48 protein-coding genes, 3 tRNA genes, 3 pseudogenes and 1 riboswitch are annotated in these 57,671 nt (G+C 49.6%); of the genes and pseudogenes, 13 read left to right on the top strand and 41 right to left on the bottom strand.

Translation table 11 applies throughout. The annotated features are described in order from the left end of the window. Positions 1–137 precede the first annotated feature (137 nt). Positions 138–344 (bottom strand): hypothetical protein, encoded by a 207-nt coding sequence (locus EFBL_RS20340; protein WP_131927770.1) that lies wholly within the window; start codon positions 342–344, stop codon positions 138–140. 32 nt (positions 345–376) lie between these two features. Here EFBL_RS20340 and EFBL_RS12620 point away from each other — a divergent pair. Further along, positions 377–1,159, top strand: a pseudogene (locus tag EFBL_RS12620) (DUF169 domain-containing protein). Positions 1,160–1,519: 360 nt separating this feature from the next. On the opposite strand, the gene EFBL_RS20600 reads toward EFBL_RS12620, so the two are convergent. From EFBL_RS20600 to EFBL_RS12570, 11 genes are all read right to left on the bottom strand, one after another. Continuing rightward, entirely contained in the window at positions 1,520–1,675 is a 156-nt protein-coding gene (locus tag EFBL_RS20600; RefSeq protein ID WP_165912691.1) for a hypothetical protein, read from the bottom strand. Between the two features lie 420 nt (positions 1,676–2,095). Beyond that, positions 2,096–2,584, bottom strand: a complete 489-nt coding sequence (locus tag EFBL_RS12615) for a GyrI-like domain-containing protein (RefSeq protein WP_096182474.1) — start codon at positions 2,582–2,584, stop codon at positions 2,096–2,098. Between the two features lie 404 nt (positions 2,585–2,988). After that, positions 2,989–3,927, bottom strand: a complete 939-nt coding sequence (gene rbsB, locus EFBL_RS12610) for a ribose ABC transporter substrate-binding protein RbsB (protein WP_096182473.1) — start codon at positions 3,925–3,927, stop codon at positions 2,989–2,991. Between the two features lie 35 nt (positions 3,928–3,962). Continuing rightward, positions 3,963–4,919, bottom strand: coding sequence for an ABC transporter permease subunit (locus EFBL_RS12605; protein ID WP_096182472.1), 957 nt, complete (start codon positions 4,917–4,919; stop codon positions 3,963–3,965). Further along, on the bottom strand, positions 4,909–6,417 hold the full coding sequence (locus EFBL_RS12600) for a sugar ABC transporter ATP-binding protein (protein WP_096182471.1): 1,509 nt from the start codon (positions 6,415–6,417) through the stop codon (positions 4,909–4,911). The genes EFBL_RS12605 and EFBL_RS12600 overlap by 11 nt, the downstream gene beginning before the upstream one ends. A gap of 15 nt (positions 6,418–6,432) precedes the next feature. Continuing rightward, positions 6,433–6,828 (bottom strand): D-ribose pyranase, encoded by a 396-nt coding sequence (rbsD, locus tag EFBL_RS12595; protein WP_096182470.1) that lies wholly within the window; start codon positions 6,826–6,828, stop codon positions 6,433–6,435. A 5-nt stretch (positions 6,829–6,833) separates the two neighbouring features. Continuing rightward, positions 6,834–7,757, bottom strand: a complete 924-nt coding sequence (rbsK, locus tag EFBL_RS12590; RefSeq protein WP_096182469.1) for a ribokinase — start codon at positions 7,755–7,757, stop codon at positions 6,834–6,836. Next, entirely contained in the window at positions 7,754–8,758 is a 1,005-nt protein-coding gene (locus EFBL_RS12585; RefSeq protein WP_096182468.1) for a LacI family DNA-binding transcriptional regulator, read from the bottom strand. The genes rbsK and EFBL_RS12585 overlap by 4 nt, the downstream gene beginning before the upstream one ends. A gap of 205 nt (positions 8,759–8,963) precedes the next feature. After that, positions 8,964–9,335 (bottom strand): ArsR/SmtB family transcription factor, encoded by a 372-nt coding sequence (locus EFBL_RS12580; RefSeq protein WP_096182467.1) that lies wholly within the window; start codon positions 9,333–9,335, stop codon positions 8,964–8,966. Beyond that, positions 9,335–9,763 (bottom strand): SRPBCC family protein, encoded by a 429-nt coding sequence (locus tag EFBL_RS12575; RefSeq protein ID WP_424955056.1) that lies wholly within the window; start codon positions 9,761–9,763, stop codon positions 9,335–9,337. The genes EFBL_RS12580 and EFBL_RS12575 overlap by 1 nt, the downstream gene beginning before the upstream one ends. Positions 9,764–9,876: 113 nt before the next feature. After that, complete coding sequence (locus EFBL_RS12570) at positions 9,877–10,254, bottom strand: PH domain-containing protein (protein ID WP_096182465.1); 378 nt, start codon at positions 10,252–10,254, stop codon at positions 9,877–9,879. A 553-nt stretch (positions 10,255–10,807) separates the two neighbouring features. Here EFBL_RS12570 and EFBL_RS12565 point away from each other — a divergent pair. From EFBL_RS12565 to EFBL_RS12555, 3 genes are all read left to right on the top strand, one after another. Then, the gene (locus EFBL_RS12565; RefSeq protein WP_096182464.1) at positions 10,808–11,725 is read left to right on the top strand and encodes a restriction endonuclease; all 918 of its coding nucleotides are present in this window, start codon (positions 10,808–10,810) and stop codon (positions 11,723–11,725) included. A gap of 172 nt (positions 11,726–11,897) precedes the next feature. Continuing rightward, a complete protein-coding gene (locus tag EFBL_RS12560) occupies positions 11,898–12,857 on the top strand; it encodes a DNA cytosine methyltransferase (RefSeq protein ID WP_096182463.1) in 960 nt (319 codons plus the stop codon). Beyond that, positions 12,854–13,717: an NgoMIV family type II restriction endonuclease gene (locus EFBL_RS12555; RefSeq protein ID WP_207907610.1), complete on the top strand. Its 864-nt coding sequence runs from the start codon at positions 12,854–12,856 to the stop codon at positions 13,715–13,717. The genes EFBL_RS12560 and EFBL_RS12555 overlap by 4 nt, the downstream gene beginning before the upstream one ends. A 689-nt stretch (positions 13,718–14,406) precedes the next feature. Here EFBL_RS12555 and EFBL_RS12545 read toward each other — a convergent pair. The 10 genes and pseudogenes from EFBL_RS12545 to acnA form a co-directional block, all read right to left on the bottom strand. Next, on the bottom strand, positions 14,407–15,462 hold the full coding sequence (locus EFBL_RS12545) for an N-acetylglucosamine kinase (RefSeq protein WP_096182461.1): 1,056 nt from the start codon (positions 15,460–15,462) through the stop codon (positions 14,407–14,409). Further along, positions 15,459–16,970, bottom strand: a complete 1,512-nt coding sequence (gene argH, locus EFBL_RS12540) for an argininosuccinate lyase (protein WP_096182460.1) — start codon at positions 16,968–16,970, stop codon at positions 15,459–15,461. Before argH ends, EFBL_RS12545 begins: the two co-directional genes overlap by 4 nt. A gap of 28 nt (positions 16,971–16,998) precedes the next feature. Continuing rightward, positions 16,999–17,754, bottom strand: a complete 756-nt coding sequence (locus tag EFBL_RS12535; protein WP_096182459.1) for a creatininase family protein — start codon at positions 17,752–17,754, stop codon at positions 16,999–17,001. Between the two features lie 50 nt (positions 17,755–17,804). After that, positions 17,805–20,333, bottom strand: a pseudogene (locus EFBL_RS12530) (NEW3 domain-containing protein). Between the two features lie 115 nt (positions 20,334–20,448). Next, entirely contained in the window at positions 20,449–22,182 is a 1,734-nt protein-coding gene (locus EFBL_RS12525) for an ABC transporter permease (RefSeq protein WP_096182458.1), read from the bottom strand. A 12-nt stretch (positions 22,183–22,194) separates the two neighbouring features. Next, on the bottom strand, positions 22,195–23,268 hold the full coding sequence (locus EFBL_RS12520) for an ABC transporter ATP-binding protein (protein ID WP_096182457.1): 1,074 nt from the start codon (positions 23,266–23,268) through the stop codon (positions 22,195–22,197). A gap of 56 nt (positions 23,269–23,324) precedes the next feature. Next, positions 23,325–24,413, bottom strand: coding sequence for an extracellular solute-binding protein (locus EFBL_RS12515; protein WP_096182489.1), 1,089 nt, complete (start codon positions 24,411–24,413; stop codon positions 23,325–23,327). 14 nt (positions 24,414–24,427) lie between these two features. Next, a complete protein-coding gene (locus tag EFBL_RS12510) occupies positions 24,428–25,636 on the bottom strand; it encodes an ROK family transcriptional regulator (RefSeq protein ID WP_231705790.1) in 1,209 nt (402 codons plus the stop codon). 255 nt (positions 25,637–25,891) lie between these two features. Beyond that, entirely contained in the window at positions 25,892–26,887 is a 996-nt protein-coding gene (locus tag EFBL_RS12505; RefSeq protein ID WP_172899708.1) for an NADPH:quinone oxidoreductase family protein, read from the bottom strand. Between the two features lie 499 nt (positions 26,888–27,386). Next, positions 27,387–30,092 carry an aconitate hydratase AcnA gene (acnA, locus tag EFBL_RS12500; protein ID WP_096182456.1) on the bottom strand — a complete coding sequence of 902 codons (2,706 nt, stop codon included), beginning with the start codon at positions 30,090–30,092 and terminating at the stop codon, positions 27,387–27,389. Positions 30,093–30,392: 300 nt separating this feature from the next. Here acnA and EFBL_RS12495 point away from each other — a divergent pair, with 300 nt between their 5' ends. Beyond that, the gene (locus tag EFBL_RS12495; RefSeq protein WP_096182455.1) at positions 30,393–31,502 is read left to right on the top strand and encodes a YheC/YheD family endospore coat-associated protein; all 1,110 of its coding nucleotides are present in this window, start codon (positions 30,393–30,395) and stop codon (positions 31,500–31,502) included. A 42-nt stretch (positions 31,503–31,544) separates the two neighbouring features. On the opposite strand, the gene EFBL_RS12490 is transcribed toward EFBL_RS12495, so the two are convergent. The 5 genes from EFBL_RS12490 to EFBL_RS12475 all read right to left on the bottom strand — a co-directional run bounded on the left by EFBL_RS12490 (position 31,545) and on the right by EFBL_RS12475 (position 35,773). Beyond that, positions 31,545–33,005 (bottom strand): alkaline phosphatase family protein, encoded by a 1,461-nt coding sequence (locus EFBL_RS12490; RefSeq protein WP_096182454.1) that lies wholly within the window; start codon positions 33,003–33,005, stop codon positions 31,545–31,547. Continuing rightward, positions 33,002–33,733, bottom strand: a complete 732-nt coding sequence (locus EFBL_RS12485) for an endonuclease/exonuclease/phosphatase family protein (RefSeq protein WP_096182453.1) — start codon at positions 33,731–33,733, stop codon at positions 33,002–33,004. Before EFBL_RS12485 ends, EFBL_RS12490 begins: the two co-directional genes overlap by 4 nt. 79 nt (positions 33,734–33,812) lie before the next feature. Next, on the bottom strand, positions 33,813–33,989 hold the full coding sequence (locus EFBL_RS20595) for a hypothetical protein (RefSeq protein ID WP_165912690.1): 177 nt from the start codon (positions 33,987–33,989) through the stop codon (positions 33,813–33,815). A gap of 4 nt (positions 33,990–33,993) precedes the next feature. Further along, complete coding sequence (locus tag EFBL_RS12480) at positions 33,994–34,872, bottom strand: diacylglycerol/lipid kinase family protein (protein ID WP_165912689.1); 879 nt, start codon at positions 34,870–34,872, stop codon at positions 33,994–33,996. Positions 34,873–34,915: 43 nt separating this feature from the next. Beyond that, a complete protein-coding gene (locus EFBL_RS12475; RefSeq protein ID WP_165912688.1) occupies positions 34,916–35,773 on the bottom strand; it encodes an SDR family NAD(P)-dependent oxidoreductase in 858 nt (285 codons plus the stop codon). Between the two features lie 157 nt (positions 35,774–35,930). Here EFBL_RS12475 and EFBL_RS12470 point away from each other — a divergent pair, with 157 nt between their 5' ends. After that, positions 35,931–37,019: a class II aldolase/adducin family protein gene (locus EFBL_RS12470; protein ID WP_096182450.1), complete on the top strand. Its 1,089-nt coding sequence runs from the start codon at positions 35,931–35,933 to the stop codon at positions 37,017–37,019. A 59-nt stretch (positions 37,020–37,078) separates the two neighbouring features. Here EFBL_RS12470 and EFBL_RS12465 read toward each other — a convergent pair whose 3' ends face one another. Further along, positions 37,079–37,660 carry a DsbA family oxidoreductase gene (locus EFBL_RS12465; protein ID WP_165912687.1) on the bottom strand — a complete coding sequence of 194 codons (582 nt, stop codon included), beginning with the start codon at positions 37,658–37,660 and terminating at the stop codon, positions 37,079–37,081. A 302-nt stretch (positions 37,661–37,962) separates the two neighbouring features. Here EFBL_RS12465 and EFBL_RS12460 point away from each other — a divergent pair, with 302 nt between their 5' ends. The 6 genes from EFBL_RS12460 (at position 37,963) to EFBL_RS12435 (ending at position 44,556) form a co-directional block, all read left to right on the top strand. After that, positions 37,963–39,396 carry a TIGR00366 family protein gene (locus EFBL_RS12460; protein ID WP_165912686.1) on the top strand — a complete coding sequence of 478 codons (1,434 nt, stop codon included), beginning with the start codon at positions 37,963–37,965 and terminating at the stop codon, positions 39,394–39,396. A 154-nt stretch (positions 39,397–39,550) separates the two neighbouring features. After that, positions 39,551–40,966: a sigma-54 interaction domain-containing protein gene (locus tag EFBL_RS12455; RefSeq protein WP_096182447.1), complete on the top strand. Its 1,416-nt coding sequence runs from the start codon at positions 39,551–39,553 to the stop codon at positions 40,964–40,966. A 58-nt stretch (positions 40,967–41,024) separates the two neighbouring features. After that, on the top strand, positions 41,025–42,596 hold the full coding sequence (locus EFBL_RS12450) for an AMP-binding protein (RefSeq protein ID WP_096182446.1): 1,572 nt from the start codon (positions 41,025–41,027) through the stop codon (positions 42,594–42,596). Continuing rightward, complete coding sequence (locus tag EFBL_RS12445; protein WP_096182445.1) at positions 42,589–42,993, top strand: VOC family protein; 405 nt, start codon at positions 42,589–42,591, stop codon at positions 42,991–42,993. The genes EFBL_RS12450 and EFBL_RS12445 overlap by 8 nt, the downstream gene beginning before the upstream one ends. A 40-nt stretch (positions 42,994–43,033) precedes the next feature. After that, positions 43,034–44,194 (top strand): thiolase domain-containing protein, encoded by a 1,161-nt coding sequence (locus EFBL_RS12440; RefSeq protein ID WP_096182444.1) that lies wholly within the window; start codon positions 43,034–43,036, stop codon positions 44,192–44,194. Positions 44,195–44,199: 5 nt separating this feature from the next. Next, complete coding sequence (locus EFBL_RS12435; RefSeq protein ID WP_096182443.1) at positions 44,200–44,556, top strand: Zn-ribbon domain-containing OB-fold protein; 357 nt, start codon at positions 44,200–44,202, stop codon at positions 44,554–44,556. Positions 44,557–44,661: 105 nt separating this feature from the next. Here the strand turns inward: EFBL_RS12435 and EFBL_RS12430 are convergent, their stop codons facing one another. Next, complete coding sequence (locus tag EFBL_RS12430) at positions 44,662–45,612, bottom strand: LLM class oxidoreductase (protein WP_096182442.1); 951 nt, start codon at positions 45,610–45,612, stop codon at positions 44,662–44,664. A 126-nt stretch (positions 45,613–45,738) separates the two neighbouring features. Further along, positions 45,739–46,041, bottom strand: coding sequence for an ArsR/SmtB family transcription factor (locus EFBL_RS12425; RefSeq protein ID WP_096182441.1), 303 nt, complete (start codon positions 46,039–46,041; stop codon positions 45,739–45,741). 177 nt (positions 46,042–46,218) lie between these two features. Here EFBL_RS12425 and EFBL_RS12420 point away from each other — a divergent pair, with 177 nt between their 5' ends. Beyond that, positions 46,219–48,147, top strand: a complete 1,929-nt coding sequence (locus tag EFBL_RS12420) for a sigma-54-dependent Fis family transcriptional regulator (protein ID WP_096182440.1) — start codon at positions 46,219–46,221, stop codon at positions 48,145–48,147. A gap of 60 nt (positions 48,148–48,207) precedes the next feature. Here EFBL_RS12420 and EFBL_RS12415 read toward each other — a convergent pair whose 3' ends face one another. From EFBL_RS12415 to EFBL_RS20940, 11 genes and pseudogenes are all read right to left on the bottom strand, one after another. Further along, on the bottom strand, positions 48,208–48,705 hold the full coding sequence (locus tag EFBL_RS12415; protein ID WP_096182439.1) for an acetone carboxylase subunit gamma: 498 nt from the start codon (positions 48,703–48,705) through the stop codon (positions 48,208–48,210). A gap of 26 nt (positions 48,706–48,731) precedes the next feature. Continuing rightward, on the bottom strand, positions 48,732–51,005 hold the full coding sequence (locus EFBL_RS12410; RefSeq protein WP_424955055.1) for a hydantoinase B/oxoprolinase family protein: 2,274 nt from the start codon (positions 51,003–51,005) through the stop codon (positions 48,732–48,734). A gap of 59 nt (positions 51,006–51,064) precedes the next feature. Next, entirely contained in the window at positions 51,065–53,209 is a 2,145-nt protein-coding gene (locus tag EFBL_RS12405; RefSeq protein WP_096182438.1) for a hydantoinase/oxoprolinase family protein, read from the bottom strand. 458 nt (positions 53,210–53,667) lie between these two features. Next, positions 53,668–54,036: pseudogene (locus EFBL_RS12400) on the bottom strand (FAD-dependent oxidoreductase); the annotation flags it as partial. After that, the gene (locus tag EFBL_RS21910) at positions 53,981–54,328 is read right to left on the bottom strand and encodes an NAD(P)/FAD-dependent oxidoreductase (protein ID WP_165912685.1); all 348 of its coding nucleotides are present in this window, start codon (positions 54,326–54,328) and stop codon (positions 53,981–53,983) included. The pseudogene EFBL_RS12400 and the gene EFBL_RS21910, both read right to left, overlap by 56 nt. Next, a complete protein-coding gene (locus EFBL_RS12390) occupies positions 54,300–54,566 on the bottom strand; it encodes an FAD-dependent oxidoreductase (RefSeq protein ID WP_165912684.1) in 267 nt (88 codons plus the stop codon). The genes EFBL_RS21910 and EFBL_RS12390 overlap by 29 nt, the downstream gene beginning before the upstream one ends. Before the next feature lie 42 nt (positions 54,567–54,608). Beyond that, a complete protein-coding gene (gene cobT, locus EFBL_RS21905; protein WP_341769650.1) occupies positions 54,609–56,387 on the bottom strand; it encodes a nicotinate-nucleotide--dimethylbenzimidazole phosphoribosyltransferase in 1,779 nt (592 codons plus the stop codon). 81 nt (positions 56,388–56,468) lie between these two features. After that, positions 56,469–56,635: riboswitch (cobalamin riboswitch) on the bottom strand. A gap of 104 nt (positions 56,636–56,739) precedes the next feature. After that, positions 56,740–56,816, bottom strand: a tRNA-Leu gene (locus tag EFBL_RS12380). Positions 56,817–57,084: 268 nt separating this feature from the next. Beyond that, positions 57,085–57,160 (bottom strand) — tRNA-Val (locus EFBL_RS12375). Between the two features lie 137 nt (positions 57,161–57,297). Next, a tRNA-Arg gene (locus EFBL_RS12370) sits at positions 57,298–57,374 on the bottom strand. A gap of 70 nt (positions 57,375–57,444) precedes the next feature. Next, on the bottom strand, positions 57,445–57,671 hold a 227-nt coding region (locus EFBL_RS20940; protein ID WP_216640725.1), incomplete at its 5' end, for a hypothetical protein.

Here is a 57,671-nt window from a genome sequence, read left to right as displayed (position 1 = left end):
TATATTTTCCATGTCATGAAAAGGTTTTCCAGCCTCTGACCAGTGGACAAACCCCGATTTGTCAGAATTTGTCGAAAAATATATCGTGTCAGTTGTCCCTTGCCAGGAAGGAATTATTCAACCACAAGCAAATATAGTTAACTGTCTCCCTGTCCTATGTAGAGCCGCCTGGAAATTGCCCGAACCATGGCGACCGGTGCATGGAAACCGGGAACATCATCATGAGCGGCACCTGACAGGAACTCCTGCACAGCCCGGATGTAATTGCCGCTTATCTTGGAGGCCACAAGGCGGGGTAACCTTCCCCGAACCGGTGTCAACGCTTGTTGGCTTGCGGGGATCAATCAGAAACATTCTGGATGGGAGAGGGTTAATAATGAACGCCCAACAGTTGAACGAAGCAATCCTGAAACACATTCGGCCGGACACGTTTCCGGTCGGCATCAAGATCGTCAAGAGCGAAACGGATCTGCCGCCAGCGTCCGAAACGGGACATGGAGATTGAAATCACCATTTGTCAGGCTGTCGGGTTTGCACGCCGCTATGGTTGGACTGTTGCCATGAACGGGGAGGATCTGTCCTGCCCCATTGCACAGGTGGCCTTTGGATATGAACCGGAACTGCCCTACTATACGGAAGGGAACCTGGTATGCGGAATGTATACGGAAACTTTGGAGGCAGGGGCCGTTACGGAACAGAACATCCCCAAGTTTACGAAAGAGGAGAGCGGCTACTATGTGGCGTTCCCACTTGACCGCGCTCCCTTGGATCCGGACGTGGTGGTGGTCTACGGCAACTCCGCACAAGTGATGCGGCTAACGGCGGGCATGCTATACAAACGGGGCGGATCCATTCCTTCCACCTTCTCAAGCCGAGCGGACTGCGCAGACATCGCCATCAAGCCCCTGAAGACGGGCGAGCCGCAAGTGATCCTGCCCTGTTACGGGGATCGCCTGTTTGCCCAGACCCAGGCCACGAGATGGCGTTCAGTTTCCTGTTTTCCGATGCGGAAGAATTGGTGTACGGTCTGGAAGGTACGCATAAAGGCGGCGTCAGATACCCGATTCCCGCATTCCTGAGATACCAGGCGGAGTTTCCGAAGACCTACCAGAAGCTGACCGCACTGTTTGAAGAGACAAAAGCAGCAGACAAGGCTTAAAACCATCACCAGTGCCGCTATTTCGTTCCTAGCGGCCCGAAGGGAAGTAGTAACGGCACCCAGTGCCGCTATTGCGAATCACCTGCTGACGTAACGGCACACAGTACCGCTATTGCGAACCACCTGTTGGCTTAACGGCACCCAGTGCCGCTATTGCGAATCACCTGTTGGCTTAACGGCACCCAGTGCCGCTATTGCGAATCACCTGTTGGCTTAACGGCACACGGTGCCGCTATTGCGAATCACCTGTTGGCTTAACGGCACTCAGTGCCGCTGTTGCGAACCGGCCAGGATGAACCAACAAAAAACAAGCCCTTGACCCTTCCGAATGAAGGTGTCAAGGGCTTTGTGTTTCAGCGTTTATTCCTGCTGGTCGTTCATGCACCGCTCGCATTCATACATGACCGATTCCCGCTGCGAGTGCATTTCTTCGCCGCAGGAGTTGCATTGGGATTGCACCTTCCCGGCAACAGGGTGATTGTGATACGTCCATCCGTAGAACTCTGCAATTGACATGCTGCCCGCCCCCTTTTTGGTAATTCCGTGCTTTGTTGAACTCATTGTACTATAACAGTATGCGATTGTAAATAGCTGTGTTACTACATTTCGGTATTTTTTCAAGCTGTAATCTGATAAGCAAAAAAGCATCTTTAAGACCCTTTAAAGGCTCGAAAGATGCTTTTTCCGTTCCTGAACCAGATAATAGCCATAGATGGCAAAATACAGCACAACAAACAGAGCCGATCAACGGTACATGTCCGCGTAAGTGGTCCACTTGGCGACCAGACTCAGAAGCATCGCGCCCCCTCCGATTCCCAGGTCGAATGCGGAAAACAAAGTACCGTTTGCCGCTCCCCGGCGATGGGGCGGGACCCCCCTCCCTTACTACTCCATATTCTATGATATTACCAGATTGACTTGCACTCTGGTGCCTTCTTAAAGTACCGGGATCCAGATCTCCATCTGCATTTCTTGCTTGTTAAGGAGCCGTTCATCGTTGATTTCGATTTCCGGTGTTCCTGCATGCCGGTATCCGGAGGTCGGGAACCATTCGTCAAAAATGTAGTTCCATGTCCGGTGGATGGAAGGGACGAAATCGGATTCGAGCACCTTCGAAGTGGTGAATACGGCATATTGGGATTTGGGGATCGTCACGCAAACCATATCCGGTTCCGCATTGTCGAAACAGTCTACTTCCATTCCTATTACATAGGCAAATGTCCCCGTTTCCGAATTAAATTCCATACATATGCCAAGTTCAGTTCCCCGGTTCACTGCATTAGGAATTCTTGAACCCAGATTCTGTTCCAGGTATCGATCCCAGAATGCGGGTACTTCCGTTTGGTTTCGATTGTCCTTTATCGTAGTGCGGATCTGATACCCAATCACTTTCATTTCGGGCTTGGTTACAATTTGGGGGTCCATGGTTACCTCCTTGTAAAAACAAACTCCATTAGAATGGGAATCCTATCCAGTATACCAAACTGTTACTCAGAATTAAATTATTTCAAACAGGTTCCAAAGCAAGGATTCACTTAATTTGTGACAACTTCACCCTTTGATATCCGCAAGTTTACCCTTTTGTAAAAGCTGACAGCAATGTCAGAGTCAAGGAAAAAAACCGGATCCCGATACCCAGGGATTCCGGCTTCCTCCTGCCTCACTTGAGAGTCGCCTCTTCAAGGAATATACTTGCTGTTATTGGCAAGGAAATCAACAAAAGCTTTGATCATCTGAAAAGTCTGGTAGCCCAAACCGGATTCGCCGGAATTGTTTAAAGAGACCTTCCCTCCGCGCTGGGAGAAGAAGGTCCCTTTCATTCTTTATGCTTACTTCTTGGTTACCAATTCCAGATCAACCGGAATGGAGCTTTCCACTTTTTCTCCTTTTTGTACTTTGACGGCAATCTTGACGGCAGTTTCCCCGATAAGGGCAGGCTTTTGTGCCACGGTTGCAGCCATCTTGCCTTCGTTGACAGCTTTTACCGCATCGTCGGTAGCGTCAAAACCAACCACTGCAATTTTCTTGCCGGATGCTTCGATGGCTTGCAAAGCCCCGAGAGCCATTTCGTCATTGTGCGCGAATACGGCCTGGATGTCTTTGTTGCCCTGAAGAATGTTCTCCATGACTTTCAAACCTTTTGCCCGGTCAAAATCAGCCGGCTGGGATGCCGCTACTTTTACGCCATCTTTGCCATCCACCGCATCGTGGAATCCTTTTCCGCGATCCCGCGCAGCGGAGGTGCCTGCAATTCCCTGCAGTTCCACAATGTTGCCCTTGCCGCCAATCAGCTTAAGAATCTGTTCTCCCGCCATTTTACCGCCTTTTACGTTGTCGGATGCGATGTGGGAAACCACTTTCCCGCCATTGGCAGCACGGTCTACCGTAATAACCGGAATGTTGGCTTTGTTGGCAGCTTCCACTGCTGTCACAACTGCAGCACTATCCGTCGGGTTGATCAGGATGACGCTTACTTTCTTTTGAATCAGATCTTCAATGTCACTTACCTGCTTCGCAGTATTGTCCTTGGCATCCACAACGATCAGGTCAACGCCCGCTTCTTTCGCAGCTTTCTCAGCCCCTTCCTTGAGCGTTACAAAGAACGGGTTGTTCAGGGTCGAAACCGACAAGCCGATTGTTACTTTGCCACCACCGGAAGCAGCCGGTTGTGCGGGTTCTTTGGTCTCCAGTTTGGAGGAAGTGGAGCAGCCTGCCAGGACTGCCAAAGCCATGATGGATACGAGAAGCAAAGACAGAAGTTTTTTCATGAGGATCCCCTTTCTTACATGTGTTTTGAATTTCTTTATTTTCGGGACTTGGATCGGTCCAGCAGAACCGCTGCGAGGATCACTCCCCCTTTCACCACCTGCTGATAGAAGGAAGATACGTTTAGCAGATTCAGACCATTATCCAGAATCCCTATGATCATGGCACCTATCAAAGTGCCTGCGATCCAGCCTCTGCCGCCAGCCAGACTGGTGCCTCCAAGAACAACGGCCGCGATGGCATCCAGTTCATAAGCGGTACCCGCTGTAGGCTGTGCGGAATTCAATCGGGATGTCAAAATGATGCCGCTGAAAGCAGCCAACAATCCGCTGATGGAATACACCATGACTTTGACACGATCCGTATGGATGCCGGAAAGACGGGTCGCTTCCTCATTTCCGCCGAGGGCATACACATGACGTCCAAAGGTGGTGTGCTTGAGGACCACATACAGGATGGCAAAGGAAAGCAGCATCCAGATAATCGGCATGGGGATTTCCAGGAAATACCCTTTGCCAAACATCGCAAACTCCGGACTTAAACCGGTGATCGGTTTGCCCTCCGTATAGACCAGGGTCAACCCGCGAAACACCGTCATGGTGGCAAGCGTGGCGATGAAGGGAGCGATTTTTCCTTTTGCGATCATGATGCCGTTGACGGCCCCCATGACGGCTCCCAGCAACAGTCCCACAAGAGCCGCCAGCCAAGCATCCATTCCCCCGGCAATCAGGCCGGCTGTTACGGCACCTGACAGAGCCAGAATGGAACCTACGGAAAGGTCAATCCCGCCGGTCAGGATTACGAATGTCATGCCAAAAGCAATCAATGCGTTAATGGAAATCTGTCTCAACACGTTAAAAATATTGCCTACCGTCAAGAAGTCATTGCTGATCATGGACAGGGCAACCACGATTACGCCCAATCCCAGCAAGGGCCCCATCCGCTGCAGCATGTTTCTGGTTTTGTTCCCGGATGTGTGCAGGTTAGCCTGCATGTCGACTTCCCCCTCCCGTTGCGGCATGCATGATGATTTCCTGAGTCGCTTCTTCACGCGTGAACTCACCTGTGATCCGGCCTTCATGCATAACCAGAATCCGATCGCTCATGCCCAACACTTCCGGCAATTCAGATGAAATCATGATGATGGCCACACCCTGTTCGGCCAATTGATTCATCAGATCATAGATTTCTTTCTTGGCGCCGATATCGACACCCCTGGTGGGTTCATCCAGAATCAGGATCTTGGGTTGGGTGGCCAGCCACTTGCCGATTACCACCTTCTGTTGATTTCCGCCACTTAGAGATTCCACGGCCTGTTCCGCATTGGGAGTCTTTATCAGCAATTGCTTGATGGTTGATGAAGAAAGTTCCTGTTCTTTCCTCTTCTTGACGAAACCGAAGGAAGAAAGGGACGGCAGATTCGGCAGCGACAGGTTTTCCTTTACCGACAGCGGCAGCACCAATCCCTCGTCTTTGCGGTCGTCCGTCACTAATGCAATGCCTGCCCGGATCGCGTCAACCGGTTTCCGAATGACCACCTGCTCCCCGTCAATCACAATCCGGCCGCTGTCCATCCGTTCCGCTCCGAACAGAGCCTTGGCCAATTCGGTCCGGCCGGCGCCCATTAATCCTGCAATTCCCAGGATCTCGCCACCACGAACTGTCAGGCTGATATCGTGAAGTTTTCCTTTTTGGCTTACGCCTTCCACTCTTAGCCGCTCCTTGCCCAGCGGTACTTGCACTTTCGGGAAGCGATCTGTAATCTCCCGGCCCACCATCATCCGCACCAGTTCATTCATGTCGGTTTCGGACGTTTTTTTCGTGCCTATGTGATGTCCGTCCCGCAATACGGTGACACGATCACAGATCTGGAAAATTTCCTCCATCCGGTGGGAGATGTAGATCATCCCCACCCCTTTTTGTTTTAACGAGGCAATGACTCCGAACAATGACTCAATCTCGCGGTGGGTCAGGGCTGCCGTAGGTTCATCCAACACCAGAATGTCCGCTTGCATGGAGAGCGCTTTGGCAATTTCCACCATTTGCTGCTGCCCGACAGACAGGCTGCCAACCAGAGTTTCCGGATCCAGATCCATTCCGAGTTGGGACAGATACCGCCTGGCTTGTTCTCTCATGACACGCCAACGGATCAATCCTGTTTTGCCAAAGGTGAATTCCCGTCCCAGATAGATGTTTTCCGCTACCGTCAGATCCGGGATCAGGTTCAATTCCTGGTGAATGATGGCAATCCCCAGGTCTTGAGCCACCCGCGGAGAGGCAATTTCTTTCCGCTGACCCTTGATCAGGATGGTTCCCTGGTCTTTGGCATAAATTCCGCCAAGAATCTTCATCAATGTGGACTTTCCGGCACCGTTCTCCCCCATCAGGGCATGAACTTCACCGGATTGAAGAGAGAATTGCACATTTTCCAAGACCTTGACGCCCGGAAACGATTTGCTGATGCCTTTCATTTCGAGCAATGGATTTGTCATGGCAACCCCTTCCTTTTAGAAGACCACTCCGGCTTCCAGGATGATGTTGGCGTAGGGGGTGAACTCCCCGGTTCGAATCACCGCCTTGGCGTCTTTCGTCATTTGCTTGAATTCTTCGTGGCTTACGCTCTTGAGTTCAATCCCTTGCAGGGCTGCATCCACTTTGGCTTTCATGTCGGGACTTACAGTCAGCATTTCCGTCGCAATGCAGGCTTTCTCCACCTGCATCTCGACAAGAACCGTTTCCAGCGTCTCCATGAAGGATGGCACACCTTGTTTTAATGCCAGATCAATTCGTTTCACATGGGAAGGGATGGGCAAACCGCTGTCGCAGATCACAATTTTGTCGGTATGTCCCAACTCGCTGATGACTTTCGAAATCTCGCTGTTGATAATGCCAATTTTCTTCATGTTCTTCACACCTTCTGAAAACTGAACTTCTCTACTTCTTCCAGGGTCGGCATTCCTGCCTGCGCCCCCAGTTTGGTAACGGCAAGCGCCGAAACTTTTGAGGCAAAGGAAATGGCTTCCGGGAGAGCCCGGTTTGAAGCAATGGCAAAAGCCAATCCAGCATTAAAAGCGTCTCCGGCCCCCGTAGTATCCACTACAGGAACCTTGTATGCAGATACTCGTTGCAACCGCTCACCCGAACGCATGAAAGCGGATCCCTCTGCCCCTAGTGTGGTAATCACATTCTCAATCCCCAACTCAAGCAGGTTTTCCATCGCTTGTTCCAGTTGTTCCCCTTCAGCGCCCATGCCTGTCAGAATGCTTAGTTCTGTGCGGTTAGGGGTGATATAGTCGACGTTGCAAAGCAGCTCCATTGGAAGTGCCTGAGCCGGTGCCGGGTTCAAGATCACCTTTTTCCCGTGGTGTTTGGCCAATTTGGCGGCGTGGATCACAGTCTCCAAAGGAGACTCCAGCTGGAGCAGCACCAGATCCGCCTGGATGATGAAAGGTTCGTTACGGTCTACGTCTTCCGGAAGACAACAAGAATTAGCCCCCGGTACCACTACGATACTGTTATCCCCTTCCGCCAGAAGGATGGAAGCCACGCCGGTAGGCACCCCATCCACCGCCTTGACTGCCGAGGTAACGACCCCATCCTTTTGCAAGGCCGCTACCAGTTGCTCACCAAAAGCATCTTGTCCCACAGCGCCAATCATTACGGTTTGGGCTCCCAGACGAGCCGCCGCTACCGCCTGATTGGCCCCTTTCCCTCCAGGTATGAAATGAATCCTGTCCCCCAGGACGGTTTCCCCCATACGCGGAGCCCTTCCGGCTTCCACAACCAGATCCATGTTCAAACTGCCGACTACGACAATTCTCGGACGATTCATTTCATCCGCTCCCTTCTTGTCGAGTTTCTGGCAATCAATGAAACTTCCAGTTCACAAACTTGATTCTCTTGCAGAGTTCCGTTAATCTTTTGGATCAGGATTTCAGCGGCAAGCGACCCCATTTCATAGATGGGCTGCGCCACTGTGGTCAGCTCCGGTTCCATAATCTCCGTCAAGTAGATTCCGTCAAACCCGCAAACGGCTATCTGGTCAGGCACCCGAATCCCCAACCGGTGCAGAGCTTTCAGGGCACCTACCGCCATCAAATCATTCCCGGCGAAGATTCCATCCACATCCGGATGCTGCTCCAACAGCAGCTCTACCGCTTTCATCCCCCCGTCCAACCGGAAATTCCCGGGGACCATCAGGGTGGGGGTGAACCAGTCAAACCCTTTCACCGCATGTTCATATCCAAGCAAACGTTCTTTCGCGGTGGTGATCTCCTGCGGCCCATAGATATGGGCAATCTTTCGGCATCCCGTTTCCAGCAGGTGCCGTACCGCCACCTGAGCCCCCATGGAGTTTTGCGAGCGGACAATACTGCAATCCTCTTCGGAAGGCGCTCTGTCCAATACCACCAGTGGGATGTTGTGCTTCTTCATCTGCGCCACATCTTCTTTCCCAAGGGTCTGGGAAGCGAAGATAATGCCGTCGATATATTTCTTTTTCAGCACCTCGATATACGTTTTTTCCTTCGCGCCCTGATCATCGGAGTTACAGAGAATGACGGTAAATCCGTGCTTCCGGGCCTCATCTTCCACTGCTCTCGCCATTTCCGCGAAGAAAGGGTTGGTAATGTCCGGCAGAATGACCGCAATGGTGCCGGTTCGCTTGCTGGCAAGTCCCCGGGCCACCGCATTGGGTTCAAAGTGCAGCTGCTGGATGGCTTTGCGTACCTTTTGCTCAGTTCCTTGATTCACGTATCCGTTTTTGTTAATAACCCGGGAAACGGTAGCCACCGAAACCCCCGCCAACTTCGCCACATCTCGGATGGTTGCCATGATTCGTTCACCACATTTTATGTGTAACCGGTTACATATCGCTCAAAAAAATAAAACTATTTAATACGATTCAGATGTGTAAGCGGTTACATATTTGACTCCAATTTACTATGTGTTCGGTGGAGAGTCAAGTATTTTTTTGCAAAGCGAAACAGGCTGCCAGACGGCAACCTGTCTTGGTGCGCTTTATACGGATCCCCATTAGTTAGCCCTTAGATTCCTCATCGCGTTTGGATACCATGAGGCTTAAATCGCCTGTTTCCTCATTTTCCATTAAATGTTTAAGCATTGAAAGCTTGTTGTCCCAAAATTGTTCATAGAAGGAAAGCCATTCCTTTATTTCGAGAAGCGCCTCCGGTTGGAGCTTGTACCGCTTCTCCCTGCCCATTTTCTCCACAGTAACAAGTTTTGACTCCGAAAGGATGCGTAAATGTTTGGAAACGGCTGTACGGCTCATAGGAAAGTGCTCACTTATTACAGTTACAGGCAATTCCTTATCAGCCAGAAGTTTTATGATTTTACGTCGAGTGGGATCGGCGATAGCCTGAAAAACATCATGATTTTTCGCAGTTGACATTAACCCTCAACTACTTTGCGCAGATTCACGTTAACAAGCGGCTCCCAACCATTGTCCATGCGGTTTCTTATCACTGAATGTTTTTCTGAAGCTTTTGGAATCATCTCGTCAGGTTCTCCCCAACCGGAATGAATGAGCGTAAACTCTGTTTTTCCGTCCAGCTCCTTTAACTCAAAAGTAACACGCCAGCCAAATTCATCCCAAGAAAAGGATAGCCGGTTAGGCGGATCCAGCTCCAAAACTTTGCAAGGTGAAGGTCCAAAAGGTGACTGTAAAGTGAATTCATGTCCGACTTTTTGATCAAAATCATTAGGCATAAACCATGCGGCTATTCCTTCTGAAGTTGAGACTGCTTCCCACACCTTCTGAATTGGAGCATTAAATATGACGGTTTTGCGGATATCGGGCAACTTGCCTTGCATTATTATAACCTCCACATCAAGTTTAAACGAAACCAAAAGGTTTCATATACGAATTATACGAAACCTTTTGGTTTCATGTCAAATTTCAGTACTGAGAAGTTTGTCCACTGCACCACCTGTTACTTGCACACATATTCCGCAAGTACACTTTGGACTTCGTAGATATTCAGACTCTTGTTAAATTGTTTTTGCAACGGGATTGCATTTCCCGAAATCCAGATCTTAAGTTCCGCATCCAGGTCGAAATGCCCTGCTGTCTCAATGCTGAAGTGAGAAATGCTCTTGTAGGGAATGGAGTGGTACTCCACCTTCTTCCCGGTGACCCCTTGCTTGTCAATCAAAATGAGCCTTTTGTTCGTAAAGATAAACATGTCTCGAATCAGTTTGTATGCTTTTTCGATCTTTTCAGTGGGACTCAGTATATTCGCGTATTCTCTTTGAACCTCTTCCACCTTCACCTCTGAGGCATTGCCCATCAACCCGTCAAACAAGCCCATACCCTTGTCCTCCTCACGGAAAATTTGGAAAGTCATACCCTTTATATTCGTTCAGGAGGAGGATGATACCTTTGGATTGCCTATTTGTACGTTTAACCGTAGGCGCCTATACACCGTTTGTACAAGGGGTCTTCATCATTTGCACACGAAAACGTGGGGTATTGGCGATGGCCTCTCCATGATCCACAATCGGCAATCTCCGAATCTGGGCTTGCCATCAAGTCTGCCGCTTCATGAGCTTTCATTTCGAGGAATCCTGTAACTTAAACTTGTCATACATTTTTCAATCAGGACTTCGTTGAGGTTTTGGACTTCGGCTACCACACTTAGAACAATGTTCCGGTCGATAATGACGCCGACTAATTTCTTTAACCCTCCCTCTTGAAAAATTAATCACAATCACTTGTCTTCCCTGTTATCTATGGGCAATTTTTCCATTTCAATGCTTGTCTTCAACGCTTGTCGACAGTAAGAAAAGGTTGATTAAAGAATGGTCTTTTGTAATTTGGTATACTGGATGTTAAGAAATGAATGATAAATTGAGGTGACAAAAGTGGCAGTGCCAGATTTTCAGTCATTAATGCTTCCATTTCTTAAAAAATTAGCTGATCGGAAAGAGCACAGCTTGAGCGAAATATTTGATATATTAGCCGAAGAATTCCATCTAACTCCCGATGACCGAAACGAATTACTTCCAAGTGGAAGACAATCAAAATTTGAAAATAGAGTAGGATGGGCCAGAACCTACATGAAAAAGGCTGGCCTGCTGGAGAGTACTGCAAGGGCAAAATTTAGAATTACTTCCCGTGGCCTTGAGGTATTAGCCGAAAATCCTCCTTACATTAACGTTAAATATCTAGAAAGATTCCCCGAATTTCTTGAATTTCGAAATACTGCTTCACAATCTACTGTTGAAAATATTGAAAAAAATGAGAAGAACACAGAATATGGACAAACCCCTGAAGAAGTTCTTGAGTCAAGTTACTTGGACCTAAGACGTGAATTAGCCCAAGAACTTCTGGAAAGAGTTAAGAAGTGCTCCCCAACATTCTTTGAAAGACTTGTTGTTGATTTACTTGTTGCTATGGGATATGGGGGGTCAAAGGTCGATGCCGGTCAAGCGATCGGGCGTAGTGGAGATGAAGGGATCGACGGAATCATAAAGGAAGATAAACTTGGTTTAGATGTTGTCTATATACAAGCTAAACGATGGGAGGCCACTGTTGGACGACCAATTGTTCAAGCATTTGCTGGAAGTTTAGAAGGGCAAAGAGCGAGAAAGGGAGTTCTTATTACAACATCAAATTTTTCTCAAGACGCCAAGGAATACGTAAGTAGAATCGAAAAAAAGATTGTCCTTATCAACGGTGAACAGTTAGCACAATTAATGATTGACCACGATATTGGTGTTTCAGAAATTTCTAGATATATAGTGAAGAAAATTGATTTAGATTACTTTGGAGATGAATAAGTAGAGCAAGCTCTTGATAGATGTTCTACAACCTAATGCTGTTTTCAATTCCTCATCTTAACTCCATGTTTTTGTTCGTTGAGTGTTAAGAGTTTACGAAAGTATGTTCTGTTTGATATTCTTCTCTCAAAAGGATCGTGCAAAAAAATAGAGTTGTAGGAGTGTCAAAAAAATGTACTCTCTCGAAATCTGTGCAGGTGCCGGTGGACAGGCTCTCGGACTTGAACTGGCAGGGTTTCAGCATGTTGCGCTAGTAGAAATTGACTCTGCTGCCTGTTCAACACTTAGATTAAACCGTCCAAACTGGAATATCATTGAAGACGACCTGAGAAACTTTAACGGCAAAGACTATAAAGGAATTGATTTGTTGGCTGGAGGAGTACCTTGCCCACCATTCTCAAAAGCTGGAAAGCAACTCGGAAATCAGGATGAGCGTGACCTATTCCCTGAAGCATTACGCTTAATTGGGGAAATACGCCCAAAGGCAGTAATGTTGGAAAATGTCCGTGGTCTACTAGATTCGGTTTTTGATGACTATCGAAAAAAAATTATCGATGATTTGAGAAAGCTTGGTTACAGTGCTGAATGGAGACTAGTAACCGCTTCCGATTTCGGGGTTCCTCAACTTCGTCCTCGTGTGGTTTTTGTTGCAATTCGAAATGATTTATCGATGGAATTCAATTGGCCTCGTCCGTATGGTCACCCTCCATTAACCGTGGGAGAGACTCTTTATGATCTTATGACCGTTCGCGGGTGGCGTCTCGCAGATCGTTGGCGTGATCAAGCTAATGATATTGCACCAACTATTGTGGGAGGATCAAAAAAACATGGTGGTCCGGACCTAGGTCCAACCCGCGCAAAAAGGGCCTGGGCTGCACTGGGAGTAGATGGGCACGGTATTGCAAACGATGCACCAGATCCTGACTTTGTTGGATTGCCTCGATTGACCAATCGCATGGTTGCCCGTTTGCAAGGTTTCCCTGATACTTGGGAGTTCTTCGGGAAAAAGACCCCTGCATATCGACAGATAGGAAATGCATTCCCGCCCCCAGTAGCGCAAGCTGTCGGAGAACAAATTAGACTCTGTTTACAAGCAGTAACAAGAACAAGACTAAGAAGGGTATATGGATGATGATGATGGATGCTCATATTGCCGCCACCAGAAAAAAATTTCACAAAAATCTGTTGAAATCTGTACTAACTATCAATAGTAATGGGATTCCCAGTAATGCTGACAAGGATAGTAAACTCTCAGTTCGCATTGCAACGGGTATTGCTGAAATCCTGCAATTTGTTACGGGTGAAAGACTTGCCGGTCAAACGAGTGGCAGTGAATTCGAAACAATTACTTCAGAGTTTATTCGTGAAGCCTTTTTGCCACTCCAACATATACGCCCAGGAAATTGGGAAATTAAGAAAATCGGGAATCGTAACAGGTTAGCAATTGCTCAATTCGAACAATATTCACATTTGGTCGAATTGGATAAAGCCGCCAAAATCAACCCGGAGTTAGCAGCGGCTCTAGGCAATGACTACACTATCACCCCGGATATTATCATTATTCGTCACCTTTTAAGCGATGATGAGATCAACACTCCAAAACAGATTGTTGACAACTCGGTCTCTTTGCGCACAGCACTACGAGCGTCAAACAATGGGAAGCCATTATTGCATGCCAGCATATCTTCAAAATGGACAATTCGTTCGGATCGCAGTCAAAACAGTCGTGCAGAGGCGTTGAACCTCATTAGAAACAGAAAGGGGCACCTGCCACACATTGTTGTTGTAACCGCAGAACCGTTACCGAGTCGCCTTGCTTCGATCGCACTTGGAACCGGTGATATAGATTGCGTCTATCATTTTGCCCTTGATGAATTACTTGCGGCTGTACAAGCAACTAACGCCGAAGATTCTTTGGAACTTCTAAATATTATGATCGATGGGAAACGTCTTAAAGACATTTCTGATTTGCCGTTAGATCTAGCTATTTAAAAAAATGCCCAATATGCACTGAATCCATTTTGTAGTCACTTCTAAAAAACTACGCCGATCTCAAGAAATGGTATCTGTATTCTAATGAAGCCATTTCTTTTAATTTGCGCTAGTAGCGCTCAATATTGTAGAAGTGGATTTACTTTTCTAATTCACTGATAAAATGGTTAGTGTTAAAAAACTAAGGTTGAAAAAATCCGGACAGAAGCTCACATCACGGTGAAATTCCATAATACCTAGCGTATTGAACGAGTTGTCAAACAGGGACACATCCACATCAAGTTGGGAGGTAGCGTCGATCCTTGCCGGGATTCCCTAGATGACAGGGGTGAGTGTAACCTCCAGGTTTCGTAATAAAGAGGCGGACTTATCTAGGAGAATTGTTTCCATCGGAAGAAAACTTGGAATACTTATACCAGAAATGGAAGAATACAGACCTGGGAAGCATAACGCCTCAAACATTAGGAAGCAAAGTAATCTTTCCCCCTTAACCCAATCCGTATCGATCTTATTCCCAAACATAATTGAACAATTAAAAAAGGGTTGGGAGCCACATCCCAACCCTTACGATTATTTAGAGGTTTTTCTCTAAATCCTTACCACCACTATAATCCCATCCGTACCGTTTATCTTGCCTAACACGTTATGTCTAGTTTATGTTTCCCTACATATTTTCTGTTTGTTCGATTTCAATCTGGATACCAATAGCTTGTGATAAAGCTTCGGTGTTGGACTACTGCACCGTCTTCTTTCATTTTAACAGTACTAACCGAAATCTCCTTCGCCAACCTCTCCAAAACCTTTGTATCACTTATCCCCAGTTCCATAAGCCCCCGCAGCACACCGCCGCAGACCGGTTCGTACTTGGGAGAAATAATCTGTACGTTCGGGCACTCCTTCTTTATAATTCTGATCACCTGTTCCCGAATCGTAGAATTTTGACTGAGCACCCCTCCCATAAGCACCAGGTCAAAAGGTTCCTGCTGCAACGACAGTCTGTTGATAACCGCCATGGCGGCTTTAGCCAGTTCCTCACTGGCTTTCTGTAGAATACTTATTGCTTTCCAATCACCGTTCTCGGCAAGTTCACACAAGAGGGGAGTCAATGCCGCCACCCGATCCACGGAGAATTCGGGACCGTAGATCCAAGCTATGAGATCTTCCTCATTCTTCAAGGACAGTTCCGCGAGAATCGGTTTCGTAATTTGGGAAGACTTCTCTCGACCATCATAAGCATGGAGAACATGAATCACCGCGGCTTTGCCAATTGAATACCCGCTGCCTTCGTCACCCACCCGGTGTCCCCAACCGCCGGCACGCGCTAATTTGTCATCACGTACTCCACATGCAATGGAACCGGTTCCGGAGACCACAAGCACTCCAGGTCCGTGCCCCACAGCCCCAAGCAAAGTCATCATTCCGTCATTGTCCAGCAGAACTCGATCAGCCTGGATTTTTGAGCTTTCAAGAGCCTGCTGAACCACCTGTTCCAGTACCACCCTGTCATTCTCCGTATCAAGACCCGCCAAACCGAACACAGCGCATTGAACGCACAGCGAGGAATCCTTGGACACCAACGAAGACAGCACACTCGTCAGCGTCTCCCTTACAGAATCAATCCCCACACTCTGGTAATTACAGGCCCCTCCGTGTGCGTATCCCAGAACTTCCCCTTGTTCATTGCAAAGCACGGCCCTGCAGTTGGTTGCACCCGCATCGACAGCCAGCACGGGAATGGGATTCATGCTTGCTCGCCCCACATTTTTGCTGTTTCATCCAGTTGCTTCATGCACTGTTCCACTTTCTGTTGCTGCTGCTGCAGCCAGTTCCGGTTCTGCCGCCACAAACTTTGGCGGTCACCAATCATCCGCTTCATCTCTACGGGTGCGGGTCCGCCCGGCAAGGAGCGAATCTCCACAAAATGTACGGGATCCAGAGCTTTGGAAATCACATCCTGCGAGACCTGAAGCGGGCGCCCAAGCACCTCCTGAGCAGCCTCATCAACAATATCCGTTGTAATTTGATTGGCCGCAAGTCCCTTTGCCATGGCCAGTTTCACGGTGCGGCTCACCACCGAATGCGAAGTCCGGAAGGACAATCCACATTCCCGAACCAACGTATCCGCCAGCTCCGTGATGGTGGCAAAACTGGACTTGGCCCGTTCCAGCAGCAGGTCCTTGTTGACTTCCGCCGTTCCCATGACAACGGCAAGCAGGCGATACAATTGATCCGCCAGCCGCAGCGCTTTCCAGAGATATGGCTGCATATCGTCTTCCGTGTCTACAATATCGCCGAAAGGAGTATTGTGAAGCATCGTAAGAACGGTCGATGTATTGCCCACTCCGCTTGAACACAGGGAGCGGATATGCTCGAAAGAGACCGGGTTTCGCTTCTGGGGCATAATGGAGCTGATCTGTACGTACGGATCGGCTACTTTAACCGCTCCGAATTCTTGGGTGGACCAGAGAAGCAGGTCCTGCAGGAAACGTCCCATCCCCAGGAAGGACAACTGCAGACTGGATGCAATCTCCCCGAGGTAGTCCCCTCCGCCAATCGCATCGTAGGAGTTCTCCACCAATCCTTCGAAAGCCAGAAGTTCCGCCACCCGCTTCCGATCAATGGCAAAGCCCGAGGTGGTCAAGGCTGCCGCCCCCAGAGAACTCCTGTTACATGTGGAGTAAGCGGCCTGCAAACGTTTGACATCCCGGCCCAAAGAGTCTACAACCGCCATGAGATAGTGAGCCAGGGTTGTGGGCTGAGCCTGTTGGGTATGAGTGTATCCGAGCATTACCGTATCCACGTTCTCTTCCGCTACGGTCAGCAATGACTCTTGCAAGTAGAGAAGAGCGCTTAGAGCACTCAGCAATTTTTTCCGCAGGGCCATCCGGTACATGGCCACTCCCATGTCATTCCGGCTTCTTGCCAGGTGCAGGTTCCCCGCAATCTCCCCTGCCGATTGCAGCAGCAGATGCTCCACCTGAAAGAACAGATCCTCATACTGACCTGTATATTTGGAATTTCGGATTTCCTCTTCATCCAGTCCGTTGATCGCCTTCATGATGATATTGGCATCCTGCTGCGAGACAAGCTTCTGTTCAACCAACATGATCAGATGCGCCTTGTTGATGGCCATCATCGATTCATAAAGGTTGTGCTTGGCTTCCTCGTAGGCAGGTTCTAATACCACTTCCGTATAGGTCTTGCCGGGAAAAAATTGGCCTTCCACTTTAAAGATTGCCTTGCGGTTTAGCATGTGTCTCTCTCCTGTCTGGTGGTCTGATCTATGAGTTACTGTTAGCTAACCAGTCTTGCACGACTTTTGATAGATTTGTTGCCGCTTCTTTCACGATCTTTTTTCCTGTTTCCAATGAGGTTTCACTGATGCGCCCCGTATAGCCGTCCCAGCCTTTTGGGGATCGTTCAACAAGTACATAAGGGTAGTTGGAAAGCGGCGGCGGTGTTTCGAAATTCGGGTCATCCGGCATTACTTGAACCGCTTCCGGGCATAATGCCTGGACAGCGGAAATTTCATAAGGTCCTCCATGTCCACGTCCACTCCCCGAAAAAACACCCCAACCGGCAACAGTTTCGAGGGCAACCATCTGCCACCAGTTGAGAATCAGAATGCTGCAGGGGGCAAACTTTCCTGTGACCCACTCCGCAGCTGTCCGGGCAATCCCCATGTTCGCGTCATGCGCATTCAAGATTAGAATTTTGGTAAATCCGGTTCTGCAGATCCCCTCCAATACTTCACAAACGTATTGAGTCATGATTGAGGGGGATATAGAGATCGTTCCCGGATAATGCTGGGTCTTCCCCGGACAGGCGGAATAAGGTATGGCGGGATAAAGTACGCCTTTGTAATTTCCTTTGAGCAGCCTGCTGAAACCTTCGGCCAGAATCAGGTCGGTGCCATAAGGGGCATGGGGTCCGTGGTATTCGATGCTGCCAAGGGGCAATGCGGCAAACTGTGCTTCTTCTACGGTTTTCTTTAAATCACGGCCTTGGATGATGCGAATTTCTGTCAGGGATTCCATGGGTGTTCCCTCCTTGATTGGAGGGGAGGGGAAACCCCCTCCCTCGTTGTCTACTCCAAGCTCAACATGTTTGCAAACAGACGGAAGGATCCGGGTACCAGACTTGGAATTTGACGGTACCAGGCAATACTGCTGTAGGTGTAGGTTCCTTCCCCGTATTTAGCTGTCAGGAAAGTTCCGGTAAATTCCTTCTCTCCCGGATCGCCGTTAGAGATCAGCTGAACATATTCAGGACTCCATTCAGACGGATTGTAGGCGGAACGATCCTGTACCCAGTTCGCCCAATCCGCATCGGTGATCTTGTTGGGCGTATTAAACAATGGATGATCAGGCGCCAAAACAGTTACCTTTGAGTTCTCATCTGTTACACGCCATTGGATCAGCGGGGTTCCGATCTTGATCGGATAAGGCGCCAGTTCCGGCTTCCAATTGTCTTCCGGCTTGTGATACTGTACAACCAGGTTGCCGCCGTTCTTCACGTAGTCCAACATTCTTCCACTACTTGCCAATAGGTCCGTACGGAATCCGTAAGCGCGAATGCCGAGAACGATGGTGTCGTACTTGGACAGGTCACCAAACTGGACTTCGTTGGCATCGAGATTTGTTACATTCACGCCCACTTGACGCAGGTACTGGTCGATGTTGTCGAACCCGCTGGATACGTACCCCACCTTCAGTCCTTCCCGAACCTTCAGGTCGAAGGCTTGAATGGTAAGCACTGAAGGAGTTACCAGATAGGTGCGCCCAATGTGCGGATATTCAATTACTTGCACGTCCTGTTCGCTGACTGCAGAACCTCTTACTGCTTTAGCCTTCACTTCGTACTTACCTTTTACAGTTCCCGCAGAAGCCTTGACAGTAAAGGAAGCTGATTGGGTCTCACCCTTCTTTGAAAAGTTTACAGCAGCTTGTTGCGGTTCCACTACCCAGCCTTCCGGAACTGACAACGATACAGTTGCCGTGGCAGCGCCTGGAGTATAGTTGCGAACCCCTACCTTCACAGAAATCGGTTCGTCAGTCTTCAATGTGTTTAGGACTGTCGCATTCGGGCTCAAGGAAACCGAGAACTCCGGCAATACGGCGAACGCATTCTTCGGAGTGACTGTAGACTTGGCTATCGTGCCGAAAGCTTCGTACTGAACGGTTGCTGACAGAATGGACTCCCGGTAAGGATGAAAACCGGCAGCATCTGCAGGAACAGTTACGTCATACTCGACGATTCCCGTTTGGTTATAGGCCAATCGGTCAAAGGTTGTGGTTCCTTTAGGAGTTGCTTGCCAACCCTCGGGCAGACTGAGGTTCACCTTAAAGTTCTTCATATCGACATTGCCGCCGTTGAATACCCGAACGGTTACTTTGGTTGTCTGTCCGCGGACTACCTCACCCGTGTCGGGGATCACTTTCACAACAAGTGAAGCAGCTTCCGCGCTAGCCTTGTAAAGCTGGTCAAGCTATGTGTTCAGTCGGTGCAGCAGATCGTCTTTGTCTGCTTCCGACAAAGAGGAAGCAGTAACGTTATCGACAGCGGAGCGAACATCCGCAATCATGTGATGAACCTTCTCGGCCACCTTGCCAAAGCTCGGGTAAGCGGCCATTACCTCATCCACATCTTTCTGCAGGTTTCTTAGGTCTTTGGTAACTTTATTGTCCTTGCCCTTGGTTTCCACTTCTTTGGCAAGGTCCTCAAATGTGAATGCAATTCCGTTGAACAGAGAATTCTCCTTCTCGGCCAGCGGAATTACCGCTTTCTCCAGTTTATAAAAGCCATCTTGCGGACCTTCATGATAGTCGCGTCCCATCCCCTGGCTCTTATGCATGTAACGGGATTCTTCCCCCAGTTGTACATAGGAGGCCCCATACATCTCATCATAAGTGCCGATAGGTACTGCTACTGTAAATGCTTTTGCATCTGCCGGAAGATAAAGTTTCTTCGGCTGCCATGGCTTCAAGCCCTGTTGGAGATGTTCCGGGAACACTTCCGGCTTTGCGGCATCATCGAAAGCACGAAGGGTTAGGATGTTGATCGCACGGTGATGACCATGAGTGGCGGGAGTGTTCAGGAAAGCAGGAATCAGAACATCAGGACGGTTCTTTCTGATTTCCCGAATCAGTCTTTCGTAGGCCACCTGATCATTCCACTTCTCCAAAGTTTCATCAGGGCTCTTGGAGAAGCCAAAGTCGTAGATGGGGTCGTTGATTTCCTGACTCAGCATTCCCAGCTTCACATTGGTGATCTTGGAAGCTTCCTGCAGTTCACGGGAACGAATCACCCCGAGTGCATTGTTGAGTTCACTCCCAATCTCATTCTGCCCGCCTTCCCCCCGGTTGGCGATGATACTGGAAGTAGAAACCCCGAGTCCGAGCGATGAGTACGCCAGCAGTGCACTGTGTTCGTCGTCCGGATGTGCCCCCGTATTCATGAGGCTTGCCACTGTGGTCAGCGGTTTGATGGCCTTCCACAGATCTACGATTCCACGTTCCGCGTGAACCGGACTCGCAGTTAAGGGCAGAAAAAGACTTCCTGCCATGCCCAGTACCGCAGCCGTCTGGGCCGTTCGTTGGAACCACTTCTTCATCATATTCCCCCTTTTCCCTTTATCGCGGCAGGCTATTTCCCTGATCCGCATTTGCTAAACCGTGTGACTGCCTAGGATGACACACGGTTCCCGCAACCCACATCATTGAAAAGAGCGATTAGGAGACCGCACTGCCTGCATTGTCCCCGCTAAATCTTCGAGTCAAGAACAGCACAATGATAATCAGGATTATTTGCAATACTCCGTATGCACAGGCTGTGCCGAATTCAAAGGAATACATTCTTTGGAAGATCTCCACGGAAATCGGTCGACTGTTGACTGTAAAGAGAAGAATCGACGCCACGAATTCTCCAATACCCTGCACAAAAGCAAGCAGTGTACCCGCAAGAATCCCACCGAGGGCCATTGGGAATACAACCCTCCGGAAACTGTACCACCAACTGGCCCCCAGGTTCCGTGCCGCTTCTTCCACAGAAGGATCCATTTGTGCAAAGGTAGCGGAAGTGGAACGGAAGACAAGAGGCAGATGGCGAACAAAATACGCTAACGGAATAATCCAGAAGGTTCCTACCAGAACTTGATTGAAACTGAATAGGCTTGGTTCGTTGAAAGCGGCTATCAGGTTAATCCCGACAACTGTTCCCGGGAGTGCCCAGGGTATCATAATCAACGCATCTAACAGGGATTTCCCTTTGAATTTCAATCGAGCGGCTGCATAAGCGGCAGCCACGCCGAAGATGACATTTCCAATCGTTGCGACAAAGCTCATCTCAAAACTGTTCCGAATCGGTTCCCACGTATTCTTGTCTGTAAATAGTTGAATGTAGTGGTCTACCGTATATTTTGGAGGCAGCACCTGAGTCGTCCAGGTCGCATCCACAGAGAAGGAAATCAGAGCAATCACCAGAATTGGCAGCAGCAGAATGATCACGCCAATGATGGAAGCAATCATGGTCAGGTATCTTCCGACCTGGCTTTTCACTTCCGTTCGGTGGACACTGACACCCTTGCTCTGGTTTTGGTAATTCCTGCGTCCCTGATACCAGCGCATGATAAACAGAAAGGCGATGGAAACAACTGAAAGGATTGTTGATTGCGTGGCTGCCATATCCAGATTCCCATTGGTACGGGAAAGATAGATTTGCATCGTCATGGTTCGTTCAATCCCAAAGATCAAGGGAGCCGTATAGGACGCCATGGAAATCATGAACACCAAAAGTGAGGATGCAATAATGGCCGGAGTCAGCATGGGAATGATCACCTTGCGCCATACCTGCCAACGATTGGCCCCCAGGTTATAGGCAGCTTCCTCCAACGAAGGATCCAACCCTGCAATGGCGGCGGATGCCGTCATGTAGAAGTAGGTGTACATCGTAAACGTATGAACGGCAAGAACACCGGGAATCCCTTTCAGATAAAAAGGGACCTGCTGCAAATCCAGCAACTCTTTGACTGCGCGGGGAATTATGCCGCTTTCCCCGTACAGGAACATAAAGGATAACACGCCAATCAAGGGAGGGAAGGCCATCGGAACCATGGCCAGCACGGACAGGATCTTGCGACCCGGGAATTCATAGCGGGCCAGAAGAAATGCCATGGTTACCCCAACAATTCCGCAAGTGATGACGCTTAATATCGAAATGTAAATGCTCGTGAACAAAGCTTCCAGATTGGAGGTATGGGTAAGGCTGAAGAACCTTGAGTAACTCTTCAGACTTACTTGGCCGTCTACCAACACACTGTTCATAAAGGTCTGGTACAAGGGATATACCACATATCCCAGCAAGACGAGAAACAACGGTGAAATCAGGACATATACAAACCAGGGCTTAGATGTCAGGTTTGTCCAGCGGCTCACGGCGGGTTGAGAAGTATTCAGTGAAGGCTGCATGCACTCCCCCCCCTATTCCACAAAGTAGATGCGATCCTTTGGAACATGAAGCGCAATCGACTCCCCGCGTTCCCGGACATCCATTCCAGTATTCACGAACATGGCCCGCAGGGTATGCTCCTGTACCTGAGCCAGATAATTCACACTGACACCCGTAAATTCGGAAAGTACAACATCCCCGTTGAGCACGTTCTCAGTCCATCCTGTTGCTGCCTGAAGCACTTCCGGCCGGATCGATAAGACCACTTTGCTTCCCGGGTTCAGATTGACGTTGGAGTTGGCATTTCGACTCAACCCTGTCAGTCGGATCGAGGGGGCAATCTGAACAGTAACTTCCTCTCCCGTTACCTGTTCCACAGTTCCTTCCAATAGATTTGTTTCTCCGATAAAGGAGGCTACAAATCGGTTTGCGGGACGATTGTAAATCTCTTTCGGAGTCCCAATTTGCTGAACCTGGCCTTTCTCCATGACCATGATCCGATCTGACATGGCCATGGCTTCCGCCTGATCATGTGTTACATAGATCGTTGTAATTCCCAGATCCAATTGCAGTCTTTTAATCTCCGAGCGCGTCTCTTCCCGAAGCTTGGCATCAAGATTCGAAAGCGGTTCGTCCAGAAGGAGAATTCCCGGTTCAATCACGAGAGCCCGGGCTAAAGCCACACGCTGCTGCTGTCCACCCGATAATTGGTCAATTCTGCGTGAACCCATTCCCGGCAGATGCACCTGTTCCAGCGCCCGCTCCACCCGTGTCTGGATCTCTCCCTTGGAAAGCTTGCGTACCTTAAGTCCAAAGGCCACATTCTCAAACACAGTCAAATGAGGAAAAAGGGCATAGTTCTGGAACACCATTCCTGTATTGCGCTTGTTGGGCGGGAGGTAGGTGACATCCTGTTCCCCAAATCGAATCCGTCCCGAACTCGGATAGTAAAAGCCTGCAATCATACGCAATGTCGTGGTCTTTCCACAACCGCTGGGGCCAAGGAACGTGAAAAATTCCCCCGGCTGAATTTGAATATCGACATTTTCCACTCCGACAACCTGGTCAAACTTCTTTGCTACTTTGTCTAGTGTAACTGAGATCATGGCATCCCCCTCCGATGTTTGCAAGCAGGCGGGGCATTGCCCCGCCCTTGTTCTCCTTATTTCGCACCTTTGCCCTTGATGTTCTCATCCCAGTACTGCATCCATTCCTTTTCCTTCTCAGCCATTACAGCCCAGTCAATATTCATCGGCTTCAGGTCCAGGTTCTTGTACCAGTTAGGCATCTTGTCTTTACTGATGTCATTCCGTGTCGGAATCTGGAACAGGTTCTCAGCCAGTTCCACGCGGAGGCTTTCCTCAAACAGGAACTCATAGAACTTCATGGCAGATTCCTTATGCTTGGCACCTTTTACTACCCCTACACCGTCAACTAGGATCGGAACTCCGCTGGAGGGAACTGCGAAATCGAAGGGCTGCTTTTGTTTTTCTTTTTGAATCAGGATGTCCTGCAGGTTCCAAAGAGAGAGTACGCCTTCCTGACGCGCCATCTTCAGATAGAGGTTGGTCGGGTCTTGTGTGTACTCCTTGGTGTTGGCATCCAGTTTCTTCAACCACTCATAGCCTTTTGCCGGGTCCTTTGGATCCTGGCGATAGATCATGGAAGAATAGATGGTCCGCATGGTACCGGAGGCCAGCACGCCGCGAATCAGAATTTTCCCTTTGTACTTGGGATCCAGCAGGTCATCCCAGTCCTTCGGCACATCCTCTTTCTTCAGGGCATCGGAATTGTACATGATGACTTCGGGAAGAAGCATTTCACCATACCAGCGACCCTCCGCATCCTTGTACTGAGCCGGTACTTTATCGGCAAAAGAAGGTTTGACAGCCTCCAACAGTCCTTCATTTGCGGCGGTCATCAGAGCGGACTGGGTACCGCCCCACCAGAAATCGGCCTGCGGATTCGCTTTCTCTCCGCGTACACGCTCCAGAATCTGTTGGGCACCCATAGTCAGAACCTGAACGTCATAACCGGGATTCTTCTCCTTGAACTTTGGAATTACTGCATCCACGACGTTCTTGTCACGAGCTGTGTAGATTACGAGTTTCTTTTCTTCGGCGGCCCCGCCATTGCCATTTCCGCCGTTGCTGCTGGTTCCCGTGGACCCGCCGCCGCTGCAGGCAGTCAGCGAGAATGCCAAGGCACCGGTCAATACACCAACCATCCACTTTTTCATACCGTTTGTCATTAACCAAGCTCCTTTCATTTCCAACTTACACCCCCAAGTTTACCTGACAATGAGCGATCCGCTTCGAGCACATGAAAGACCGCACCAATCACGCCTGCACGTTCTCCCAATTCCGCAAATTTCAGTCTGGGCATCACTGGAACGATTTGTTCCACAATCTCGCGGATCCGTTGCAGCCCAGCTTCACCTATATGGAAAATATCACCCCCCAGTATGACTACTTCCGGATTTAACACGCACACTACATTGGCGATTCCATAGGCCCAATGTGTATAGGCATCCTCAAGAATTTCCCTCAACTCCGGAAACTCTCCCGCCAAGTCCACAAGCTTTCTGACAGCGTTTTCATCACTGGCAAAAAGTTCACCCAATCCCCGCAAACCGGGTATGGAGTTGATTCGCTGCAATATGGCTGCTGACGCATAATTCCCTTCAAAAATTCCATATTCGCTTTTGTCGCGTTTGATGGGGTTGCCAATCACCTGGTACCCGATTTCGCCGGAAGCTTCGGAAAATCCCCGATATAACTGTCCATTCAGGATGATTCCGGCGCCGATTCCCGTTCCTATATGGATGTACACCAGATGCTGGGTTCCCTGCCCGGCCCCTTTATAAAACTCACCCAGCGCCATAAGATTTACATCATTTTCCAAAAATACGGGAGTTGATAAGCGTCTTTCCAGTTCCTGACGGATGGGCCAGTTGTTCCACCCCGTACTTGGAGAGAAGTGGATGGTTCCATTCCCTCTCTGGGTAACACCCGGCAACCCGATGCCTATTCCCAGAACCTGATCAAGATTGACTTGTTCACGGATCAAGAATGTGAGAATCTCTTTCTCCAATGCGTCGAGGACAACTTGCCCCGATGCATCCGTTTTGATCGTCACGTGTTGCACTCCGAGTACTTCTCCGTTCAGGTTGGATACTGCCATCTCCAGACCGGTCCCTTCGAACACCGCACCCACAATGGCAAAGCCTTCGGAATTCAGTTCAAGCAAGATAGGCCTTCTTCCCCCGCTGGATTCCCCGATTCCGACTTCCCTGATCCAGCCCTCCTGCAGCAGTTCATCTACCAGGGCCGAAATACTCGGCTTGCTCAGAGCCGTCAGTTCCGCCAAGCCGGCACGGGAGATCTGTCCCTGTTCCCGGATATGCTGCAAAATCGCTTCTCGATTCAATTGCTTCATCAATTGCACATTTCCACGCGGACGCCGGTCCTGCACATGAATCCCTCTCTTAGTTAACTTTACTAACTAAGATATTCGGGGTGGATCAAGGAATTCCTTTCGAACTTGCGAAATTTTATAATTTTTTTCTTAAACGGTACAAATTCTTGTTGATTTGTTGAATTCAGGGATGGTTTTCCCCTTTCCCAATCCTTATCTATATAAGATCCAAAGACAATCGAACGAGAAAAAAGGGTTGGGAGCCGATCCCAACCCTTACTGTTATTCAAGTCACTTGCCCGCTTTACCGGGTTAAGCCTCCAACCTAACAACAGTCCGCCCACGAACCTCACCTTTCAAGATCTTCCCGACTGTATCAGGAAGTTCCTCAAGCGAGATCTCATATCCGATCTGATCCAGCAGGTTGGCCGGTTTCAGGTCGCTGGCCAGGCGTTCCCACAACTTGAGACGAACGTCCATCGGACAGTAGACCGAATCGATCCCCAGCAGGTTGACACCCCGGAGGATGAACGGGAACACCGTTGTTGCCAGATCGGTTCCGCCTGTCAGGCCGCTGACCGCTACCGAACCGCCGTATTTTGTGGTGCTCAGCAGGTAGGCCAGTGTCTTTCCGCCGACCGGGTCCACCGCTCCTGCCCAGCGTTCTTTTTGCAGAGGACGGCTGGTGTCGGTTACTTCTTCCCGGCCCAGGATCTCTTTGGCACCCAGCGTATGTAAGTATTCATGCTCTGACGCCTTGCCGGTGCTGGCTGCGACGTGATAGCCAAGGCCTGCCAACATGGCAACCGCCGTGCTTCCGACACCGCCTGTGGCACCTGTCACGATCACAGGCCCGCGCTCAGGGTTGAGTCCGTTGTCTTCCAGCCGCTGCACGGAGAGTGCGGCTGTGAATCCCGCCGTTCCGATGGCCATTGCTTCTTTCAGGCTCAGCCCTTTCGGCAGCGGCACCACCCAATCGGCCGGGACCCGGGCATATTCGCTGAATCCGCCAAAGTGGGCAACACCCAATTCATACCCGGTAATAACCACCTGATCCCCTTCTTTGAACCGGCTGTCCTTCGAGTCCACCACAGTGCCAGCCAGGTCGATGCCGGGAATAAAGGGATAGGATCTTACAATCTTGCCATTTGGGATGCAGGCAAGCCCATCTTTGTAGTTCACGCTCGAATAAGCAACCCGGATGGTAACGTCTCCTTCCGGCAGATCCGAAAGCCCCAACTCTTTTACGCTTACCGAGAAAGAATCTTCTGTCTTCTCAACCCACAACGCACGAAACTTTTTAATCATATGCGATCCCCCTGCCAGTTTTTTTGCTCTGTCCTTATTCTATCAGAAAAGAAGCTTTTAGCGTTAACCACCGTGAAGAGTGAGTAAGGATCATAAGGGATTTTCAGTCACCTATCACCTTTTCCTTTGCAGCCATTTTTACAAATAAACATTTTAAGCACCTTAATCATCATTCCGAATCTAGAAGGAGACAGGAATCCCCAAATAAGTACCTCAAGAATCCTTATGCAATAAACGGACCCCTTGAATTCGAAAATAAGCACCTCAAAAACCCTTATTCCCACTTGGGGAACCTACGGCAGACGGACAAACCCCGAATATATTCCCCCTGGACATAATCCCGTCCGCCCCCGATTGTCAGAATGATATTCGACAAGCCAAAGGGGCTGTGCCCTGAAAGCAGACGCATCTGCTTTTGGGCCAGCCCCTTTGAATCCGCTCGATTCGGCTTGAGTTTCCGGAGTCTCTCTTCTCCGATTGTTTCTCTTTTATCTTTTTATTACTTCGCCAGTTGGCGCAGTACTTTTTGCAGGATGCCTCCGTTGCGGTAGTAGTCGATGTCCACCACGCTGTCCAGGCGCACAATCACATCGAATTCGAAGGAGCTGCCGTCCGGACGGGTTGCGACGACTTTCGCTTTCTGACCCGGTTGGATCGCATCGCTGAGGCCCACAATGTCAAAGGTTTCCTGGCCGGTGATGCCAAGGGTCTTCCAGCTTACGCCCTCGGTGAACTGCAACGGCAGTACGCCCATGCCCACCAGGTTGCTGCGGTGAATCCGCTCGAAGCTTTCGGCGATGACCGCTTTCACGCCCAGCAGGAAGGTCCCTTTCGCCGCCCAGTCACGGGAGCTTCCGGTTCCGTATTCCTTGCCGGCAATGACAACCAGCGGAACATTATTTTCTTGATACTTCATGGAAGCATCGTACACAGACATCACTTCGCCGGTTGGCAGGTAGGTGGTTACGCCACCTTCCGTACCCGGAGCCACCTGGTTGCGGATCCGGATGTTGGCGAAGGTTCCTCGCATCATCACTTCGTGGTTACCGCGGCGGGAACCGTAGGAGTTGAAGTCAACGGGTGCCACACCATGCTCCTGCAGGTATTTGCCAGCCGGGCTGTCCGCCTTGATGCTTCCCGCCGGCGAAATATGGTCGGTGGTTACCGAATCGCCAAGCAGCAGCAGGGTCTTCGCACCCTTGATTTCCTGAATCGCGTTCAGATCTTCGCCAAGGTCGGTGAAGAACGGCGGGTTCGCGATATAGGTTGAGTTTTCATCCCAGTTGTACAGGGTTCCGGTCGGTGCGTCAATCCGGTTCCAAACTTCATTGCCGGTGAAGACGTTGGCATAGCGCTGACGGAACAGTTCCGGACGAACCGCTTTGTTGATGGCTTCCTTGATCTCTTCGGAAGACGGCCAGATATCCTTTAGATACACCGGCTCATTGTTTTTGCCATAACCAATCGGCTCGGTTGTCAGATCGATGTCCACGTTCCCCGCCAGCGCGTATGCGACAACCAGTGGCGGCGAAGCCAGATAGTTAGCCTTCACTTGCGGGTGAACGCGGCCTTCGAAGTTCCGGTTGCCGGACAGAACAGCCGCAACGGTCAGATCGCTGTCCGCAATTCCCTTGCTGATTTCTTCCGGCAGCGGACCGGAGTTCCCGATACAGGTTGCGCATCCGTATCCGACAATGTGGAAACCAAGAGCTTCCAGGTATTCCATGAGGCCCGCTTCTGCCAGGTAATCCGCCACAACGCGGGAACCGGGCGCCAGAGAACTCTTCACGAAAGCAGGCTTCTTGAGGCCTTTCTCAACGGCTTTCTTCGCCAGCAGACCGGCACCGATCAGCACGCTCGGGTTGGAGGTGTTGGTACAGCTGGTGATGGCAGCGATCACGACAGATCCGGTGCGCAGAGTGGAGACTTCGCCGTTCGGGTGCTCCACTTTCGCTTCTTTGTTGATTTGTTCCTCAGTCAGACCAAAGCCGCCTTTTTCAATCGGTGTGCGAATGGCCGTGTTGAAGCCCTCTTTCATGGCAGACAGTTCGATACGGTCTTGCGGACGCTTCGGACCTGCAAGGGACGGAACCACAGCCGACAGGTCGAGTTCCACAACATCGGAGAACACGGGATCCGCCATATCGTCGGTGCGGAACATTCCTTGTGCCTTGTAGTAAGCTTCCACCAGCGCGATCTGTTCTTCGCTGCGACCGGTCAAGCGCATATAGTTCAGTGTTTCTTCGTCAACCGGGAAGAAGCCCATCGTAGCGCCGTACTCAGGAGCCATGTTGGCAACGGTGGCGCGGTCTGCCAGGCTCATCTTGCTGACGCCGGGTCCGAAGAACTCGACGAACTTACCGACAACGCCTTTCTTCCGCAAAATATTGGTCACGGTGAGCGCCAGGTCGGTTGCGGTTGCTCCTTCTGCCAGTTCGCCAGTCAGTTTGAAGCCCACAACTTCAGGTGTGACAAAGTAGAGCGGTTGTCCGAGCATTCCGGCTTCCGCCTCGATACCGCCTACCCCCCAGCCGACAACCCCGAGGCCGTTGATCATGGTGGTGTGGGAGTCCGTACCTACAAGGGAATCCGGGAATACTTGGGTTTCCCCATCCACTTCCGCCGTCATGGCAACAGACGCGAGATACTCCAGGTTCACCTGGTGGATGATCCCGGTGGCCGGAGGAACGGCACGGAAGTTGTTGAATGCGGTCTGCGCCCAGCGGAGAAAGCGGTAACGCTCGCCATTGCGCTCAAACTCGAGTTTCATGTTTTGCTCAAGGGCATCTTCGCTGCCGAAATAGTCCACCATCACAGAATGGTCAATGACCAGGTCAACAGGCACCAGCGGGTTGATCTTCTGCGGGTCTTTGCCCATCTTCTTCATCGCGTCGCGCATGGCCGCAAGATCCACTACGGCCGGAACGCCGGTGAAGTCCTGCAGTACAATCCGCGCCATCTTGAAAGGAATCTCCTGGTTGAGATCGCGCTCTTCCGTCCAGTTGGCGATTTTCTTCACATGGTCTTCCGTAATGGCAACCCCGTCAAATTGACGGACGGCCGCTTCCAGGAGCACCTTGATCGAGAACGGAAGCTTGGAGACAGGGCCCAGCTTCGCTTCTTCAAGGGCCGGCAGTGAATAGTAGACATACTGTTTGCCGCCCACTTGCAGTTGGCGGCGGGCTGAGAATTTGTCTTGTGCCATAGTACAACCTCCCTCACAATTACCCCCATAGTGGCAACTTAGCGCTCGACACTTAGTTTCCCCAGGGTTTCATCTGTTAAAACGACGTTTCATTTAATGAATCTATATGTATTATAGATGATTTTGGAATAGATTTCGATAGGCTTTTTACAAAAATGTGAATCGGCATTCCCTGCCCCCCCTCCACCATCAGGTAGTATGCGCCATTCCGCCAACGCTTACGATCTTTTCCACTATTCCATAACCAATCTCCGTTTGACGAATATCATGAAGTATTGAGTTAAGCAATGGGGGACTTGTATGGACAAAAATGTGCTTTTTGGCGTGATGACGGTTTCCCTGCCAAACCGGCACAGCCCTTTGTCTTCGAAGGAAGGGTATGTGCCTTCGACCACCTGGCGCCACTTTCACCAGGCCGGACTCCGCCATGAAGTGAAGGTGATTTTTTTCCATCCGGAAGATGTCAATTTCTTTCAGAACCGGGTGCACGCCTGGTCCTGTTCTTCCAGTGACGGCAAAAGCGGATGGGTCCGGAAGTGGCACCGGATGCCCGATGTGGTGTATGAAAATGTGTTGCTGCGAGCATTGAGACAAACCGGCGCGTTAACCGTCAAAAGGGAGTTTCAGAAAAAGGGAATCCCGGTATTCAACCCTGCCCTGTTTCAGAAAAACCGCATCGCCGACATCCTGAAGCGAAACAAGCAGGTGTCCCGCCATATTCCCAAAACCATACAGGTACGGACCGTGAAAGATGTACTCTCCTTCCTGGAACAGGTGAAATGTGTCTACCTCAAGCCGGTCAGGGGCACCGGCGGCAAAGGCATTCTGGAACTGCAGCTGCAGCAGGATTCGGTACGGGTGAGGGCACAGCGGTTTATTAAGGACAAAGGGTTTGACCGAACCTTCTCCAGGCAAAAATTGGCCGCGTTTCTTAGGTATCTGCTGCAGAAAGGGCGGTACATCGCGCAGGAAAAAGTTGAACTTCTGACACGGGATGGCCGCAAGATTGATTTCCGCTTCCAATTGAACCGTAACGAAACAGGTAAATGGCAATTGGTCGGAATTCGTCCGAAGCTAGGCCCTGTGGGGTCCATCGTATCCAATTTGCACTCGGGAGGAATCGAAGGAGACTGGGAGGAGATTAGCGAGTGGGCTTTCAAGGAAGGCTATCCTTTCCCCGGCAAGCAGGAATTGACGAAAGCGGCGATTGCCACCGCTGAGGAGTTTACCCGTTACAGACGGAATCTGGGTCTAGTTGGACTGGACATAGGAGTGGATGTGAATGGCCGGTATTATGTGCTGGATGTCAATCCCCGTCCCGGACGAAACGTGCTGACATCCGGGATGATCCGGGATTCCGTGTACGCCATTACGGGCTTTGCCAAGTATCTTGCCTTAAAATACAAATAACAGGCCGACTTTGCGAAGTCGGCTTGTTCCACGATGCGTTTATCAAGTTTCAAAAAGCCCAAGGACAAATTGTTTCAAGTTAACCAGGCGCGGCGGTTCTTTGACCGGGGTTTCCGTTCCGGCCACTAGCAAAGGAATCAGGGAATCGTATTGATGCAAAGAACCGTGACAGCCGCCATTCATATGCCTTGGGTAGTACCGGCTTATCAATTCATATCTGGGGCGGGCAGTCACAACAATCATGGGGATGTCTTGAGAGTAGAGCGCACCATATAACCTGGAAAGTGCGTCAGGATAACAGCCATAATTCAGAATCCCCTGTTTCACGGACAAATCCAGCACAGCCCATTCCCCGGTGATCGCCCATGTGGCTCCATAAATGTCGGCCAGCGATCCTTCCGGTTCGAAATACACTTCCCTGCCGGATCCCCCTTCTTTGACCGCTACTCCTTTTCCTTTCTTCCAGGCAATCAGATCAAATCTTGACTCCATTGACAAACGCTGCAAAATTAGCTCTTGTTGATCCGGTTTCAAAGGATAGAGATAGGCGCTTCGCTCATTGTTGCAAACCACCAGGTCATGATCCCCTGCTTGTTCTCCCGGCTGAAGCACCCGAAAAGGCTCCAACACCTTGTCAAGATCGACATTGAATTCCTGTCCCTTGCCGATTCGAGTCTGTCCGTGATCGCCGGTGACAATAAAGACGCATTGGTCCAGAGCCTGTTCCCAGGAACCGAAAGCGTTCAAAATTTCCTGCAGATGATGATCCACCTGGATTAAAGAACCTTCCGCGTGTGCGGGGTTCTTTTTATGCACCTTTTTATCGTTGTCGGGAAGGTAGACCAGCATAAAATCAGGTTGCTTGCCGGACCGGATCAGATTTATCGCAACGGTTACGGCATATTTGTCATTTATTCCGAATAAGTGTCTGAGACCTTTAAGGTAATAGGGAATTGTCCCTTCCATATCCGTTTGCACCATTGACCCCAGTGTCAGCACATCGGGTCCGGAAATCTGCTGGTTAAACCGAAAGCCGGTAATAAGATTGAGTAGAAAGGGAAGCCTTACCTGATGTTTTTGGGTCCCTCGATGAATGATGGCATTGAGGGAGGCAGATGTTTTTCCTCTGGATGCCAGTTCCTCAAACAAAGTGGTGACCTGTTTGCTCAGATGTTTTTCATTCAGGTCATAAAGAACATTCTGCACGCAATGATTGAGCCCCAGCTTCCAAACACACCTCCATCCGTTAAGGTAATTGATGATGGATTTTGTTTCCGGATCATACCAAATAAGACCGGGAATTCGATGGCGGTCAGGGTAAACCCCTGTTACCAATGAACTGTCCACCGTAGCCGTCATGGTGGGGAACACGGTTACGCAATCAGGCCAGTACCTTCCCCGATCCTTCAGAAACTGAAGAGCAGGAACGGTTTTATGCCTCAGGCAATCTTCCAAGACAGCAGGCATTAAGGAATCCACAAGCAGGAGAATCACTTTTTTCATGATGAGAACACCAACTCAGCCGTTAAGGGTAGATGGTCTGAGGCCTCGGGGATTGTTTTGATTACTTCAGCCGATTCAATGTGAAACCCTCTGCTGACAAATATGTAATCCAACTGTGTTCTTGGCCGGGATGAAGGAAACGTATGCAAGGATCCGGTACCGGCAGCATCGCAAACATCCGTCAGATGCCGGGTTACTTTTCTCCAGGCTTTGGCTCCCGGCCTCATATTCCAATCTCCAAGGAGAAGAACGGGCAGCTTGGTATCCGCTGCCTTTTTCAGGATAAAATCCGTTTGTTTCTTATGAAGGAAGGGATTCAGACTCAGATGGGTGATATATACATCCAGTGCTTGTCCCTCAATTTGCAAACGGGTTTCCAACAGGGATCGACCTTCGATAAGACCCGAATAGAAATCGAAGAGATGATTTTTTTCGGATACAATCGGATAGCGGGACAGGAGAGCATTCCCATACTGCCTCAATCTGCCGGTTCCCCTTTCGTTTTGGGTGAGCGCCGCTCCATAAGCATGGTTCATATTCAACTGTTCCCCCAACCAGGCTGCCTGATCCATAAACTCGCTTCTGCTTGAGAAATTCCTGTCCACTTCATTCAGACCGATCAGATCCGCATCACTTTCCTTCATTACTTTAACGATACGATTCATGTTCAGTTTTGTGTCCGTTCCCTTTCCGTGATGGATGTTAAACGTCATGACCTTGATCTTCATGAAAGCTTCTCCCATTGCAGTATCCATATTGGTCAGATAATGTCCCTGTTCTTTGTCCGTTTCAAATTGGGCGAATGCCCTATTCTATTAATAAAGCAGCCAATATGGGAAGCCCCAGAGAAATGAAGGCAGCCAACACCTGCAGCCAGATTCCCCGTCTTATCCCTTGCAGTTGAAAAACAATCCCTTTTCGTAAAATCCCTTCTCCTGCCAGGACACATCCTACCGCCCACAAAAACACAAAAATGTACCTCATGGTTTCAACTCCCGAACAAAACATTTAATATATGGGGGCGAACGACAATTACGCTTGGCGTGTTGCCCAGGATTTCCCCGTCCCCGTGAATGGGAACCGGCCGCTCTGTCGTCACCCGGACCTTTTTTCCTTGAAAACATAAAACATTCGGATGCAGAACATGCATGCCATGGAATACAGAGGGAAAGATCTTCAGCAGCTCGATCCGGGACAAGTTATGCACTACGCATAGATCGAGAACACCATCGTTATTTACAGCTTGTGGACAAATTTTCATGCCTCCGCCGTAGTATTTTGAGTTCCCGATTGCCACCAGCCAGCAGTTGGGAAAGAAGAAAGCCTGATCGTCTATCTGCAAAGATACGGCAAAAGGCGGAAACGTCAAAAGCAGTTTTAACATACTCAGAATGTATCCTACAGTTCCTGTTTTTTTCTTCCATGATGCCAGGTTTATGTCCGTTGCCACGGCACCGTCAAGTCCAATTCCAATGGCGCCCGCCACATAGAAACCGTTAATATCCAACAGATCCATGGGATGGTGGGTGCCATTCGCCAGGCATCTTACTGCCAGGTAGGGATCGTCGGGAATATGTAAGGTCCGTGCCAAGTCATTTCCTGTTCCTGTAGGCATTAAACCAAACAATGTGCCCTGGCCCGCAATTCCATTCACCACCTCATTGACCGTTCCATCACCTCCGACCGCTATCAGTTGGGAATAATGATGAACTGCCTTTTTCGCTATTTCAATCGCTTCCTTTGGTTTTGAAGTAAACCGTGCGTCGTACCGGATCCCGAATGTGTCCAAATGGCGCTGAATCATTGGCCAGCGCTTTTTTGTCTTTCCTTTTCCCGCATGCTCATTGACAATGAATAATCTTTCCATTTTCTGCTTATCCTCTTCCGTCATCCACATAGAGCTTTGAGAATCATGACCTTGCTTCCGCATCTTGCTGCCAATTCTCCCGAGCCCCTTTGGTACGGGAGAGGATATGGGCGTTCCAGCCAGGAATGGAAAGGCGGTAATACATCTCCACCATTGAGGGAAACGCAGCAGACAGCTTGGCTGCAAGAGATAATCCCCACGGTATCACCAGATCCTTTTTTTGCTTCAAAACCGCCTTCACCACTCCCCTTGCAGCATCTTCAGGCCTTAGTACCGGAATTCCCTTCGGCAAACGATACATGTCCTGATGAATGTCATTTTCAATCAACGGAGTATTGATCGGGCCGGGTGAAACCATTCCGACATGAATTCCTTCCGGTTGTAGTTCCTGCCGCAAAGACAATACAAAACCGCGCAGCGCATGCTTGGTTGCGGCATAAGCGGTAAAAAAGGGCGGAGTGCACTGAGCGGACAGCGATGAGAGATACACCAGGCTCTTCCTGTTTCCTTTTCGAATTAAAGGCAAAAATGATTGGGTTACGTGCACGGCCCCCCAATAGTTGATATCCATCGACTGCTTGGCCAACGACAGCTCCATCGTCTCCACCGGCGACAAGTAAAAAACGGCTGCACTGAAAATCATTGCATCCAGACGACCATGATTCTTCTCAATCCACCCCGCCGCTTCTTTCACTTTCCAGGGGGAGGAAACATCAGCCGCAATAACTTCCACAGTACCGCCCAATCCTTTGATTTCTTCGGCTGTCGATTGAAGACGGTTTTCCCCTCTGGCAATCAAGATGACCCGCGCCCCAAGTTTTGCGAACAACTTGGCCGATTCCTTGCCGATTCCGGAAGACCCTCCAATCACAGCCACTACTTCGTTGCTCATTTTTTGCATATATCCTTTCCCCCGATTCTGGATGCACGATATTTGCCATTGTGTTAACATTTTTCGTTTTTATATTCAAAGTTGTTTGTCGTTAAGTGAAATATTCTGGGCGATCGGGAAATACTGCTATTTGGTGTAAAAAAGTTGATGCAACCAGGAGGTTAATATGTCAAGCTTTATTTTTTCCGGAGAAATGCTTACGAGTTTTCAAAAGTGGTTTGCCGATGGTCTCCGACAAAAACTTGAGTCAAAAGGATATCGGATGATCGAGTCGCCGCAGGAAACCGCCCGGTTGGTGCTGAACTTCGCGGATCCGCAATCGCCGCGGCCTTACCGGCGAAAAGCTCAGGCTACCTATGTGGTGACCTTGATTGAAAGCAATACTGTTCCAGAAAGTATTCTGAGGGCCGGTTACCCGATTCTGATTCGCGCACTGTCTAACTTGCTGATCTATATAGTTCGCACATCCGATGTTTTCGAAACCTACTTTGTCACGCTGGAACAGGGATATTACAGGGTTCCCTACGAAGCTGGACAGGAAGACGTTTATTTTGACAAAATCCTGGAACGCCTGGAACCTCTTGCCACTTCGAACTTGATTATTAACAACGATTTTCACCAGGATTTGCCCGAGGAATTGTGGGAGGGGGATGAGGTTACGGAGAAAGTCCGCCAAGCCGGCAATAAAATTGAAGCGATGAATCTGTGGCCGGCTCCTTTCCCGATTCAGGAAATTCTTCCTCCGGAGGATTTCCGCCACGTCAAACGATTATACGGAATTGGCGGACTCAGCTATGGAAATCTCAGCGCCCGCAAAGACAGCACCCGCTTCTGGATGAGCGGGAGCGGGGTAAACAAGGGAAATTTGCGGCAGATCGGTCAAGATATGCTCTTGATTAAAGGCTTTGACTCTGATCGGAATACGATGCTGTTGAGCGTTCCTCCAAATGTTCAGCCGCGGCGAGTGTCCGTTGACGCTATTGAGCACTGGATGATCTATACGGAACACCCGGAAGTGGGTGCGATTGTCCACATCCACGCTTGGATGGAGGGAATCCCTTCGACCCAGATCAATTACCCCTGCGGAACCGTTGAACTTGCCAAGGCGGTAGCGGAACTCGTTCGTCAGGCTGATGATCCGACACGTGCGGTCATTGGATTGAAAAACCACGGCTTGACCATAACCGGCAGGGATTTGGACGACATTTTTGAGAGAATCGAAGGGCGCATCATTCCCCAGGTTCCCATGGCTTGATATAAGGCAAAGCCACAGTTTCAGTACGAACTGAACTGTGGCTTATAATCTGGGTTCCATCATTCGGTTTTCCTAGCCAGTTCCCGAAGAGTATCCAATGTGGGCATGTCGTTAAAATGGTGGATCAGCAGTTGTTTTCCCCCGTTGCGATAAGAAGGAATTGTGGAGATCTCCAGTTGGGCCGCTTGTTCCAGATCCTTATTGTATGCCTGAACCGCTTCGGCTTTTGCCAGTTCCGACCGAAAGGTGGCCTCATCAAGCCCGATCTGCTTTGCCAGCTGTACGAGAGTTTCCTGATTGGAAATATCCTTCTGCTCCCCCCAGTGTGCATGGAATACCGCTTCCACATAGGAGGCGGCGGCCCCCAGCTTGTCAGCGACTTTGGTGGCAATCAGGGCCGGAACCGTTTCTTTTTGGATCGGAGTAACCAGCGGCATGCCCATTTCCTCTTTCAGTTCCTTCAAGCGGGCCTTCCCCGCTTCGTAATAGCCTTCCGGTTTTGGCGGCGGGGTCACGTTCGAGGGCATCTTCCAGACATGGTAAGTCACTTCGACCCCTTCCGCTGCCAGTTCGCGAACCGTCTTCGTCCCCAGATAACACCAGGGACATGCATAATCGAAATAATAGTCCAACTTGGCCACTGCAATTTCCCCCACTTCATTACATGTTTACAGTCAAGTACCGGCCTCAACGAGATAACACCTGAGGTAAATAAGGTGTCATTTTTACTTACTTTTAGTAAGTATAACAAAGTTACAATAACGGGTCAAAGAAAAAATAAACCGCTCATCTACCGCAAAAGAAAGTTGCTGCTACAAACATGGATTGGCATGGAACTTGCTTGCTGAATTGTAACAAGGAGGATGAAAGAGGGTGTTACATCGTATTTCAAAAATTGCCATATTTAAATTCTCAAAATCATATCAACCAGGGAGGACCAAAAATGTCACAAAACAATTTATTTGAAAATTCAAACCAATACCCCTCATCTGAATACGACAAACCGAATGGGATTCTTGACCGGTTTCGGAATTTTGCGTTATCGACCAGTGAATGGACTCAAAAATGGGTTCCTGACGCTTGGATCATTGCTGTCATTCTTTCCATTATCGTATTTCTTATGACTATCGCATTTGGGAACGCTTCCCCCGTTAAAGCGGCTCAAGTTTGGGGAAAAGGACTTTGGGTTTTGCTGCCGCTTATGGCCCAATTCAGTTTTGCAATCCTGGTGGCGTATGTCTGTGCCACCGCCCCGGCAACCAAAAGGGCGTTAAACTGGTTGGGTTCCCGCCCCAATCCGGATAAACCCTGGCAGGCCACCTTACTGGTTGCCGTCGTATCTCTCCTGACCGGTTATATTAACTGGGCATTGACCGTTGTGGTGTCAGCCACCTTTGTTCCGTTTGTTGCCAAACACAATCCGAAATCGGACATGCGCTTACTGGTGGCCGCCGCTTATGTCGGAATCGCAACGCTCTGGCATGCGGGACTTTCCGGGTCTGCCACATTGCTTGTGGCAACTCCGGATAATTTTCTGCTCAAAGATAAAATTTTGACTGATTTAATTCCAGTAACGCGAACGATCTTCTCACAATTTAATATCCTCTTGGTCCTTGTAACCATTGTTACCACCGCATTGATTTTGACGTTGTTAACTCCGAAGAAATCCCGGGTCAAGATGGAGCAAAGCGTATTGGATTCCATTACCAAAGAAAGCGATTTCCAACGTCCCGCCGATCTCAGCCCTGCCGACCGGATGGCTTGGTGGCCCGGTTGGAACATTATTTTAGGAGTTGCCAGCCTGTACTTTCTCATTAACATTTTTACGTCGAAAGGAATTGCAGGTTGGAGTATTGACACTTATAACCTGTTATTCTTGACTTTGGCCCTCTTCCTGACCTGGAGACCCATAGTGTTTTTGGAAGGATGTAAGAGAGGCGTGCAGGGAGCATGGGGAATTCTTGTGCAATTCCCGCTGTACGGAGGTATCTTCGGGCTGATATCCTATACCGATCTGGGACATGTATTGACTACGTTTTTTACTTCCATTTCAACGCCACAAACGTTCTTGCCCATTGTATATTGGTATTCCGGTATATTGGGTTACTTTGTCCCATCCGGCGGTTCCAAGTGGGTGATTGAGGCCCCCTATCTGTTAAAGGCGGCCAAAGAACTGGGTATCAGTCCCGCAAGTACAACTCTCGCTTACAGTTGGGGAGATATGATGTCTCACCTGATTCAACCGTTCTGGGCAATCGCCCTGTTGGATATCACCAGGACAAAATTCGGTCAAATCGCCGGATTCTGTACCATGTTGCTGCTGGTATACATTATCATCACCAGCATTGGCATGTTCCTGATGCCCCTTCATCTGTAAAAACCGCAAAATCAAAGCGAAAGCCATGATTCCTCTTCCGATAGTGGGTCATGGCTTTCAGTTGTCGCGAAATATGCAATTTTGCATATGCATTTTTGCCGAATATATGCGATAATGCATATATTAAAAATATTCAAAACATAAGGTGATCCGCATGATTGATCTGTCCAAGCGAGTTTATGAGTCTGAACTTTTACTAAAGCACCTGATCGATAGTTTATATGATGGGATTTACATTACGGACGGAAACGGACTTACGACTTGGTATAACAAGGCATTCTTGCGAATCTCGGGATTGACCCCCGCCCAATTGGACGCTCACACTGTTTTTCAATTATTGGATAATGGTTGGCTCCCCAATTCGGTGGTAGCCGAAGCCATCCGGAAAAGAAAAACAGTGACCAGTGTCATTGATTATTTTAATGGTTCCGAAGGTTTGGTAAGTGCGATTCCGGTTTTTGACGATGCAGGCAATTTGTTGCGTGTAATTGCAAATGTGAGGGATCTTACGGAATTGAATGAACTTAAACGACAGTTGGATGAGACAAGAGCATTAAATGAGGGATATCGACAAACGCTGCAAGAGGTCCAGTCTGCGGAACTGGAAGGCGGACAGATGATTTACCGGAGTCATGCAATGGAGAGAATTATTTCTTTGGCAAAAAAAATTGCGTCCACCGACACTCCGATCCTTATTCTTGGAGAATCAGGGGTCGGAAAAGATGTATTGGCGAAATATATACATTATATCAGTGACCGCCAAAAAAAAGGAACTTTCGTCAAAGTGAATTGCGGAGCCATTCCCGAGCATCTGTTGGAATCCGAATTGTTCGGGTACGAGGCGGGAGCATTTACCGGCGCAGGCCGCCAGGGAAAAGCCGGTTTATTTGAGGTGGCAAACAATGGGACTGTTTTCCTTGATGAGATAGGCGAAATGCCTTTATCCTTGCAGGTAAAACTGCTGGGTGTGCTGCAGGACATGGAAATTCAAAGATTGGGGGGAACGAAACCCATACCGATTGATGTTCGTATAATTGCGGCGACCAATGCTCATCTGGAGACCTTAATACAAGAAAAACGTTTTCGAAAAGATCTTTTCTACAGGCTTAACGTGTTAATTCTTCAGGTTCCTCCCCTCAGGGAGCGTAAGGATGATGTTGTCGCTCTTTTGATGCACTTTTTTAATCAATTCAACAATAAACATCGGACAAGCAAAATTTTAACTCCCGCAGCAGTCGACAAGCTGCTTGCATATGAATGGCCCGGGAACGTCCGCGAGCTCAAGAATATGGTGGAACGAATAATTTTGACATCGGACAAGGATGCGATTGATGAACACCTGCTGCCCGTAAATATTCTGAGCAGTCACCGTGCGTCCGCAGCACCTCCTAACGAACATGACTTTAAACAGTCCTTCCAAAGAAAAAGCCTGAAGGAAATTTTAAACGATCATGAAAGGCAAATCCTGAGTTGGCACCTGACGAATTACCGTCCGTTAAAGCGTTGTGCGGAGACGCTCGGCATAGATTTGGCCACTTTGGTCCGGAAGAAAAAAAAGTACGGTCTATGATTGGCATAATATTTGCATTTATAACCTCCCAAAAAAGTTTTTTGGGGAGGTTTTTCTTATGGACATAATTGGAAATCGTACACTTCGCGATCTGCTGACTGAAAAAGTAACACATCACCCGGACAAAACTTTTCTCGTATTTGAAGATAACAAGGAGCAACTGTTTGCTCTCACATATCGGGAGTTCGCAGATAAAGTGAATCGACTTGCAACGGCCCTTCTTGAATTTGGGGTAAAAAAAGAGGACAAGGTCACCCTTCATCTGCCCAATTGCCTGGAATTTATGATTTCCTGGTTTTCGCTGGCACAGATTGGGGCGGTCATGGTACCGACCAATATCCTGTCAACCGAAGAAGAGATGGAATATATATTGGGACATTCGAAGTCGGTGTTGCTTATTACCGAGGAAACCTACCTGAATAAGTTCAACAATATCAAGGATACACTGCCGATTCGAGATATCTGGCTGGCCCGTTATGAAGGTACCGAATACCAAGACAAAAGTTTGGACCGGATCATGGAACAATCAAGAGGGGAAATCCCCATCGTACCGCTTGATTCCGAAGATGTAGCCGCCATGATGTATACATCGGGAACCACTTCCCGTCCAAAAGGCGTACTCATCACCCATGCCAACTACTTGTATGCTGGAGAAGTGATGTCAAAATCGATTCGTTTGACTCCCGACGACCGACAATTCATCGTACTTCCCTTGTTCCATGCAAACGCGCAATATTATTCTTCCATGTCAGCCCTCACCGTGGGTGCAAGTATAGCGATGACCGAACGCTTTAGCGCTTCCCGTTATTTCAAGCAGGCGAACAGATTGGGAGCGACTGTCGGTTCTCTCTTTGCTGCGCCAATTCGGATGATTTTGCGACAAAAGTACGATCCGGCTGATCGGGATCACAATCTGCGCGTGGTCTGGTTTGCGCAAGTTGTTTCGGAAGAACAACTGGCTGCATTTGAAGAGAATTACAATACAAAGCTGTTGCAGTTGTATGGAATGACCGAAACGATCGGAACTCCCCTGATGAACCCTATCGATGGAGTATGCAAGAACATGGGAATCGGAAGGCCGGTTTTGGGGTATGAAGTGAAAATTGTTGACGATTTTGGCAACGAGGTGCCGCAGGGAGAGGCCGGAGAGCTGATTGTCAAAGGAGTTCCCGGAAGAACGGTCATGAAGGGATATTTTAACAATCAACAAGCAACCGAAGAGGCACTGAAGGACGGCTGGTTATATACCGGAGACAATGTCCGGATGGATGAGGAAGGGTACTTTTTCTTTGTAGACCGTAAAAAAGACATGATTAAACGGGCTGGCGAAAATGTGGCGGCCAATGAAATCGAAAGGGTCATTATTCAACATCCGGGCGTATTCGACTGTGCGGTCATCGGAATTCCCGATGAGATACGGGATGAAACCATAAAGGCATATGTGGTATTGCGTGAGGAACATCATGTGTCTCCGGATGAAATCATATCGTTTTGTCAAACCAGATTGGCCAAATTTAAAGTTCCGGAATTTGTGGAAATTGTGACAGAACTGCCCCGTACCTCTGTCGGCAAGATACAGAAACATATTTTGAGAAAAATGCATATGGAAGGAGCAAAAAATCATGGTTAAAAAAATCAATCACATTGCCGTAATCGTGGATGATATTGAAAAAGCCCTTGTACCCTATCAAAAGGGACTGGGGTTACCCTCTTCCAATATCGAATACGTTGAATCGTATAACGTAAAAGTGGTGTTTTTGCCCATCGGGGATACGCAGATCGAATTGGTGCAACCATTGGGCGACAAGGGGGAACTCGTTGAATTTCTCCGGGCCACAGGCGGGGGGCTCCACCATATCGCAATGGAAGTTGAAGACATAAACAGTGCGATTCGCCAAGCAGCCAGTTCCGGCATTCATATGAAAGATATGACACCGCGTCCGGGCGCACACAACTCCACAGTTGCGTTTGCGGAAAGAGAATCTTTTGACGGGGTGGTCATTGAGTTGGTTCAACCCGCGAAGTAAATACTTCCGATAAAAAACAAAGATATCAAGGAGTGAGAGTATGGCACTGGCGTCGGTGATCGGTATTGGAATAACACGCTACGGCGTTCTTGGTTCTTCCTTTCTTGAGTTGGTGATGGATGCCGCATCCCAAGCGCTTCAAGATGCAGGGTTAGGCCCTGAAGATATTGATGCCTATTATTTGGGCAACTTTGCCGGTGAAAACTTCATTAACCAGAACCATCTGGCAGCTTATTCGGCGTCGGCCATAGGATTAAACGGCGTTCCCGCAACACGGGTGGAGGGCGCTTGCGCATCAGGCAGCCTGGCTGTTCGTGAGGCCATCCTTGCCATAAAAAGCGGATTGTACAAGAGAGTTCTTGTTGTAGGTGCCGAAAAAATGACTTCCTTGGCTACATCCGGTGTAACCAGTGTTCTGGCCAAAGCAAGCAACTGGGAAGCTGAGGTCAAACACGGACTGACTTTTCCTGCCGTTTTTGCATTTGTCGCTCACCGGTATATGCATCAGTATGGAGCGACTCGAGAACATTTGGCGGCGGTGGCGGTAAAAAATCATGACCATGCCCTGTTGAACCCGAAAGCTCATATGCACAAAAAGATCACCCTGGAAGAAGTACTCTCCAGTCGACACATGGTAGCGGAGCCTTTCAGCCGGTATGACTGCTCCCTGATATCCGACGGCGCATCCGCCATGGTATTATGCGCACCGGAACTTGCGGAAACACACCGTAAAGATGTGGTTGATATTGTTGGCACCGGGCAAGCTTCCGGCAGGTTCGAGGTTTTCGCCAATGTGTCGTTGACGTCTTTTCCGGCTACACGGCTTGCTGCCGAAAGAGCCTTCTCCATGGCTAACATAAAACCCGGTGACGTGGATGTTGCAGAAGTTCATGACTGTTTCACAATTGCTGAAATTGTGGCGACCGAAGATCTGGGGTTCTTTAAACCGGGGGAAGGGGGAAAGGCCGCTTTAGAGGGACGAACCCGCCTGGGTGGCGAGCTGCCGATTAACCCCAGCGGGGGACTGAAAGCAAAAGGGCATCCTGTGGGATCAACCGGAGTGGGCCAGGGAGTGGAGATCGTCTGCCAATTACGCGGCGAGGCGGAACTTCGGCAAGTAAAGAACGCGGTGACAGGTTTGACGCACAACCTGGGCGGAGCCGGTGGCACTTGCACCGTTCATATTTATAAAAGGAGGTAACCGAATTGTCCTTGAGCATGACGGTATATCAATGCGACGAATGCGGCCGCAGACAACTGATTCCACAAGGTTATTGTTCACAATGCCGGTCGTCAAAAAGTTTTAGTCCAATTACCCTGGAAATTGCCGGAACCGTTATTTCGTTTACAAGAGTACACGTTTGTGAAGAAAGGTTTAAAAGCGTAGCTCCCTACCTGTTGGCAATTATTGAGTGCGAGGATGGACTTCGTCTTATGGGACGTGTACAACAGCCGGTTGAGCAACTGGGTATTGGTTCCTGTGTCGAGCTTGCGGAATTTCAGGGAGACACACCCATTTTTAGAGTCATGAGTCCTGTGGTGGAAGAAAACACTCTTGTATAAATCTGCGTCCGGGATGCGTGCTTCGCCAAGTTGGGCCCCCGTAATGGCAAGTACTAAGCCATTACGGGGTATCAACAAGATTGCCCGCAATAATCGGTCCATATGTCACTTCCCGGTTAATGCGGGAAAGTGCGGAAGAACTTCTTCACCCAATTCATCAATCACTTCTTCAACAGGACGTCGGCCATATTTCAAGTTGATAATCACATGATTGACACCCGCATTTTTAAGACCCTCAATGAATTCAATGAGAGGATTGCGCCCGATCCGGAACCCTAAATGAATGGGGACTGGTGCATGATTCGGATCCTCCGTCAAATCCACATACAGGGACTGACTAAACGGTTTAAACCGATCGGTAAGAGAGCGCCAATTTTTAATCAGTTCGGTTTGGAATTTCAAGTTTCGGGGATAGTACATCCACCCGTCACTGTTCTGGGCAATCCATTCGGGGGACTGAGAGCTGTGGCCGGTTACCAGCACCGGAATGTCGGAAAGTCGCGGTTTGGGCAAGATGTCCCCGTTCCACAGATTGACCCGTGGCGACCTGACAGCGGGAAAGTTCTCCTCCCATGCTCTTTTCATTACAAATATGGATTCTTGAAACAAAGTGCCGCGCTCTTCGGGATCAACTGAAAAGGCTGGAAATTCTATAGGACGATCCCCTGTCGCCACCCCGAGAACCAGGCGTTCGCCGGATATTTTGTCGATGGAAGCGGCTGCTTTGGCCACATGCAGCGGATGCCGCAACGTTAGAATAATACTTGCGGTACCCAAAGCAATGTTTTCAGTATGGGCGGCTATATACCCCAGATAGACCCAGGGATCATAAATCTGGCCCACATCCCCGAAATGGGGGTCATATAATGGAACATCCCTGACGAACAATGCGGCAAAATTTAGCTCCTCCGCTCTTTTTGCCAGTTTCATTTGTTTTTCAATGTTCATCTCCGGAATGCTGCCCTCGTATGATTCCAAAGGAAAGAATAACCCGAGAGTCAGATTATTTTCCTGAAACATGCGTGAATATCCCTTGTGTTTATCAAACCGGTTCATGATCGCCCTCCACATCTTTATTTATAGATATCTAGAATTATCGATATAATATGATAAAACTAAGGGAGCTTCAAGGCCAAAATTGTAATGATGCTTACGATATAAGCGGTAAACAAGGATTTTGATTTACAAATCCCTGGATAACAATTCCACAATTTTTTTGATGTTCTCCTCATCCCTTTTATAATAAGTAAATTGCCCAATTCGTTTTGCTTTTATCAATCCGGCATTTTGCAGCATTGATAGGTAAAGGGACACTGTGGATTGTGACAATCCAAATTTTTTATGGATATCGCTTACGCAAACCCCATCTTCGTGTATATCCCCGTTTTGCGGTTTTGGAAAGTGAATTTCAGGATTTTTTAACCACTGTAGGATCTGCAGCCTCGTCTCATTGGACAAGGCTTTAAATACTTCCAAAAGTTCCATTGCTGCCTCCAGATTCAACAAAGTCAATTGTCTTTTTATTTTACATTATTTGTGATTGCTCTGAAACGAGCTGACTATTCGGAAATTTCTAGTAGCATATAACAAACCTTTCGTACCGATGTCATCTTTGATATAATACGAAATAGTAATAATTTTCTGTCGACTGGAGGGATAGTTATGGAGAACTCGCAGATAGCTATTCGCTTACCCAGTGATATACACATGAAAATGAAAGAACTGGAAATCAAATGGAAGCGCTATGTATTGGAAAATCACGAACCGGGTCAAATGAGGATGAATGTTTTCGAATCATGGAAGCGCTGTTTGACCTATAGGGTCAACCCCAGACAAAAACAAACCGCCATCGCGCTGTCCCAAGACGAATTGGTGGAGTGGGCAAAGAAATCGAATTTGTATCAGATTTCCCTGCCGATCGTTCAACATCTGGCCGATCAGATCAGCGGCACCGGACATCTGGTTACCCTTTGCGACAGCCAGGGCAAAATTATTTATTTGCAGGGGGACCCCAAAACCCTGCAGAAAGCCGAGCAAATGAACTTCGTACCCGGTGCCGACTGGAGCGAGGCATCGGCTGGCACCAACGCAATCGGAACTTCCATTGCGATTCGGCAGCCGATCCAGATTTTTTCTTACGAGCATTTCTGTGAAGGGTGCCATCCCTGGATCTGTTCATCGGCTCCGATTCACGATCCGTTCACCGGACAACTGTTGGGAGTGATCGATCTCACAGGTCCATCCGATATGGCTCAGCCGCACTCATTGGGCATCGCAACGGTCACCGCGACGGCCATCCAGCAGAGCTACCGGGAAATTTCGCTGAAAACGCGTCATCAGTTGCAAACCCGATTTGTGCAGGCGGTCAATCAATGGAAATCGGATCCCGTTATCGTTTTGGATGCCGCCCTGCAAATCGTGAATGCCGTTTCCGGAGTGTCAGCGCTGTTTCAAACGGGCGATCTCAGCCATTTCTGGTCACTTCCCGGCATTGAAGTGTTGAAGAATGCTCTTCTCAACAACAACGGTGAGGAAGAAGAAGTCCTTTTGCCGTTGTACCAATTAAAAATCACGGTGCAAAACATTGCGGTTGATTCGGAAAGAATCGGCTTTCTCCTCCACCTTCAACGATCCGCTCAGCATCACTCGTCCGTGTCCATTTCCTGCAACTTCTGGTCCGACATCATCGGTGAATCAAAAGCAGTAAAAGATATAATCAACAAGAGCCAAATGGTGGCTCCCACGAATGTGCCGGTATTGCTCACAGGGGAGAGCGGAACCGGCAAGGAAAGGTTCGCGCAGGCGATCCATCGCGCCAGCTTACGGCACCGGGCCCCGTTTCTGGCAATCAACTGCGGCGCCATTCCGAAGGAACTGATGGCAAGCGAATTGTTTGGTTATGAGCCGGGTACGTTTACGGGAGGGAATCCCAAGGGGAAAGCAGGGAAATTTGAAGAAGCGAACGGCGGAACGCTGTTTCTGGATGAAATCGGGGAGATGCCGCTTGACTTGCAGGTATTCCTGCTGCGAGTTCTGCAGGAGAAAGAAGTGATCCGTCTCGGGTCATCAAAGCCCATTCCGGTTGATGTCCGCATTATCGCGGCCACCAACCAAAATTTGACGAAACTGATCGAAGAAGGGAAGTTTCGCGCCGATCTTTATTACCGCCTCAACGTTGTCGGATTACACCTCCCTCCATTGCGGGAGCGGAAGGAGGATATCCCTTTATTGTGCGATCATTTTATCCGAAGATGTGCGAACAAATACGGCAAATCGGTTACCGGCGCCAGCGCCGAGGTTTTGTCCTTTTTCCTGGAATATCATTGGCCGGGCAACTTAAGGGAAATGGAAAACGTGATAGAACATGCCGTTTTGTTTGCAAGCGGGGAATGGATTCAAATGACTGATTTGCCCCACTCCCTGCCGCCCGCCGTTTCGAATGAGGAAGAAACCCCTTTGGAGTTGGAAGAGAAACGAATGTTAGCGCAACTGATTCGGGAAACGAACGGCAACTTGTCGGAAGTGGCAAGACGCTGCAAGATCGCCCGCACCACATTGTACCGGAAAATGCAAAAATACAACATGAAGTAGGGCCCCCTGATGGGGGCCCTGCCTTTTGCCATCGCGACGAATATTCCTGCCACCCGGCGGCTATGGCTGGGGAACGGGACGACCCAGCCATTCCTCATAGAAAGCGTCGATGTCGGGGTCAAATTCCTTGATTACCGGATACCACGGGGTGACGTTTTCCACCTCTAACTGTGTACCGCAGGTTGGGCAGTAGTACTCCCGAATCACCTGCCATTGCGGGTCCGGAGCCAACAGTTTCGGATACAATTCTTCCATCTTCTCCTCCGTGTCCCGGACGTGAATTAACGCGTGCAGTTTCCAATTGTCGCGGTAGTCGCAAAACTCGTGGCCGCAATCGCATTTGACGATCCGGTCGCCGTTATTCTTCAGCACGATATACAGATGCAGGCCGACCGGAAGCAGAATTTTGTCATCCCACGGCACTCTGTCCTGCAAAATGCTCAAGTATGTGTCAAACCGCTCCGGATCCTTGAAACTCGAGAGCATTTCCTTCAGTTTAAAGAAATCAATCGTGCCGTCAATCAGTTCTTCGATCGTTTTTTTGTCATATTTGGCCATGGTTCAACCTCCTTTTCAATCGGAATCTATTGCACTTGGTGATGGGCGCCGAATACCGGAATTTCCAATTCGCTTTCCTTGATAATCCAGTCTTCCGGCAAATTCCAGAAATTGCGAAACTCTTCAGGAAACTTCCGGCTCAGCGCAAAACTGCTCGCGTACATGTGACGGACCTGAATCGCCGCATCCTTGTTCAAAATCCTCTGCCGTTCTTCCTTCATCCATTCACGCGTGGGCACTCCACGTTGAATCCGTTCTTTTCTGATTTCGGCGCGTCGCTGTTCCGTCTTTGCTTCGTCGATCACCCAGAGGCCCTTTTCGTCCTTATGGATCACAGCTCCGTACACTTTTTCCGCATAATCGGGCAGCAAATGGCCGTTGTTGAGATCGGTTTCAATCGCCTTCGGCTTTCTCTCCAACGGGTCGCCAAAACCGGGGCCGCCACGCAGATAATTGAGATACAGGTCGTAATTTTCAAAAATCGTTTCCGTTGTGATTGCCTGTTTGTCGCGCTTGATCTCTTTCGCCTCGATCAGTTTGTCATACTGCGGATTGCCGGGATCGGGATCGCCACCCAACGGAAGGGGAAGTTTCTTGTCAATCAGTTCCTTGATGTTGGTGCCGTGCGCTTCGAAGCGGTAGCCGGAAGCAGCCGGATATCCTCCCATCAAACCACAATCGCTGCTCATGTACCCGTTGCCCATGAAGAACATGGTCCAATCTTTGGCTCCCCATACCATCCGCAGCGTTTCGTAACCGTTTCCGCCTCGGTATTTGCCGTATCCTCCCGTGTTCGGCTTGATCGTGCGGCCGAGGTACAGCAGCGGTTCAGCCAATTCCCAAATCTCCATGTCCCCCATGTCGCCTTCCGGATTCCAAACGGCTGCCGCATGGTCGATTCCGTCTTTGACGGCGCTCGCCCCGACACCTTCAGCCGCCGATTCAAAGCTGTTGACCGCGTGATTTTCATTGAACTGGTTATAGCCGCCACCCTGCAGCCAATTGCTTGTATTGGCATTTCCGGCGTTGACTTCTTCCAGATACCCGCGGGCAAAATACGATCGGCTCAAAGACCTCCACAACGGACTCCAGGCGGAAACCAGGAAGTGCCATGCATAGCTGTGGGCGGTGCGAATATCGTCAGGGTTCAGCCAGGATCCGTAGGGAAGCCCGAACTTGCTGGCATAGTAAGCCCCGTCGTTTACCCGGTCGTTCGGAATCAGCGTTTGCGACAGCATCACCCAGATGCCGCTTGTAATCGAAACCGGAGTTGCGTTGTAACTGTGCCAGCCCCAGCGGTTAACCCCTTCAAAATCAATTTCAAATTTTCCGTCTTTGTGGATCGTCATCTCGGACGGGGCGTGCATGATCGTGTTTACTCGCGCATAGGGCGGCACATCCAGATTTTTGTAAGGAACGTCGACAAACGAGACGCCCCGGTATTTGCCGGGAATGGTCAACGATTTGATCTGGTTGATGAAACCCCGGCGGCCGTCTTCAATCACTTCCCGGATAAACTGTTTATAAGCGCCGATCCCTTCTTCTTCGATCATCTGCAGCACCAGATCGCGAATCATGTGGCAGCCGGCCACGCGTGTACGTTCATCCAGCAGCCAATACTTGGTGGTACGCACGGAACGCTGGCTTTCGATCAACCAGTCGCGTAGCAGCGTATCGTTTTTGCCGATTTTTCGGCATGCCACCTGATAGCCGTCATCGTAACGGGTTACCGGCCCCACGGTCATGCTGCCGGGAGCGGTCGCGCCGACATCGATCACGTGAGTGACACCTCCAACCCAACCAATCAGCTCATTATCCCAGAATATCGGAACAATGGTGTGCACGTCGCAAGGGTGGACGTTACCGATCTGACAGTCATTGTTGCAGAAAATGTCGCCGGGCTCGATGCCGGGATTCTCTTCGTAATCATTTTGAATCATGTATTTGATCGCGGCTCCCATCGTACCCACGTGAATGATAATCCCGGTAGAGGTGACAACCGAATCCGCTTCCGGCGTATAGAGGGTAAAGCACAGCTCCCCTTCTTGTTCAACAATCGGAGAAGCGGCCACCCGTTTCGCTGTTTCCCGGGCATGCACCACTCCACCACGCAGCTTGGCGAACATTTTTTCATACCGGATGGGATCAGATTCTTTAAACGGAAGTTCCCTCAAACCAGCATAGTAACCGCTTTCACTACTAAGACGATCGATTTCCTGTCGCATCTGCTTGAGTGTTTTTCCGTTCCAACCGATTCCTCGGCGCAAAGCCTGTTCAGCCTCCAAATCTTTCTGACTTATGGCCACTAGAAATCCCTCCTTCACATATTTCAAAATGTCGGATGAGCGATCATCCGGACTTACTGGCGGGGTTCTTTCAGGTGGAAAATCCGGTGTTGATCGAGATACGTCTCATATCCTGGCGGAATGACAAACGTAGTCGCCGATGATTCGAGAATGGCGAACCCTTTGATCCGGTTGCCCGCTTTCAACGATTCCATTTCCCAGATGTCAGCCTTCACCCATTGTCCTTTCCAATACACGTTGCGGGTGCCCAGGAAAGCGTTTTCTGGCGGATTCTCGCCAGCCAGTGGTTCTTTCGAAATATTCGGCTTCGGTACTTCCACGATTCCCCTAACGATCGCCCCGGTGACAGAATATCCCAGTTCAGGCGAACGAGCAGCTTTCGCGTACACGCGGGAATACGTTTCTTCAAACGCTGCGACCAGTTTCTCCCAATCTGCAGAGGATCGCACCTGGCTGATCGGCGATTCAATTTCCAAATCGTTCAACTGACCCTGGTACTGCATGCGGTAATAGAAGCGAAATTCCACCTTGTCTCGCGGGAAGTTATTCTTTTCAAATTCGTCCGCCACTTTATCCGTCAGTTCTTGCCATGCCAGTTGCAATTCGTGGCCGGCTGCAACCTTATCCTGATCATCAGCGTCGGGATTCACATTCAGATCCAGCGTTTTGTCGTACCGGTATTCAAAATCGGCCGCTCCGCAGCCAAAAGCGGAAAATCCGGCTGCCCACGCGGGAACTAGAATATCCTCGAATCCGAGCCCTTTGGTATACCCGGCAGTATGCAGCGGCCCCCCGCCACCGTAAGAAAAACAGACATACTGGGACGGTGAATACCCCTTTCCGAGAATCATCGACTCGAGATAATTGCGGAGCTGCGACTCGAGCAGATCGATCACGCCGTAGGCCGCGTCCTCGACGGTGAGTCCAAGCGGATCGGCGATTTGTTCCTTGACCGCCTGGTAGGCAAGCTCAGGAAACAGTTTTACCTCGCCGCCCAGGAAGTTGTCGGGATTGATCAGGCCCAGCACGACATGGCAGTCGGAAACGGTAACCGTGTCAATGCCGCCCGCCGGGTTACAAACACCCACACGATACCCTGCGCTGTCCGGTCCCAACGTAATCGACTTAAAGTTAGGATCGATTCGCACAAAACTTCCGGCTCCGGCCCCCACCGTATCCATCGCTACCAGCGGCAGTGACAGAACCAGGCGCGCCATGTCGGGGCTGGTGTTGATGCTTAAGTCGCCTTGTGTGATCAAAGCCATGTCAAAACTGGTGCCGCCTATATCCGAGCAGGCAATATTAGGAATTTTCAGATATTCGCCCAGATACTTGGCTCCCACCACTCCCCCGATCGGACCGGATACCAACGTTCGTGCCAACTCATTCGCCTGATAGCTGATCGTACCGCCGTGGCTGGCCATCACCCGCAAATCGAACTTCGCCCCTTTTTCCTTGACCCGCTTATCGATGATTGACAGCGTTTGACGGGACGGGTCGGCGGCATAGGCCTCGATAATCGTCGTATTGGTGCGGTGCGATTCTTTCCGCAGCGGATAGTAATCGACCGAGGCAAAAATCGGCACTTCTTGCCCCCGTTTTTGCATGATTTCCTTCGCCATGTCGCGAACCCTGCGTTCATGCGCCGGGTACTTGTAGGAATGAAGAAAACTGATCACTATCGCTTCCACGTTCTGTTCCAGCAGATCCACCACCGCTTGTTCCACTTCGTGTTCATAGAGCGGAATCACCACGTTTCCAAAAAGATCCACACGTTCGGTGATTCCCCTGGTCAACTCCCTCGGAACAAGGGGGGGATCATAGCGATGGGTGTTCAAATGCAGGCGGTCGGAATAGGAGTACCCGAGATAAGCCTGTATGGCTCTTCCCATGCGGTGGAAGTCCTCCATTCCCTTGTTGACAATCAACCCCACCCGCTTGCCCTTTCGTGACACCAGGCGATTGAGCATCGCCGTCCCGGAATAGACGCCTGCCACCAGTTGGGGAAAAGCCTCTTCGACGCTCGTGTCCCAATAATATAGTGCATCTCGCGCCGAATTCAAGAGGCCGATCGACTCGTCATCCGGAGTGGATTGCGCTTTGCCGACCACAAACTCCCCCTTGTCGTTAATGATGAAGGTGTCCGTCATGGTTCCTCCGGCGTCGATCGCAAGAATTTGTGCATTTGCTCTCGCCATGTGCTAAATCATCTCCCTTCAAGTTCGAATAGCTAACAAGAGGGTGTCCCCTTGTTGCCAATATAAATAAGCAAAAACAATGCCAACCTTTCCGGATTCGTCTTTTGCATGATTTGTCTAAGTTTAATTGCAGGATTGCCGACTTCTCCGAATCCTTCCTGATCATCGCCGTTTTCCCCAGGTGTAGCGGATCGCTACAATTGTCGCGCTACAAGCAGAACGACTCATCCAATCCAAACACAGATTGGCAGCCTGTGTTTGCATACCTTAGTGACCGTTTGGTAGACAAAGCTATCGACCTTCCCGATGTCCAGGTACCGTTTGCATTTCCACATTGATCTGGGCTTCCGTAAAATAGGCGGTTACTCCCGCACCGATTGTGGGCTTTTCCTTCGATAATCAGGACCACCCGATCTTATCCCATTGGATAGGTATGGATCTGAATGGTGAATCGATTTTTATCCTCCATTAGCTGTCAACTGATGACTTTGCATTGTAAAAGGTTGCCAATCGATGGGGGATGGTTCTCCGATAATCAAAGACGTCACTATCTCCCCGGTAATCGGAGACAAGAGCGTCCCTTTGCGGAAATGCCCCGTTGCCAGAATGAGTTTGCGCCATCCGTCCACCGGGCCGAGAAATGGTTTGATGTTGGGATTGGCCGGACGCAAACCGGCCCAAGTTTTTACAAAAACAGCATCCTTCATGGCTGGAACCATGGTGGTCGCAATGTCATAGAGGGTTTTGATCGCTTCCACTCTCGTTTCCTTGTCAAATCCGACCTCTTCTTGCGTCGCTCCAACGACGATCGAACCGTCCCTTTTGGGAACGAGATAACATTTCCCTCATTTTAGCCCCCAAACTGAAGGCCTTGGTTACCTTAAAACTATTTACCTGATGGTCACCGGGAATATATATCCCTCCAAGTAACGACTCCGATAACATGGGCTCAACTTCCCGTAAATCGCCAAGGGTAAGCCACTCTACCTTCTGTCCCAGCGATTGGGCCCATTCCCATTTCTTCCGCAAATCTTGCATCTCCTGCTCATTTCTCGCTACTCCCACTAGGCCGGTTGTGAAATACTCAATATCAATCCCACGTTTCTTCCCGTAGCACATTCTCCAAAGCAGCATACTTCTTTTGACTGGCCAAGCACAAGTCTACCAACGGGCCGGGAGCATCGGTCTCCATCATCGCTCCCAGCATGCCGGCCGAAGCGGAAGAAGCCTCTCCCCCTATTTGCGCGGAATCAAAAACAAAGCATTGAACTCCCTTACGACTCAGATGATAGGCTATTGAACTGCCGATCACTCCCCCTCCCACGATGATTACATCGGTATGTCTCTTTTCAGTCAAAATTTTTCACTCCCTCACGGAATTTTGGTATTTGTCATATCCCTACCGATTTCCCCATTGATCAGTGAAAATCAATTCATCCAACTCATAACGTCTTCCCCATCCTGCAGTTTCCAACACCGGTTGTTCGTGAAATTGATGCGTGTATCCAATTGAAAGTAATCCGACAGGGTCGATGTGCGGCGGAATATTGAGGATCCTGCGGACGTCTTGTTTTTTGTAGAACGATACCCAACCTACACCCAAACCTTCCGCACGTGCGGCCAACCACAGATTCTCAATGGCACAGACCACGGAATAAACATCCGTTTCCGGAATCGTATTCCGTCCAAGGACGTGTGAGCCATCCCGCGTAGGATCACAGGTAAAGCAAACCGTAACCGGAGCGTCGAGAATCCCCTGCACCTTCAGTTTTGGATAGAGCTCCGCTCGCTTCCCTTCGAAGTATTGTCCGGCGATCTGCACCTCTCTGTCCACGATCTCATGCAATTGCTGCTTGACTTGTTCAGAGCGTACAACAATAAAGTTCCAAGGCTGCATAAAGCCTACAGATGGCGCGTGATGAGCGGCATTAAGAATTCTCCGCAACTTCTCTTCTTCAATCGGATGCCTGATAAAAGTCCGAATATCTCGACGGGTGTAAATCGCTTGATAAACGCCCATTTTTTGTGCATTGTCAAATTCGTGGCGGGTTTCAATGGAGCTTAAAGAAAGAAGCGATGTTGACTCTGAACCATCCGTTGTCTGGACCGCTCCTTGAACGGAACCGTCAATCGAACCGGATATTCCTGCCTCCCGGAACGTTGCCATCTCCTTTGCAATTCGAACCGCAGAACGAACGATTGGCAAGGCGACGGCTGCTCCGCTTCCTTCTCCAAGACGCAGGTTGAGGTTGACGAGAGCTTTTAATCCCAATAGTTTGTTTACCGAAGAATGGCCCGGCTCTACAGACTCATGTGAAGCAATCAAATAATGAACAGAAAGAGGCGCCAGTCGAACCGCCACCAAGGCGGCAACGGCAGAGATAAATCCATCGACCAGCACGGGGATACGCAAAGCGGCTGCGCCTAAAACAACACCCGCCAAACCGGCTATTTCCAGTCCCCCCACTTTTGCCAAGACATCCAAAGGATCGGCTGGATTGGGTTGATTCAGCTGGATGGCCCGGCGGATTACATCCACTTTATGCTGGCGCGCAAAGTTCGTTATGCCGGTTCCCAAGCCAACCACTTCTTCCACCGGCACTTGACCGAGTGCTGCCAAGAGGGCGCTGCTTGCTGTGGTATTCCCTATCCCCATCTCCCCGAGGGCGAGCAATTTGGCCCCTTTTTGCACGGCATCCTGTGCAATGTCAATCCCCACTTCAATCGCGGAGATTGCCTCAGATCGCGACATAGCCGGAGCATGCGCCATGTTGTCTGTTCCGGAACGAATCTTCCGGGAAATCAGTCCCGGCAGCCGCAGCTCTCCCTTTACCCCTATATCAACAATTTGAACAGATGCTTCCGCAGCTCGGGCAAGCACATTGATTGCCGCCCCTCCGGAAATGAAATTTCCGACCATTTGCCGGGTCACTTCAGCCGGAAATGCGGAAACGCCTTCCTCCGCCACCCCATGATCCGCAGCCATTACAATCACGACTGCCGGATCAACAACCGGTTGCAGACTTCCGGTGATCCCAGTCAGTTGGATCGCCAATTCTTCCAAGCGCCCCAAACTGCCAACAGGTTTGGTAAGGGAATTGAGATGTTCCTCCATAGCTTTCTGTGCCAGCAAGTTCAACTCACTTACGGAAGCAACGGTGTCCAGCAGCCTATTCAAGACAAAAATTCCTCCTTTGTGGGTAAGCCCGGCCACGCGAAAAAACCCCAGCTTGAATAAGCTGAGGTTTAGCCATTCCTCAAATATGCTTTTCTTCAGGCAGGTCTCCTGGCTACGATTCATCGCCTGCTGCGCCTTCCCGGTTCCCCAGTGGCTATGCAGTTGCTCCTCGACTACAGTGGCGGGCTCCGCGTTCTTTTTGAACTTCCCTATTCTCCCATACGGGCACCTGAAGAAATTTGTTAAATCTAGTGTCACTATAACATAACTAATAGGAAGCGGAAAGAAATTTTTTTCTTTTTGAAAAAGCATCCTTCCCTATGAATAAAAGAAGAGTGATTAGTTGACAAAATGGTGCCGGAAGTGGGACTCGAACCTACAAAATCGCGATTTTGAGTCGCGCACGTATGCCAATTCCATCACTCCGGCATCTCAAATTATTCGTTGACTCCCCGTCCCATTCGAGGTAATCTCGACGCACCAACCACGCCAAACTCTAACGCGTACCTACCAAACAAAAACGTTGTATGTGAAGTGAGGTTGATTTTCGGGAGATGTGCGCGGGTTTACCGACAAAAGCGGGGTACACAAAACAAAAAATCGCACGGGATCAGGATTTATGACCTGTCGCAACGTGCGATTTGGATTGTGTACAATTTTCAGTTGTGCACTCTTGCCTGCTGAGCTAAAGATTCAATGGTGGAGGCTGACGGGATCGAACCGCCGACCCTCTGCTTGTAAGGCAGATGCTCTCCCAGCTGAGCTAAGCCTCCAGGATGGGATACATGGCGTCCCAGGAGAGATGCAGCCGTAAAGCGGCTGGCTGCGAAGCATGCCTATCGAACAGAATGCTCCGACGAACTCTACGTTCGAATCCTTCCCGGTACTTTGTAACTCAAGGATGTTAGAGTGGCGTCCCAGGAGAGATTCGAACTCCCGACACACGGCTTAGAAGGCCGTTGCTCTATCCAACTGAGCTACTAGGACGAAATAAAGGAACAGCCTAGCGACGACCTACTCTCCCGGGGCTTCTGCCCAAGTACCATCGGCGCTGGGCTTACAGGACGTAGGTCGTTCGACGTTCCGGCATGGATGCCGGCGCTCTTAGTCGAACATCCTTCTCCCGCCGTGTTCGGGATGCACCCACAGGGCATAAGCGTCGCATCGGCAGTAAACTGCCGTTTCTCCCTATGGGAACGGGTGTGTCCTCTCCGCCATTGCCACTAGACTCTCGTCCATCGCAGTGATCCTCAACCACCACGGGACCTTTGCCATTCACTTTTT

Origin of the sequence: Effusibacillus lacus, from assembly GCF_002335525.1 — a bacterium.
Taxonomy (GTDB): Bacteria; Bacillota; Bacilli; order Tumebacillales; family Effusibacillaceae; genus Effusibacillus; species Effusibacillus lacus.
This window is presented reverse-complemented; position numbering and strand designations above follow the sequence as displayed.

What these genes read in the sequence shown, in the direction of transcription:
- EFBL_RS12460 (WP_165912686.1), top strand. Translation starts at nt 37,963, where the DNA reads ATGTCACAAAACAATTTATTTGAAAATTCAAACCAATACCCCTCATCT.
- EFBL_RS12425 (WP_096182441.1), bottom strand. Translation starts at nt 46,041, where the DNA reads ATGGAACTTTTGGAAGTATTTAAAGCCTTGTCCAATGAGACGAGGCTG.
- EFBL_RS12470 (WP_096182450.1), top strand. Translation starts at nt 35,931, where the DNA reads ATGTCAAGCTTTATTTTTTCCGGAGAAATGCTTACGAGTTTTCAAAAG.
- EFBL_RS12420 (WP_096182440.1), top strand. Translation starts at nt 46,219, where the DNA reads ATGGAGAACTCGCAGATAGCTATTCGCTTACCCAGTGATATACACATG.
- EFBL_RS12480 (WP_165912689.1), bottom strand. Translation starts at nt 34,872, where the DNA reads ATGGAAAGATTATTCATTGTCAATGAGCATGCGGGAAAAGGAAAGACA.
- rbsD (WP_096182470.1), bottom strand. Translation starts at nt 6,828, where the DNA reads ATGAAGAAAATTGGCATTATCAACAGCGAGATTTCGAAAGTCATCAGC.
- EFBL_RS12555 (WP_207907610.1), top strand. Translation starts at nt 12,854, where the DNA reads ATGATGATGATGGATGCTCATATTGCCGCCACCAGAAAAAAATTTCAC.
- EFBL_RS12580 (WP_096182467.1), bottom strand. Translation starts at nt 9,335, where the DNA reads ATGTCAACTGCGAAAAATCATGATGTTTTTCAGGCTATCGCCGATCCC.
- EFBL_RS12585 (WP_096182468.1), bottom strand. Translation starts at nt 8,758, where the DNA reads ATGGCAACCATCCGAGATGTGGCGAAGTTGGCGGGGGTTTCGGTGGCT.
- EFBL_RS12445 (WP_096182445.1), top strand. Translation starts at nt 42,589, where the DNA reads ATGGTTAAAAAAATCAATCACATTGCCGTAATCGTGGATGATATTGAA.
- EFBL_RS12450 (WP_096182446.1), top strand. Translation starts at nt 41,025, where the DNA reads ATGGACATAATTGGAAATCGTACACTTCGCGATCTGCTGACTGAAAAA.
- EFBL_RS12455 (WP_096182447.1), top strand. Translation starts at nt 39,551, where the DNA reads ATGATTGATCTGTCCAAGCGAGTTTATGAGTCTGAACTTTTACTAAAG.
- EFBL_RS21910 (WP_165912685.1), bottom strand. Translation starts at nt 54,328, where the DNA reads ATGTGCTACGGGAAGAAACGTGGGATTGATATTGAGTATTTCACAACC.
- EFBL_RS12525 (WP_096182458.1), bottom strand. Translation starts at nt 22,182, where the DNA reads ATGCAGCCTTCACTGAATACTTCTCAACCCGCCGTGAGCCGCTGGACA.
- EFBL_RS12490 (WP_096182454.1), bottom strand. Translation starts at nt 33,005, where the DNA reads ATGAAAAAAGTGATTCTCCTGCTTGTGGATTCCTTAATGCCTGCTGTC.
- EFBL_RS12415 (WP_096182439.1), bottom strand. Translation starts at nt 48,705, where the DNA reads ATGGCCAAATATGACAAAAAAACGATCGAAGAACTGATTGACGGCACG.
- rbsB (WP_096182473.1), bottom strand. Translation starts at nt 3,927, where the DNA reads ATGAAAAAACTTCTGTCTTTGCTTCTCGTATCCATCATGGCTTTGGCA.
- rbsK (WP_096182469.1), bottom strand. Translation starts at nt 7,757, where the DNA reads ATGAATCGTCCGAGAATTGTCGTAGTCGGCAGTTTGAACATGGATCTG.
- EFBL_RS20595 (WP_165912690.1), bottom strand. Translation starts at nt 33,989, where the DNA reads ATGAGGTACATTTTTGTGTTTTTGTGGGCGGTAGGATGTGTCCTGGCA.
- EFBL_RS12475 (WP_165912688.1), bottom strand. Translation starts at nt 35,773, where the DNA reads ATGCAAAAAATGAGCAACGAAGTAGTGGCTGTGATTGGAGGGTCTTCC.
- argH (WP_096182460.1), bottom strand. Translation starts at nt 16,970, where the DNA reads ATGCTAAACCGCAAGGCAATCTTTAAAGTGGAAGGCCAATTTTTTCCC.
- EFBL_RS12605 (WP_096182472.1), bottom strand. Translation starts at nt 4,919, where the DNA reads ATGCAGGCTAACCTGCACACATCCGGGAACAAAACCAGAAACATGCTG.
- EFBL_RS12405 (WP_096182438.1), bottom strand. Translation starts at nt 53,209, where the DNA reads ATGGCGAGAGCAAATGCACAAATTCTTGCGATCGACGCCGGAGGAACC.
- EFBL_RS12600 (WP_096182471.1), bottom strand. Translation starts at nt 6,417, where the DNA reads ATGACAAATCCATTGCTCGAAATGAAAGGCATCAGCAAATCGTTTCCG.
- EFBL_RS12505 (WP_172899708.1), bottom strand. Translation starts at nt 26,887, where the DNA reads ATGATTAAAAAGTTTCGTGCGTTGTGGGTTGAGAAGACAGAAGATTCT.
- acnA (WP_096182456.1), bottom strand. Translation starts at nt 30,092, where the DNA reads ATGGCACAAGACAAATTCTCAGCCCGCCGCCAACTGCAAGTGGGCGGC.
- EFBL_RS12545 (WP_096182461.1), bottom strand. Translation starts at nt 15,462, where the DNA reads ATGAATCCCATTCCCGTGCTGGCTGTCGATGCGGGTGCAACCAACTGC.
- EFBL_RS20600 (WP_165912691.1), bottom strand. Translation starts at nt 1,675, where the DNA reads ATGTCAATTGCAGAGTTCTACGGATGGACGTATCACAATCACCCTGTT.
- EFBL_RS12520 (WP_096182457.1), bottom strand. Translation starts at nt 23,268, where the DNA reads ATGATCTCAGTTACACTAGACAAAGTAGCAAAGAAGTTTGACCAGGTT.
- EFBL_RS12535 (WP_096182459.1), bottom strand. Translation starts at nt 17,754, where the DNA reads ATGGAATCCCTGACAGAAATTCGCATCATCCAAGGCCGTGATTTAAAG.
- EFBL_RS12485 (WP_096182453.1), bottom strand. Translation starts at nt 33,733, where the DNA reads ATGAAGATCAAGGTCATGACGTTTAACATCCATCACGGAAAGGGAACG.
- EFBL_RS12570 (WP_096182465.1), bottom strand. Translation starts at nt 10,254, where the DNA reads ATGGGCTTGTTTGACGGGTTGATGGGCAATGCCTCAGAGGTGAAGGTG.
- EFBL_RS12430 (WP_096182442.1), bottom strand. Translation starts at nt 45,612, where the DNA reads ATGAACCGGTTTGATAAACACAAGGGATATTCACGCATGTTTCAGGAA.
- EFBL_RS12615 (WP_096182474.1), bottom strand. Translation starts at nt 2,584, where the DNA reads ATGGACCCCCAAATTGTAACCAAGCCCGAAATGAAAGTGATTGGGTAT.
- EFBL_RS12560 (WP_096182463.1), top strand. Translation starts at nt 11,898, where the DNA reads ATGTACTCTCTCGAAATCTGTGCAGGTGCCGGTGGACAGGCTCTCGGA.
- EFBL_RS12495 (WP_096182455.1), top strand. Translation starts at nt 30,393, where the DNA reads ATGGACAAAAATGTGCTTTTTGGCGTGATGACGGTTTCCCTGCCAAAC.
- EFBL_RS12440 (WP_096182444.1), top strand. Translation starts at nt 43,034, where the DNA reads ATGGCACTGGCGTCGGTGATCGGTATTGGAATAACACGCTACGGCGTT.
- EFBL_RS12515 (WP_096182489.1), bottom strand. Translation starts at nt 24,413, where the DNA reads ATGACAAACGGTATGAAAAAGTGGATGGTTGGTGTATTGACCGGTGCC.